Source organism: Croceivirga radicis (genome assembly GCF_002072105.2).
GTDB lineage: Bacteria > Bacteroidota > Bacteroidia > Flavobacteriales > Flavobacteriaceae > Croceivirga > Croceivirga radicis.
Genome location: NZ_MTBC01000001.1, coordinates 1 through 57,671 on the forward strand (window position 1 = coordinate 1; position 57,671 = coordinate 57,671).

Consider the following 57,671-nt stretch of genomic DNA (forward strand, 5'->3'; position numbering starts at 1 on the left):
TGATGGTTGATGGTTGATGGTTGATGGTTGATGGTTGATGGTTGATGGTTGATGGTTGATGGTTGATGGTTGATGGTAAGGTGTCCTTTTTGTAAATTGAAAAAAATACAACATACTCAAAGTTATCAGATAAAAAGTGAAATTAGTTTTGGTTCACATCATTTCGATAGTTGTAGCGAAGCTACTGCTGAGAAATCTTTCGAAAGTAAAAAGTGCAAAGCTCCAACCAAACCGTCATGCTGAACTTGTTTCAGCATCTTCTCCACTTTTCATAAAATCTCCAATAAACTACAGCTATTCCCATTAATTAAGGAAACTTTAGACAGGACTTAAGGGTCTAAGGTCTACCGTATTATAATTTTCTTCGGCATTTACCCTATTCCGGTTCGGCATAACCATAGCGCCCTAGTTTATCTACAGAATAGTAACTGTCTAAGCCGCCAATGGCTACACTGCCCAAGCGTTCTAAGGCTATATGCCCTCCTTCCAAAAGTACGTCTTCTGGCAAAATCAAATGCTCTACTTTACCAATAATCAACCGGGTATCATTAACCTTTATTAGTTGTTCCTCCACAAAAGAAAGACCAATTTTTATAGGGCTTTCGTACACAAAAGGCGCCTTAAAATCTTCATGATGGTATGGAATTAAACCCACTGCATCAAACTCAGACACGCCTTTATCATACTTAGCAGAAGTTTGATGGGCTTGCTTATGCATCCCCTCTGTTACCTGATTTATGGTAAAGGCACCCGTTTCCTTTATGTTTTCATAGGTATGCCTAGCCACGGTTGTGGGCCTAAGAATAAACCCTATGTATGGCGGATTGGCCCCTATGTGTACCACACTATTGAAGATGGCCAAATTTGTCTCTCCAGCTTTAGACTGTGTACCTATTAAGTTTGCCGGTTTTAAGCCAGATACCTTATTCATTAATCTACCACGATGCCTGCTGGGCAATGCCATTATCGTTTCAAAAGTGAAAGTTTTCTCCATAGTAACAAATAAAACGAAAGAACAGAATCTCTATTGTTTTGTTTAAGGCAGAGGGGAAAATATATTTGGCTTCTACTGCCTAAATATAAATTGAAAATCGAAATATAATTACCATTCATCGAAAAGAATCGGTATTCTATCTATACTTTGTGGTACTTTTCTTACTTTTACAATCCAAATCTTTTAGCTATGTATTTAACCCATACAGTAGAACACGTAAAGTATAGCAGAAGAAAAAAATCGGTTAAGTTTTTTTTCTTATTGGGCTTTTTGGTTTTCTTGTTGAAAGCTATGTTATATTTTCTTGTAGAGTATAACTTAATGATTCATTTTAGGTTAGAAAGCTAATTAAAAGCGCTTTTTAAGCAACAAATCGCCCTCTAGGCTGTAATAACGCCAGGTTCCGGTTTGCTCTCCTTTCTTATAACGACCTATTATTTTTCTATTTCCGTTTGGGTAAAACAATTTATACCGTCCATCTTGTTTACCATCCGTAAGGGGTACTTGCAATCTAATCTGCCCTGTTTTATAATACTCTTGATAATTTCTAGCATTTAAATCCTTTGGATAAATTGGTTTCACGTCAAATACCTTTTCCGTAATTTCAACTGCCAATTTAGATATGGGCTGTGGCCTTTTCTTACTGGGCATTTTACCATAGAAACTATTCTTTACAATCTGCTCTACGGGTACATAGCCAGTAATTAAAGTGCTTTTGAACAAATCGTCTTCTGGTGTTAACTGTGCGCCAAAAAGCGGAAAACAAATTATATAATCTTTGTTCTTTTTTAGTTGCTTTCTAGTTTCAAAATCGGCTTGATCGTACAAACCGCTATACAATAATGGCAAATTGGCGAAAACAAAAACACTAGACTCATTCTTAAATCTATTTTCAAAACCTGTATAATCTGGGCTATTTTCTAAGGTTTTGCCATTTTTAGTGGCCGCAATTATAGTTTTTAAGGTATTTGGATTATCACTAAAAACCACATAATCCTCTACTTGCGTAAAATAAGGTTTATCAAAAGCATTGAATCGATTGCCCAAGAGCATTTTAAAGAACCCTTTAATAGATAAAAAATGGATTTTATGATTAAGGTATTCTACAGACTTAAACTTAACAGGTGTTTTCTTGCGAATTTGCTCCAACACAAAGTTCAACTGTTCCCTAGCTAAATTTTTATCCTTTACTTTAATTACGAGTGCTTTATCATCTTTAGAATTGTTAAGTGCCGAAGCCATTTGAAGTACGGCAATTTCATTGCCCATCCAACTTATAAACTGGTCGTCTATGCTTATTTTCAAAAAGCGCTCCACACGCTCTAATCCTTCTTTATAATTACGGTATTGAGTACTATCTTTCTTTAATAAGTTTTCAAAATTGTTATAAAAAGTTTCAAAATCTTTAAACCCATACCCCACATACATAGAGGTAGAATTAGGAGCAATTTTAGGTACGCCCCGTTCTGCCGTTCCAGATTCCCGTAATGCTTCTAAGTAAGATTCATTTGCTTCGGTACTATTGGTATACCCTTTTGCGGTAAGTATTTCGTCTTCTAAATCTAAACTAAATCCTGTAAACTTTAAATTTTTACTTAATTGCCCCAAACCTTGCGGTAAGGGATTAAAATACTGCCCTAGATAATCATCCAGATATTTGTATTGAATGTACCATCTAAAATCATCTACATAGCCTACCGCTTCATTTATACGTATAAAATCTAAATCTCTCCCCAATACAGGTTCTTGATGCTGATTTATACTAGCCTCTACCAAAGTATGGGTGTACGAGGCTATCAATTGATTTTTTATAAAGCTTATGTACAAGGTCTTATTAGTGTTCTTATCTAACAGTTCTAAAATTTCTTGGCCGTGGTATAGCCTTTTACGCAACACATAATCATCATTGAGTAGCGTATTAAAGTAAGATTTAACCAGTTTTAGTTTTGCTATTTTCTTTAAATCCAGCACATAAAAAATACCATAATCCCTTTTTGAAATCATGTGTATGGAAATAAACAAAGACCTACCATCAAACTGTTTAAATAGTCTGTGTTGGTCTTTGAATACCGTATCTAATTTTTGAATGTTTTCTGTTAGTTCAGAAAAATAGCTATTGCTGGTTAAGTGTGCCCAAGCATCGCTATCACTTACCTTTTGCCAACTTTCTACAGGCTTTTCAGATTCTATGATAAATACCGCATCTTTTGGTATTAAGTAGATAGGCTGTAAGTTATTGCTGGGCTGTAAAAAGAATACAAACAGAAGATAGCCTAAATAAATCCCAAAAAGGGACAAAACTGTCCAAAGTATTCGTCTACGGGTCATTATAATAAAATATAATAACCAAACGAATAAAACTACGCCTTAGTCTACTACAGTGTTTTTAAATCTTTTATGGTTTTAAAAGCTACATCTACCTGATCATCGTTAACTAAGATGGTAAATTCGTTAGTGGTAGAAATAACCTCGTACAAGACAATACCTTCCCAGGCCAAGCGCTGAAATATAAAGTAATAAATACCAGGCACGGATACGTTTTCTGCAGGTAGTTTTACCGTAACCGATGAAAGCTGTTGTGCTTTTTGGGTACAGCGTTCGTTTTGGAACAACTCTTCTACCGTTTTATCCAAAATATTACTAACCACAATATTAATCTCATTTACACCTCTTGAAGACGTGTAAAAAATATCTTGGTTCTCATGTACCTTTTCTAGAAGATTGGCTTGCTTTGCCAAAATGGTTTCAGAATTTAGAAAGGTGTAATCCGTTAGGTTTGATCGTACCGTAATCTCACCAATATTTTTTAGAACTTTTACAATTTTGTGGGTAGCCCTAAATTCTAAATCATCAGAAAGGCGTTTAAGGGCCATAACAATTGCTCCGTTACGCACATCTTTACCCAATTCTTCTTCTATTTCTGGTTTTACGATCCTGGACAAAGAAGTTAGGTTTATTATGCCTTGTGCCAATGCACTCTGTAAAAAAGGTTTCTTTTTAATGTACTGCTCTACTACAGACGAGATGGTTTTCATAACTAAGGTTGTTTGGGACAAAATTAACACATTGTTACAAATAAAACAAATAGTTAAAAATGATAAAATGCATTTTCTACATGATTTATCTTAAATCCTTGTTTTTCTTTTAAAATTGTAATCACATCAAAGCGTACATCTAGGTCTAAGTCAATATTTGTAATGTAATTATCAGCAGCAGCCACCAAGAGTTTCATTTTTTTACTGCTCACCGTTTCTAGAATATCTTGCAGATAATTAGAACTCCTTGTCTTAACCTCAACCACGGCCAGCGTATCTTCTTTAAGGGCCAAAATATCAATTTCAGCCTTTAAGTATCTGTAATTTCGTTCCAGAATACGGTACCCTTTTTTATTTAAAAAATCTACTGCAAGCTGTTCTCCTTGCCTTCCAAACTCGTTATGTTGCCCCATGAAATCTAATTTATTGAAAAAAGTTGTGCATTTCGTCGAAAAATATTGTAGTTCATCCTCATAAATACGTTCATATTGTAATTTACAGGCTCAAAAGAACCACGCCTACCTAAATACATAGTTTAAATAATAAACTATGAGACATAATAACGCCAAAAACAGCTATGGAATTCTTTGTTAATTGTAATTCTTCTACGCTGGCGCCGTACACTACACCTTTAGACAAACAAAAGGCGGCCCACCTATATAGAAGATTAGGATTTAGTGCATCTAATGCAACAATAGAAAGTGTAGAAAACAGCAATGCCACTACCTTGGTAAATCAATTGGTAGACCAAGCACTTGCTGCACCAACCCTTGCAACACCTACTTGGGCAGATTGGACCAATGCCAATTATCCAGAAGATGATGATGCGGCAAGACAAATTAGAAGGGAACAACTTAGAGAAATTAAAATTGCCTACGGCAACCAAATGTTGGGCAACAACCTGAGAGATCGCATGAGTTTCTTTTGGAGCAACCATGTGGTAACCCAACTTAGTGTGTACAATTGCAATCCGTTTTTATTTAAATATTTAGCGTGCTTGCAACGTAATGCCTTAGGCAATTTTAAAACGTTGATAAGCGAAGTTGGGCTAACCAGCGCCATGCTTTTTTATCTAGATGGTGCCTTTAACAATGGTAACAACCCTAATGAAAACTATGCTAGGGAGCTTTATGAGCTATTTACCCTTGGCGACGGGAATGGTTATACCGAAGAAGACATTGTAGAAACAGCTAAGGCATTAACCGGCTATGTTGAACGCGGCGAAGTAGGTTGTACCGATGTTACCTTTAGAGCCGATCGTTTTGATGCTGGGCCTAAGACCATTTTTGGACAAACCGGTAATTGGGATTATAATGATGTTCATGACATTTTGTTTGACAATAGAGCCAATGAAATAGGCCAATTTATTTGCAAGAAATTATACGAGTTTTTTGTGCATCCAGATTCTGATGATGCAACCGGAAATGCACAAACTATTATAGATGGACTAGCTGCAACTTTTGTAAGTAATAATTTTGAAATTGCTCCTGTACTAAGGCAACTATTTGCCAGTCAACATTTTTTTGATGACACTGCTATAGGGGTAATTATAAAGTCTCCGTTTGATTTATACTTTAATTTTATTAAGGAGATGGACTTTGCATATACGGATGATTTAATCGTAAACATTTTTGATGCTTGCGAAATGATTGGACAAGAAGCGTTTGAGCCCGTAGACGTTGCCGGATGGCAAAGAGACCGGCAATGGATAAACACCAACTACATGATTGGCAGATGGTTAACCATGGAGGTGTTTATAGATTTGCTGTATGGCGGCAACGAAGAATTCTTTAGAGCCTTGGCCATGGATTTGGTTGGCCCGGCCAATAGCAACACCAGTAACCCAGAAATTGTGGTAAGGGCCATAGTAGACAAGTTTACCCCTAAAGGTCTATTAACCGAACAGGATTTTGAAAACGCTATGGACGCCTTTAAAACAGACGATGTTCCAGAAAATTACTATTCTCCAGATTATGTAGACGGCGGACTTAGCTATTGGATGCTAGCCGTAAGTATGGAAGCCCCTAACCAAGTATATCAGCTTATACGTTACCTGTCTAGACAACCAGAATTTCAACTTAAATAATCTACTCCCATGTGCGATAATCACCACCATCACGATACATCTCCCTTTAAAGGTCTAGAACACGAAGGCCATGATCAAGAACATAAAAAATGGAGCCGTAGGTCCTTTTTACAGGCTTTAGGTATTGCGGGTTCTGGTACCATGATGCTAGGTAGCAATTTGTTATCAGCATCTGCACCTTCTCCGTTAACAGCCGCAATAGCCGCAGCTGAAACCGACAATATTCTAATTCTTATAAGACTTAACGGTGGTAATGACGGGTTAAGTACCGTTATTCCTATACAACAATATGATACCTATGCAAATGCTAGGCCCAACATCTACATACCAGAAAGTAAAGTACTAAAACTTACAGACGATTTTGGCATACCTTCTTATATGAGTGCGCTTGAACCACTTTGGGGCAATGGACAATTTAAGGCCGTTCACGGTGTTGGGTATCAAAATCAAAGTTTATCCCACTTTACGGGTTCAGATATTTATGCCAATACCGATTTGAACACTACTGGATTTTCTGGTTTAAACACAGGTTGGATGGGCCGTCATTTTGAAGACTTGTATCCAGATTACTTAATCAATCCACCGGCAGCACCTGCCGCGATACAAATTGGGAGTATATCAAATTTGGTTTTTCAAGGAAATGAAACCAATTACGCATTTGTTACCAACAATGTAGACCAGTTGGAAGAAATTGCACAGTCCGGTGAGTTCTATGATTTATCCAATGACATATTTGATTCTTGTATGTATGGAGACCAACTACGGTTTCTACGTGGTGTAGCCAATACTACCTATGAATATTCTGGAAAAATACACGAAGCTTACATGCGTGGTCAAAACCAAGTAGAATACCAAGACAATGGTTTTGCTAGACAATTGGCTCTTCTAGCGCGTTTAATAAAAGGTAATCTAGGCACTAAAGTTTATATGATTTCTATGGGTGGTTTTGATACCCATGGCAACCAACCCTTGGCCCATGAGCGTTTAATGTCTACCTTATCTATTGCTATAAACAACTTTTATGAAGACATTGCCTTTACCCAACAAGATGATAAGGTGTTGAGTATGACATTCTCTGAGTTTGGTCGCCGTATTTATGAGAACGGTTCCAATGGAACCGACCACGGTAAAGCGGCCCCAACTTTATTTTTTGGCTCTGGTTTAAGTGGTAGCGCATTTGTAGGAGACCATCCAAGTCTAGACGAACCCAATAACAGAGGCAACTTGGAATATACCATGGATTTTAGGGATTTATATGCTACGGTACTAGCAGAATGGATGTGTGTACCCATAGATAAGGTTGAGGCACATTTGCTAGACCATCCATATAAACCGGTAAACCTTGGTTTTAACTGTAGCGGTGTAGATTTTGATGATATTGCCTATAGCGATCAACCACCTACACCTCCAACACCAACAGACCCAGACGGTGAAGTTCCAGAGGAAGAAATTCGCTCAGAAATAGTACACAAACCATACTATCCAACAGAGAACAACCCGCACATTCATTTAGAAATGCCCTTTAGCGCCCATGTAGATATTGCACTTTACAACATCCTTGGACAAAAAGTAGGAACTGTTTTTAATGAAATGGTAATGGAAGGTTCTGCAGAAATTAATATTAGAGAACGCGTTAGAGGCGGCCTCTCTACCGGAAAATATATATATAGAATACAGGTGGCAGACCAAGCAATGAGCAAGTCTGTAATGATTATGTAAAACCCCTGAATTTATTTAGATTCCCCATTGGTGCGTTTCTCACCCCATTTGCTAGTTACGAACCGCTTGGGGAATCTTCTTTTTAAACCAATTTAGATTGGTCCTTTTTGGTCTTAAAATGTAATGCCTTTTTTACTGCTGCATTTTTATCCTTGTAAACCTTTGTAAGATTTTCATCTTGGCTTTGTACATTTTCCAACGCTTTGGATAACTTTTGTAAATTTTCAAACTTTTTGGGTTTACCGGTGCTCATAATAAAATTTGTAAGATTAAACTTTCATTATTAGTTCTATTTAGTAAAACAGATTCAACAAGGTTTTATTGTTTACCAATAGTACGGTAGGCGGCATTGTTTATGCTACTTTGTGCAGATGCATGTGGTTAAATTCTTTATTTTTGACGCCTAAATTTGAATCCATGTCGCAGAACAATCCTTCTAGATATACCATAACAGCTGCTTTGCCTTATACCAACGGCCCTATCCACATTGGGCATTTAGCAGGCGTATATGTACCCGCAGATATTTACGCACGTTATCAGCGCTTGCAAGGCAAAGATGTTGCTTTTATTTGCGGTAGTGATGAGCATGGTGTAGCTATACCCATGAAAGCAAAGAAAGAAGGGGTTTCGCCGCAAGAAATTATAGATAAGTACCACACCATAATCAAAGATTCTTTTACAGAATTTGGGATTAGCTTTGACAATTATTCTAGAACTTCAGCGCCAATTCACCACCAAACCGCATCTGATTTCTTCAAAAAATTATACGAACAGGGCGATTTTATTGAAGAAACTACAGAGCAGTTGTTCGATGCGGAGGCCAACCAATTTTTAGCAGATCGTTTTGTTACTGGTACTTGCCCAAAATGTGGTAATCCAGAAGCGTACGGCGATCAGTGCGAAAATTGTGGGTCGTCTTTAAACGCTACGGATTTAATCAATCCAAAATCTACAATTACCGGTGCCGTACCCACTCTTAAAGAAACCAAACACTGGTTTTTACCTTTAGACCGTTATGAAGATTTTTTAAAAGAATGGATTTTAAAAGAACATAAGAGCGATTGGAAACCTAATGTGTACGGGCAATGTAAATCTTGGATAGACGATGGTTTAAAACCCCGTGCCGTTACCAGAGATTTAGACTGGGGTATTCCCGTTCCTGTAGCTGGTGCCGACGGTAAAGTACTATACGTTTGGTTTGATGCACCTATTGGCTACATATCTTCTACCAAAGAATGGGCCGCTAGAGAAAACAAAGATTGGGAGGCTTACTGGAAAGACCAAGACACCAAAATGTTGCATTTTATTGGTAAAGACAATATTGTTTTTCACTGTATTATTTTCCCAAGTATGCTTAAAGCGCATGGCGATTTTATATTACCAGAAAATGTACCTGCAAACGAATTTTTGAATTTGGAAGGCAACAAATTATCCACTTCTAAAAACTGGGCAGTTTGGTTGCACGAGTATTTGCAAGAATTTCCAGATATGCAAGATGTATTGCGCTATACATTAACGGCAAACGCACCAGAGACCAAGGATAACGATTTTACGTGGAAAGATTTTCAAGCTCGCAATAACAACGAGTTGGTAGCCATTTTTGGCAACTTTATTAACCGTGTAGCCGTATTAACACACAAATATTACAACGGTGTGGTGCCTACTCCTTCAGAATTTACTGAATTAGATTCGCAAACCTTAAAAACCATGCGTACCTATCCGCAAATCTTAACTGATTCTTTGGAGCGTTACCGTTTTAGGGAAGCGAGTCAAGAATTGATGAATTTAGCCCGCTTAGGGAACAAATATTTGGCAGATGAGGAACCTTGGAAATTAATTAAGACCGATGAAGCCCGTACCCAAACTGTAATGTATGTAGCCCTACAGATAGCTTCTGCCCTTGCGGTGTTAAGTGAGCCTTTCCTTCCTTTTACTTCCGCTAAATTAAAAGGTATACTTGATATTAGTTCAAGCGATAGCGCATTAGATTGGAAAGATATTAGCGCTAAAGAAGTTTTACTGGCTGCTGGCCACACTATCAATAAAAGTGAATTGCTTTTCCGCAAAATAGAAGACAAAGAAATAGAAGCACAATTGGAAAAATTAGAAGCCACCAAGCTAAGTAATGCCAGTACCAATGCAGATGCTGCGCCTCAAAAAGAGACCATTACGTACGAAGATTTTGCCAAGTTAGACATTCGTGTAGGTACCATTTTAGAAGCAGAAAAAATGCCGAAGGCAGATAAATTGTTGGTGCTTAAAGTAGATACAGGTATAGACGTGCGTACCATTGTTTCTGGTATTGCGCAAAGTTTTAAACCAGAAGATATCGTTGGCAAAAAAGTAACCGTCTTGGTGAACTTAGCGCCTAGAAAACTAAGAGGTATAGAAAGCCAAGGCATGATTTTGATGACGGAAAACACCGATAACAAATTGGTTTTCGTAAACCCTGATGAAGATGGGGTTGCCAATGGAGAGGGAATTAGTTAGCACATAGCTGCGCTTTAATTTACTAATTACAAATTGATAGCAGTCGAGAATTTAAAGAACCTAACGTTAATTAGGTCTTAACAACGCTCGACCTGACATTAAAAAATTCCTAAGAGCTATGAACGCTATACAATTCATCACCCAAAACACACAACTAGACAGCAAAAGTGTGGCCAACACGGTTAGTCTTTTAGAAGAAGATTGCACCGTACCCTTTATTGCACGTTACCGCAAAGAACGCACGGGTAATTTAGACGAGTTGCAAATTGGTGCAATTGTAAAGTTCAAAGAAGCTTTTGTGGCCCTAGAGAAACGCAAGGCTACCATTTTAAAAGCTATTGAAGAGCAAGATGCTTTAACGCCAGAACTTAAAAGCAAAATAGAACAAACGGTAGATACTACCGTGTTAGAAGATATTTACCTGCCTTTTAAGAAAAGTAGAAAGACCAAAGCCGAAAAAGCACGCAAAAATGGATTGGAGCCTTTGGCAAAAATTATCATGGCACAGCGTACTACAGATTTGGAATTTACCGCGGGTAAATACGCCAACGCCAATGTCCCTGATGAAGCTGCTGCACTGGAAGGCGCCAGACATATTATTGCGGAATGGATTAATGAGCGTACAGATATTCGCAACCAGATTAGAACGCAATTAGAAAAATATGCCCAATTAGAAACCAAAGTAATTGGCACCAAAAAAGACGATGAAAAGGCACAGAAATATCAAGATTATTATGATTGGAACGAGTCCCTTTCTCGCTGTCCATCGCATCGATTGTTAGCTATATTACGTGCAGAGAGCGAAGGATTTATTCGCGTAAAAATTAGTATTGATGACGATCGCGCTTTGGATAGCATAGACCGAAAAGTTATCAAAAGCAATAATGCTTGTGCAGACCAAATTGCTATGGCTGTAGAAGATGCGTATAAAAGATTGCTGCTACCCTCTTTATCTAACGAAATTTTAAAGCAAGCTAAAGAAAAAGCAGACGAGGCGGCCATTGCCGTATTCACAAAAAATTTAAGGCAATTACTGTTAGCACCACCCTTAGGGGAAAAACGCATTTTGGCCATTGATCCCGGCTTCCGAACAGGTTGTAAATTGGTTTGTTTAGATGCCAATGGCAATCTGTTGCATAACGAAACTATTTATCCGCATCCGCCACAAAAACAGTTAAGGGAAGCCAGTAAAAAGATAGCTTCTTTAGTAGATGCCTATAAAATTGAAGCCATTGCCATTGGTAACGGCACGGCATCTAGAGAGACCGAAAATCTGGTAAAAAACACGCCATTTAAACGCGATTTGGAAGTGTTTGTGGTGAGCGAAGCCGGAGCCAGTATATATTCTGCTTCTAAAATTGCTAGGGACGAGTTTCCAAATTATGATGTTACCGTTCGTGGCGCAGTTTCTATAGGCAGACGTTTAGCAGACCCCTTGGCAGAATTGGTTAAGATTGATGCCAAAAGTATTGGCGTGGGGCAATACCAACACGATGTTGACCAAACCAAATTAAAAACCGCTTTAGATACCGTAGTAGAAAGCTGTGTTAACTCCGTTGGTGTAAACGTAAATACGGCAAGTGAATCGCTTTTAAGTTATGTATCTGGCATTGGACCTAAACTAGCGGAAAATATTGTAAACCATAGAGCGGAAAATGGAGCTTTTACTTCTAGGGAAGCCATAAAAAAAGTGCCTCGCTTGGGTGGTAAAGCTTTTGAGCAAGCAGCTGGATTTTTACGTATTCGTGATGCGGAGAACCCACTAGACGATTCGGCCGTGCATCCAGAGAGTTATGGTATAGTAAAACAAATGGCAAAAGACCAAGGTATACCACTAACCAAGATTGTTCGTAATACCGCAGTACTAAAGAACATCGACCTAAAAAAATACCAAACAGAAACTATAGGTTTACCCACCCTACAAGATATTTTAGAAGAACTAGAAAAACCAGGGCTAGACCGTAGGGAAAAGGCCAAAGCCTTTACGTTTGACCAAAATATTAGAACTATAGATGATTTAAGGTCTGGTCAATTGCTGCCCGGCATCGTTAATAATATCACCAACTTTGGTTGTTTTGTAGATGTAGGTATCAAAGAAAGTGGGCTAATTCATGTATCTAATTTATCGGACAGTTACGTGAGTGATGTCAATAGCATTGTGAGCTTGCATCAACAGGTAATTGTAAAAGTTTTAGAGGTAGATATAAAACGAAAACGCATACAATTAATGTTGCATAAGGGGTAATCCTTATTTTTACAGTACCTTTAATTTCAATTAGTTAGATTTTAATATTGTATCTAAAAATGAGTTCTACGGCTAATTTACCCACTATTATGATTGCTGAAGACGAGCATGTGAATTACTTGCTATTAGAAATGTGGCTAAAAGGTAAGTGCCATATTTTACATGCTACGGATGGCAATGAAGCAATTGAAATTTTTAAAAACCATCCAGAAATAGCGCTCATTTTAATGGACATAAAAATGCCCTATACAGATGGTAAAGAAGCTACAAAAGCGATTAGAAAAATAAACGATACTATACCTATTTTGGCCCAATCTGCTTTCGTAATGGATTATGAAAATCAGGATATTCTAGAGTCTGGCTGTAATGCAGTATTGAACAAACCCATAAGAAAAGAAGAATTTAACGCTTTATTAAATAAGTTTCTACCCAATTTAAATTTGAATTAAAAGGGAGTAAGCGAAATTTGCAATATGCTTAAAATTGCTTATCACCCCATTTATAGGCACCCCCTACCAGAAGGCCATCGTTTTCCAATGGAAAAATATGAACTTTTACCTCAGCAACTTTTACATGAGGGTACATGTGAAGTTTCTAATTTTTTTGAGCCTATTTATGCAGAAATCCAGCCCATACTTGCCGTACATACAACAGATTATTACAGTAGATTAACCAAACTCAACTTAGATAAAAAGGAAATACGCAAGATAGGTTTTCCGCTATCCAAACAATTGGTAGACCGGGAGCATATTATAACGGATGGCACCCTAAAAGCAATTCAATTTGCACTAAAATATGGGATTGCCATGAACATAGCAGGCGGTACACACCACGCCTATAGTAACAGGGGCGAAGCATTTTGCCTTTTAAATGACCAATCCATTGGGGCGCAATATCTCTTGGACCAAAACTTAGCCAGCAAAATTCTAATTGTTGATTTAGACGTGCATCAAGGAAATGGTACTGCTGAGATTTTTGAACGCAATCCCCATGTATTTACCTTTTCTATCCACGGAAAAGCAAACTATCCCTTTAAAAAAGAGATTTCAGATTTAGATATTGCCCTAGAAAAAGGAACCACAGATGATGTGTATTTGAAAATATTGAATGAAACCCTTTCTAACCTATTAGAGCAAACCCAACCGGACTTTGTGTTTTACCTTGCCGGCGTGGATGTTTTGGCTTCAGATAAATTGGGCACCCTAGGGTTAACCAAAGAAGGTTGCAAGAAAAGAGATGCAATGGTTTTGCAAGCCTGCAAAAACAATGGCCTTCCGGTCATGTGTAGTATGGGAGGCGGGTATTCACCAGAAATAAAGCATATTGTAGATGCACACGCCAATACCTACCGGTTAGCTCAGGAAATATATTTTTAGCTTTGTAAAAAATACCATATGAAAAAGATTCAATTAGCAATAGTATTATTGGCTTGCTTTGCGCTTAATGCCCAAGATATTAGCGGACCAAAGAAAGATAAATTATGGAATAATTTTACCTATGACATGGGCAATGTTTTTGGCGGCATGGGTTATGCCTACAGCCGGCCAGCACATTGGGAAGGTAAGCAGTGGGGACATTTTGGTATGTTAACGGGTGGTACACTGGCTTTATTTCTTGTAGATGACGAGGTAAATAACTGGACCAGTGGCTTTAAAGAAGACGTGCCGGATATTATTACAGACTATGGTCATAAATACGGTAACCCAAACAATAACTATATGTTTACGGGGGCCGTGTATTTAACCGGACTTTTCACCAAAAACGAAAAACTTAGAAGAACTGGTGTACTTTTGATTTCTTCCGCAACTGCAGGCGGATTATTGCAACAAGTAAGCAAACGTATTGTAGGAAGGGCCAGACCCAAAAGTGGTGACCCATCTGGCACTTTTGATCCCATACATTTAGACCGAGTATTCAATTACGATTCTTTCCCATCTGGACACGCGATGTTAGCCTTTAGCAATGCCTATGCCATAGGCAAACAGTTTAAAAGTCCATGGATAAAAGCAGGTCTTTATATGGTTGGGATGATTCCTGGTTTAACCCGGGTCATAGATGATTTTCACTGGATCTCTGATGTTGCGTTTAGCACGGTATTGAGTATATTTATTGTAGAATCCATAGACCGATATTTGGATAAAAAATACACTGAAAAGTACAACGACCAAGAAAAAAAGGTTGACTGGAGCTTACAGTTTGCACCCAACCGCATTGGTGTAGTTGCCCGGTTCTAATCAATGTTAAAGACAAAATCAAAAAACTATGTTATCTAAAAAATTAGAAGAAGCTTTAAACAAACAGATTCGCATAGAAGCAGAATCCAGCCAAGTATATTTAAGTATGGCCTGTTGGGCCGAAGTTAAAGGTCTGGAAGGCGTTGCCAAGTTTATGTATGGCCATTCTGACGAGGAAAGAATGCATATGTTAAAACTGGTTAAATATGTAAACGAAAGAGGTGGACACGCCAAAATATCCGACTTAAAAGAACCAGATACCGAGTTCGAAAGTTTCCAACAAATGTTTGAGCAGTTATATGAACACGAGATTTTTGTTTCGCAAAGTATAAACGAACTAGTACATATTACACTAGAAGAAAAAGATTATGCTACACACAATTTTCTACAGTGGTACGTAGCCGAACAATTGGAGGAAGAGGCCCTAGCCCGTACAGTTTTGGATAAACTTAATCTTATTGGCGATGACAAAGGAGGACTTTATCTGTTTGATAGAGATATACAACAGTTAAGTGTTGAAAGTGCTGCCTCTGAAACAGGAATGGAATAAATATTATTTAGATTAATTAAATATAGTGTATTTTTGTTTCATAATCCAGAACGATTATGGGCAAGAAAAAAGTGGCAGACAAAAAGCTTAAGAAAATTCACTTAGAGGAATTAAACCCAAAAAAGTGTAAAACCAAATGTTGTGATAAGTTTAAAAAAGGAGAACACAAACGCTGTAAACGCTGTCCGTGTTTTGATCTCTTAAAAAAGGTAGCTTAAACTTATTGGGCGGCAATAATTTCTTTGTCGTCAAGAAAATATTTAGAGGCGTGTTTGGCAAAAAGTGCACTATGCTTACATTTTTCCGAACACGTTTTTTTATGCGCTAAATAAACTATTTTCTTCTTGGCTAAATAAATAGCAAAAGCATTGGGTTCCTTTTTCTGCAATTCAGCTTCAAAACGCTCTTGATCTTTCCAAAAATCTGCTTCGTCTTCAGCATCTACCAAATTAAGATTCAATTCGTTTAAGGCATCGCGCTCCGCTAACTTTTCATAAAATAGTACATTGACCTTCTGTGGCTGTTGCGCACAAACCAACAATGGCATTATTGCCATAAATAAAACTAGTGTTCTAACGCTTGCCTTCATACTATCCTACTTACGTTAAAGTTAGTCTATTAGGTTCATATTAAGCATCAAAAAACATATTAAGCTAATGTTAAATGCAAATGCGTTACCAATAGGTAGGTAAAATCGAAAAATCTATAGAAAGTGCACCGCATTCTAGAAAAAAGAAAGCCCCCGAGTAACATCGGGGACTTCGAATTATTTTTATTTACCTAGTAGTAAAAGCTCATTACATTTAACTTCTGTAATGTACCTTTTATCCCCATCCTTGGTTTCATAGCTTCTATGGATTAGCTTCCCTTCTACCGCAATTTGTTTTCCTTTGGTTACGTAATTCTCCACTATTTCCGCAGTTTTTCCCCAAGCTACTATATTGTGCCATTGCACCTCTTCTACCTTTTCTCCTTTTTGATTTTTGTAGGTTTCACTAGTAGCAATAGAAAAGCGGGCCAATTTATTCCCGTTATCTAAGGTCAATACTTCTGGATCCATTCCTAAATTTCCAATCAACTGTACTTTGTTTTTTAAGGCGTTCATGTTATTTTATTTTAAGATTAAACAGTTAATACTATTGCTTACTAACAGCAACGGTACAAACATAGTCTTCCCGTTAATCCATACTCGGTTATGAATTATTTATTTTCGTTTGTAGTCGTTTACAAATGTTTGTATGTGAATAAAAAATCAAATCAAATGTCAAAATAGTACAGATAAGGGTAAAATATGTTCTGTTATCTTAGGGCTAAAACCAATAGTTTTACAGCTTACTAAGTGAGAAATCTCTAAAAACATATATTTTTTTGCTTGGTTAGAAAATAGAACGGACCAAAACCAAAATACGATTCATGTTTACCATTAACCACTCTAATAAACGCTTGCTTTTCCTTTTAATAGCTATTTTTTTCTTTTCTTGTAAAAAAGAACACGTATCCCCTCCCAAACCCTTTGGTATTGTTCCGCATGAACGTCAAATTGCATGGCATGATTTGGAATTTTACGCATTTATCCATTTTACTATCAACACCTTTACAGATAAAGAATGGGGATTTGGAGATGAATCCCCAACGTTATTTAACCCAAGTGAATTTAATGCCGAGCAGATTGTACGAACCGCAAAAAATGCTGGCATGAAAGGTCTGGTTTTAACCGCAAAACACCACGATGGATTTTGCCTTTGGCCCACAAAGACTACCGAACATAATATTTCAAAATCACCCTACAAAAATGGAGAAGGAGACATTGTACAAGAAATAGCAGATGCTTGCCGTAAATACGATATAAAATTAGGTTTGTACCTCTCTCCTTGGGATCGTAACAATGCAGCCTACGGAAAACCAGAATATGTAGAAACCTTTAGGGCCCAATTAACAGAGTTATTGACTAACTATGGGGAGGTATTTGAAGTTTGGTTTGATGGAGCCAATGGCGGAGATGGTTATTATGGTGGTGCAAATGAAAAAAGACAAATAGATAGATCTACTTACTACGATTGGGAAAACACCTATGCCTTGGTAAGAGAACTACAGCCCAATGCCGTAATCTTCTCAGATGTTGGCCCAGATGTACGTTGGGTGGGCACGGAAGCTGGTTTTTCTGGCGACCCTTGTTGGCACCGGTTTACTCCAGAAGGTTTAGAACCTGGCGTGGAACCGGCTCCGGGACAAATTAAATATTGGGAGTCCTTAAATGGAACAAGGGAAGGAAAGTTCTGGCTTCCTGCAGAAACCAATACATCTATTAGACCGGGTTGGTTTTATCATGAATCTGAGAACGACCAAGTTAAATCTCCCGAAAAATTAGTAGATACACACTATGCCAGTATTGGCCATGGCACCAGTTTTATACTAAACCTAACACCAGATAAAAGAGGGTTAATTCCAGATACCGATATTTCTGCCTTAAATGGTTTTAAAGCGATTTTAGATAGCACCTTCAACACCAATTTAGCAGAAGGGTCAAGTATTAGTGCATCAAATGTTAGGGGAACATCTAAAAAATATAGCGCTAACAACCTCTTAGATACCGATAATACTACCTTGTGGGCAGTAGAAGACTCCGTTAAGAAGCCATCTGTAGTAGTAAATTTTCCAAAGGAAACCACATTTAATGTAGTTAATATTAGAGAATACATACCTCTTGGCCAACGCGTTTGGGGCTGGGCTCTAGACCGATGGGAAAATAATGAGTGGGTAGAATTTGCAGCAGCAGAATCAATTGGCAACCGCAGATTGTGGAGAGGTTCCCTACAAACCACCAAAAAAATAAGATTACGGATAACAGATGCGGGGGCAGCACCTATATTAAGTACGCTCTCTGTACACAAAGAACCCGTACGTTTAACCCCACCAAAGGTATATAGGGATACCACTGGCCTTTTATATCTTGAAAGTAATGGTAAAATAAAATATACGTTAGACAATACCGAACCCAACACAACTTCTAAAGAATACCTAGGACCAATACCCTTTGTTAAGGGAGGCATCTTAAAAACTAAGACCTTTGATGGTGACAAGGAAAGTGAAACCCAAACTAGCTTATTAGGTTATAGCCCAAATAAGTGGAGTTGTATAGACTGCCTTAACAACCATGCAATAGATGAGAATAGTTCCACGCCATATAGCAGCCCAAATAAGGAAGTAATCGTGGATTTTGGTGAAGTTTTAAACGTTTCTCAACTATTGATGACGCCTGCTACAAAAGGTAAGAAAGAGGGCATGGTATTGAATTATGCGTATTATGGCAGTACCGATAAAACCAATTGGACGCTTTTAGCCAAAGGTGAATTTTCTAATATTTTCAACAATCCAATAATGCAAGTAACCCCAATAAAAAAGACCTCCATGAAATATTTAAAATTGGTGGCAGAGCGTACCGTTGCAGACAAACCGCTTCGTATTGGTGAGTTAAGCGTGGTTGTTGACTAAGACCTAAACTTTTAAAAAAACCAGTATACCAACAATTTTGGTCTGTTAGACCGTTAAAAACCGTACCATTGAAATTTACCAAATTCCCCCTTACACTATTCCTATTCATTGTAGGATTGGCGACACATGCGCAAAATACGTCAGAATTAAACCTTTCAGGCACATGGCAAGTACAACTAGCTCCGTCTACAATATATCCTAAACTAGAAAAATCTGAAGGCACTATTAACCTACCTGGATCATTGGCCCAGAATGGGTATGGCTTTAAGACCAAAGGAGCAGATATTGGCATACTTACACCAACCTATAAATACATTGGTATAGCCAGCTATTCAAGGGAATTTGAAATACCCAAATCTTGGAAGAACAAAAAGATTACGCTATTCTTAGAACGCGTTTTATGGCAATCTGAAGTTTGGATAGACGGTAAACCACTAGGTAAAAAAGATGCCTTAGGCATACCACATATACACGAACTGGGCAATCTTAAACCTGGCAAACATACCTTAATGGTAAAGGTAGATAACAATATGATTTACAATATTGGAGACAAAGGCCATGCATATAGTGAATCTACCCAAACCATCTGGAACGGTTTGGTTGGTGAACTAAAACTGATTGCCAAAGACCAAACTCATTTTGTAGATCTAAAAACCATTTCTAATCTTAAAGAAGATAAACTAGAGGTATGGACAAAAATATACGCGTCAAAAGCTAGCAAAATCTCCATTTCCGCCAGTATAAAACATATAAATGGAAACGACATTTTACTTTCAGATAAGTATACCTTTCAATTAGAAAAAGGCATACAAAACATCAACTTCCACCTTAATCTAATGGACAAGATTAAACCGTGGAGCGAGTTTGATCCTGAGGTGTACGAAATTACCCTTAGCCTTAAAGCTGGCAAAAACCAAGATAGTATTGATTCTGAATTTGGCTTTGTAGAAGTTGCCCATAACGGTACGCAGGTAACAATTAATGGCGAACCGGTTTTTCTTAGAGGTAATTTAGACAACGTACATTTTCCCCTAACGGGTTACCCATCTACCAAAGTAGAAGATTGGTTGGCCATTTTTAAAACCTATAAAGATTATGGACTTAATCATGTAAGATTCCATTCTTGGTGCCCACCACAGGCCGCCTTTAAGGCTGCCAATAGAATGGGTATCTATATTCAAGCAGAAGCATCGGTTTGGATAGACTCTTGGATGAACGAGGATATGATAGCCAAGGGACGTCCAGAAATGGAAACCAAAGGCCATCCAAAAGGTTTAGGGTTTAACAGCCGCAGAGATTTATGGGTACAAGATGAAATGAAACGAGTAGTAGACCAATACGGCAACCACCCCTCTTTTATCATGTTTTGTATTGGAAATGAATTAGGAAGCTCAGACTTTGAACAGACCAAAGAATGGATTGCCAAACTAAAAAAGTATGATAACCGTAGATTGTATGCTGGCTCCACCGCTAGAAAAATAACCGAAAACGACGATTATACGGTTACCCATTTAATAGACAATGTAGGCTGGACCAGAGGACTTAATGGCGCCCACACCAATTGGGATTTTGAAAAAGCATATAGCCAGATGAACATTCCCATCCTTGCGCATGAAATTGGCCAATGGCCAGTATACCCTAGTTGGTCAGAAATTGACAAATACACTGGTATTCTTAAAGCTAGAAACTTAGAAGCATTTAAAAAGGTAGCCCAACAAAATGGCATTGCAGATCAAGCCGATGCTTTTAAACAGGCTACCGGAGCACTAAATCAAATCATGTATAAATATGAGATTGAATCGTTTTTAAGAACGGAGAGCTGTGCGGGTATTCAGTTATTGAGCATGCAAGATTACCAAGGGCAAGGTGAAGCCTTGGTAGGATGGCTAGATATATTTTATGATAGTAAGAATATAACCACACCACAACAATTTAAACAACACCACAATACGGTAGTCCCTCTTTTAAGAACACCCAAATTTGTTTACGATAACACGGAGCATTTTACCGGTACCGTACAAGTATCCAACTTTGGCAAAGAAAATCTAGAAGACGTTAAGGCTACTATTACTATAACAGACGAAGAAAACAATACGATTTATTCAGACCTATGGCAAAATAAAACCTTACCAAGAGCAAAGCTTACCACCCTAGGTTTAATAGAATTACCCTTGAACACGGTTACCAAGGCAGGTAAATACACCGTTACCATAGCAATTAAGGGAACCGAATTTAAAAATCAATGGAACTTTTGGGTTTTTCCAAAAGAAACGGAGATTACCTTAGGAAAAGTACTCCTTGCCCATGAAATTAATCCAACTATTTTAGCCCAATTGCATGCTGGTAAAAAGGTGTTATTAAACGCACATAATTTAGGCACCAAGAAGAACTCGGTAGACTACAATTTTTATCCACTATATTGGTCTTACACCTATTTTCCTGGGCAAGGAAAAACAAGCTTGGGTATGCTTATCCAAGATAAGCACAAAGCTATGGAGGGCTTTCCAACAGATTATCATTCAGATTGGCAATGGGAAACTTTTGACAAAAAAGCAAAGGCCTTTTTATTGAATGAAACTCCAAAAGATTACAAACCCATAATCCAGTTGGTAGACGATTTTCACCGGAACAACAAAGAAGGTTTATTATTTGAGTTTAAAGTAGGCAAAGGAAAACTCTTGGTAAGTGGTTTTGATCTAGAAGACACTACCTCCGTAACGGCCATGCAACTTAAAAAAAGCATTTTACAATACATGAATTCCAATGCTTTTGTCCCCACCACGACCGTAAGCAACGAGTTTTTATTGAATAATTTTTCTGAACAACTTAGTACTAAAACAAACGACGCCATTTTGTTAGAAGTAAAAGCTTCTGGAAAGTTAGGAAAAGATAAAACACAGTCTTGGTCTGCTGATGGAGATACCGTTTTAAAACAGCAAAAGAATGCTGCTTATACCATATCAAATGCATTTCAGGCGAACCAGAATGGCTCCACTTACTGGAAAAGTAATAACGTTACGGTAGATTTAACCTGCCCAGATGGCTTTTTGGGTAGCCTATATGTTTTGGCAAAAAGACCAAAAGGTACAACAGACCATATGACCATCACATTTGAAGGCAGACATATAACCATCGCTCTAAAAAATGAAGGTGATGAACAATGGATAAAATTTCATGTAATGCGAGAAGACAGCAACGATGGCAAACTTGAATTATCTGTAAAATCCAACACAGATTTACCTGCTGCAGCTGCAGAATTAGTGGTAAAAATGGATTAAAACAAATTCTTACCGAAACCTATTTACGAATGAAAAAATACCAATTTACCCTTTTCTTTATTTTACTTTACAATTTTAGCATAAGCCAACAACCTATCTATGATATTGGGCAAAATTATATAAGTATTTCACCCACGGATACCAAAGCGGATATTATTGAAAAGGCCTCAAAAGTTGCTCCCAGCCAAAGACAATACAATTGGCAGAAACAAGAGATGACCGCATTTATACATTTTGGTGTTAAAACCTATGACGATAACGGTTTTTTCAAAAGAGATACAGATATATCGCTTTTTAATCCCAAAGAGATTGATGTGAAACAATGGGTTAGGGTATTGAAAGAAGCCGGAATGAAATTGGTAGTTTTTACGGCCAAACATTCAGATGGTCTATGCCTTTGGCCCAGTAAGTACACCGATTATAATATTACCAAAACGCCTTACCAAAATGGCAAGGGCGATTTGGTAAGGGATATGGCACAGGCTTGCGAAGCGGCTGGCTTAAAATTTGGCGTTTACATTTCTCCTTATGATATGCACGAGCCTTCTTTTGGAACCGAAGCCTACAACGTTCTTTTTAAAAATCACTTAACAGAACTCTTGACCAATTATGGCCCCATACACGAAGTTTGGTTTGATGGTCATGGAGACGGCACTAAAGTACCTTATGATTGGGAAGGTTATTACTCCCTAATTAGAAAATTACAACCAGAGGCAGTTATTGCCGTTATGGGGCCAGATGTGAGATGGGTTGGCACAGAATCTGGCTATGGTAGACATACAGAGTGGAGCGTTTTACCGGGTAATGCGGTTAACCAAGATGATATTGCGGCCAACTCCCAACAAAGCAACGTAGAAGGAGCTTTTGTGCCTAGAAATCTTATGAAAGAAGATTTGGGCAGCAAGGAAATATTGAAAAAAGCAACTAGTTTGGTTTGGTATCCTGCAGAAATAGATGTTTCTATAAGACCAGGCTGGTTTTATGCGCAAGAAGACGACCATTTGGTTAAAAGTCCACAGAAATTGGTAGACATCTATTACAATTCTGTTGGCCTAAACGGTGTATTACTTTTAAATATAGCACCAGACGAAAGAGGCTTGGTACCTGAGCAGGACGTTAAAAGTTTACAAGGAATGCGTTACCTATTGAACAGAACCTTTGATACCAATTTATTTTCTGATGCTAGTATAACTTTAAACAACCAACATAAAAAACATAAGGTAACAACGTTATTGGATGGAGATAATGAATCTTTTTGGACGCCAAAAAAAGACCTTCCAGCTACAGTAGTTCTTTCAACAAAAAACAGGCAACGTTTTAATACCCTATTATTACAAGAGAACATTATTAATGGTCAACGAATTGAAAACTTTGTGGTTGAAATTAAAAATGGCTCAAAATGGGATACCTTAACTACAGGTACTACCGTTGGTTTTAAAAGGTTATTTCGATTTGATGAAGTGTTTACAGACCAAGTAAGACTTACCATTACGGGTAGCAGGGGAATACCAGAATTATCTGAAATAGGCGTATACAACGCGCCGCCAGAAGTTATTTTTGAGCAAGAATCGCAGTCTTTTGCTAATAATTTAACCGTAGAGCTCAAAAGCACTAGCAGTACCGCCACCATCTTCTACACCATAGATGGCAGCGAACCAACTACGGAGAGTGCTATTTACCAAAATCCTATTACCATTAGTGAAAATAGCACAATAAAAGCCATTGCCAAGTCCAAAGACAATAAAACAGGGCTTGTACAAACGGCTACCTACCACAAAGCGAACTATAAGGTAAAGTACAACGAACCTTTTAGTAAAAAGTTTCCTGGAGAAAAAGAATTAAGCTTAGTAGATGGAAAAATGGGAATTTTAGCTTACAACCAGGGTAATTGGCAGGGGTTTAGAACTAACAATGTTGATGTGGTTGTAGACCTAGGCAGTAACAAAACCATACATTCACTTAGTACACGTTACCTCAAAACCATACAAGCTAGCATATTTGCACCTGAATGGGTGAGCTATTCCTTTTCTGAAGACGGCATTCATTTTTCTGAACCTATTATTTTAAAAAATACGGATGGCGATGAAATTGATAAAAATGAAATACCTACCTATCATGGTAAAAAATCCATTAAAACATTTGCTACAGAAAAGCTTAATATCACCACCAGATACATTAGAGTTATAGCTAAAAACCGGAGTGTTTGCCCAGAATGGCATAAAAACGCCGGTAAGGAAGCCTGGCTATTTATAGATGAGGTACTTATAAAATAAAAAAAGGGGCCAAGCCCCTTTTTTTATGTTGTTAATCCAAAAGATAATTTTAGGCCATCTATTACCATACTGGTACCAATTATTGCAATAATTAGTCCCATAATCTTACCCACTACAGAAATTACATTTTGCCCAATTTTGTTGGCGATAAAGTCACTAGCCCTAAAAGTTAAATAAGTTAGTAAACACATGAAAGCAAAAACCAACACTACAACTGCCATGTGGAAATAGGTTACCTTAGAAATAAAATTCATGGCCGTAACAATAGTTCCTGGTCCTGCTAAAATTGGTATGGCCAGTGGAGAAACGGCTATGTTTTCATCTACATTGGTTTCTTTTAAATTATGCACATTCGATTTTTTGGATTGTAACATTTCAAAGCCCACATAAAAAATAAGTATGCCGCCCGTTATTTTAAAAGCCGGTATGGTTATCCCAAACAATTCAAAAATAAACTTACCCAACACTACAAAGGCAGTTACTATTATAAAGGCAATCAAAACGGCCTTTTTACCAATCTTTCTTTTAGTGGTTTCATCTGCTCCGTCAACCAAAGAAAGAAAAATAGGCATATTTGAAATTGGATTCATGATTGCAAAAAAACCAGTAAAAACGGTTATGGCATAGGTGAGTAAATCTGTCATCTAGAAATAATTATAATTTCTTATACCCACAAAGGAACAAAACCAATTTTTAAATTAATGATGGATTTAAAAATAACACTCCTTTATTGCACAAACTGCAATACTTTGTTACTATTTATTTAAACGTTACTTTTATACCAAGCCGTATTTAATTTATTCACCATGAAATTCCTTACATTAATACTAACAATCTTTATGACCGTAACTGGTCTAGCGCAAAATGGAGATATAAGATTAGACTCCACAAAAAATCACGAAATTAAATTAAACGGTCTTTTTCTAATTTTGGGAGCAGCAGAGGTAGACTATCAGTATCTATTAAATGATGAGTCTGCACTGGGTCTGGATTTGATGATTGGTTTTGATGACTATGACCTAGACATTAATTACCATATTACGCCATACTACCGGCAGTATTTTGGCAAAAAATATGCTTCTGGCTTTTTTGTGGAAGGCTTTGCCATGCTTAATTCTACTAATGATTATGTTGACTACCAAACAAATGGGCAAGATGGCTCAATTTATTATGATTATATCTATGAGGAAAACATTGTAGATTTGGCCGTAGGCATTGGTACTGGAATAAAAATTCTTACTAAAAGAGGTTTTATAGCAGAGTTAGATTTGGGTATTGGTAGAAACCTATTTAAAAAAGACAGAGATTTTACTATTATTGGTAAAGGGGGGTTACAATTAGGTTATCGTTTTTAAATTACTATCCCTTTTATTATAGAAAATTAATAGTGGTTTAAGGGGGTAATAGCGCTTTATATCAACTTTTCCTTCTTTGCCAAAACGCTTTTACCTAACCCAAAGCAACCGTTGGCTAACACTAACGTCTTATACACGCAATACATAAAGGTTATGGTATAAGAATTGCTACCTTTAACTAAAATCTTAAACATGAAAAAACAGCTCTTATTATTTATTTATTTAATTCCATTAATTACTATGGCACAGACCAAAAACTTTTTAGATGTCCCGTATCTTGAAACTTCGGCCAAAGTAGACACCTTGGTTGCTCCAGATAAAATCTATTTGAGTATTACCATAAATGAACAAGACTCCAAAGGAAGAACTTCTGTAGAAAAACAAGAAAATGAAATGGCCAAAGAATTGAAAGCTTTGGGTATTGATGTTGAAAAACAATTAAAAATAAAAGACCTAAGCAGTAATTTCAAAAATTACTTTTTGCGCTCCAAAACCGTACTTAAAAGCAAACAATTTTCTCTTTTGGTGTATGATGGTCTAACCGCAGGCAAAGTAATGGCCGCATTAGAAGATATAGGCATCGCAAACACCTATTTAGAGAAAACAGAATATTCTAAAATGGACCAATTAGAGTTAGAATTAAAAACCAAAGCGGTTAAAAAAGCAAAAGAAAAAGCAGTGGCCTTAACCACGGCATTAGACCAAAAGGTAGGTGCGGCAATTCATATACAAGACAACTCCCAACCGTATTACCGTAGTGTTGCTAGACCTAAACTAGAAATGCGGGCTATGGCCGCAGATGCCGTTGCAGAGCCATTAGATGTTGGTTTCGAGAAAATAAGCGTAGAAAGTTCTGTACAGGTAACCTTTAAACTGTTATAAGACTTTAAATGAAAACACTAACTAGACCACTGCTTCTACTGTTGTTATTTAGCTTTTCATTGAATGCTCAAAAGGTTATGCAGCTAAAAGAAGGAGATACATCTCCAAATGCATATTTAAAACAAGTAGATTGGATAGAAGGCCACTGGCGTGGCGAAGCCTTTGGAGGTATTGCAGAAGAAATATGGAGCCCACCTTTAGGGGGCTCCATGATGTTCTCGTTTAAATTGGTAGACGAAAATGGCATCTCTTTTTATGAACTAGGTCATATCATAGAAAAAGAAAATACCATTTTAATGCAACTAAAACATTTTGACAGTGCATTAAAAGGATGGGAATCAAAAGAAGAAACAATCGATTTTAAATTGGTTAAAATAGAACCAGGAATTGTTTATTTTGATGGTCTAACCATGGAAAAAATAGATGAAAACCATATAAATGTATATGTTATAGTGGGTAACGAAGAAGAAGGCAAGGCTAAAGAGGTGCTTTTTGCTTACGAAAGATACAAGAGTTAGGTATGAATAACTTTTTCTGTGATATAACCTATAATGGTGATGATTTTAAAACCCATAAATTACCTAAGGGAGATTACGAGAACTGTACGTTTGCAAATTGTAATTTTAAAGAAGGCTTTATAGACAATATTAACTTTATAGAATGTACGTTCCAAGAATGTGACCTTACTAATGTAAATTGTACTGCTACTATTTTTAATCAGGTAACTTTTATAGGTTGTAAAATGATAGGAATAGATTTTTCTACTTGTAACCCTATGTTCTTAAACCTTGGGTTTACCAATTGCAATTTAACCTTGGCCAATTTTAATGCTTTAGAATTGCCAAAAACAAACTTTAAGGACTGTACGTTAGATCAAGTAGATTTTTCTGAAACGCAATTAAAAGGTAGCAACATAGAAAATTGTCAACTAAAAAACACGGTCTTTTACAACACCAAACTAGACAGTTGTAATTTTAATAATAGTACTTATTTATTAATAGACCCTGACCAAAACTCAATTAAAAAAACCAAGTTCAACATTGACCAGCTACCTGGATTATTAAAAAAACACGATATTGTTGTAGCTTATTAACTATGGAATCTAAAGTTTGTTTGGAATGTGGCGTTCCCGTAAAAGGCAGGGCAGATAAAAAATTCTGTTCAGATTATTGCCGTAATGCACATAATAACAAACTGAATAAGGATAGTAAAAATCTAATTAGAAATATTAACAATCGCCTTAGAAAAAACTACAGGATACTAGATAGCTTTACTTTACAAGATGGCAAAACCAAGACCACAAAAAATCAGTTAATAGATAAGGGTTTTAGCTTTGATTATTTCACCCATTTGTATACCACAAAAAAAGGAACAACTTACTTTTTCTTGTATGATTTGGGGTATCTACCCTTAGAAAACGATTATTACATGGTGGTAAAACGCCAATAAAAAAGCCCCAAGTGGGGCTTAATTAATTAAAATAACCACAAACTAGTTATACTTTACTCATTTTCCAGTTAACACCGGTTAACTTCAATGCCGCTATTACAATATCCTTTCTACTTATTTGACCAACCAACAAACCATTATTCATTACGGGCAAACGTCTCCTATTGTGCCTAACAAATATACCGGCCGCATCAAAAATAGTCATGTCATGCGGTATGGTCTCTACAGCTTTGGTCATAAAACGTTCCACACTTTTATCCAAAATAGGTTGGTTAAAATACCTACTCTCGGAAATCTGCTTCATACAATCAGCTTCAGAAATTATTCCTACTAAAAAACCACTATCGTCCAAAACTGGACCACCAGAAATGTTGTATTTGGCAAAAGACTCCATAACTTCCAAAATGGATTGGTCCGGTCTAAATGTGATTAATTTTCTGGTCATATAGTCCGAAACCAAAATAGGATGCTCTGCCTTACCATTATCTACTACCTTTGCCCTAGCGCCTTGAAAACTCTTGATTGCCATATTAGTTAATTTATTGGTTATCTATTAAATATAATGATTTTTAGGAGTTTACATAATTTTTAACATAATTAATTAGCAATACCATACATTTTATTAAATTTAATTATCAACTACACCAGCAATGAAATTAACCAAACTACTATGCCTATTACTACTAGTAGCAGCCGCTTACTGGAGCATTAGATCTTTAATGCCTTCTTACCAAGAAAATAAACCAGTTGCAACAGACCATTTTTCTGTAGACCGTGCTTTAAAACATGTAGAGGAAATTTCAGTTGCACCTCACGCAGTTGGCTTTAAAGCACACGCAACGGTAAGGGCCTATATTACCAAAGCCTTAAAAGAAATGGGGTTGGAAGTTACCATCCAAGAAGGAAAAACAATTGGCGATTGGGGTAATTTGAGCAATGCCGTAAATATTATTTCCAAAATTCCAGGAACCAACCCTAACGGTAAGGCATTGCTGCTTTTATCTCACTATGATAGTAATCCGCACTCTTCTTATGGTGCAAGTGATGCCGGCAGTGGCGTGGCAACTATTCTTGAGGGTGTAAGAGCCTTTCTAGAAAATAAGAAAGAGCCTAAAAATGATATTATTATCGTTTTCACAGACGCAGAAGAATTAGGACTAAATGGAGCTAATCTATTTGTGACCCAACACCCATGGGCAAAAAATGTTGGCTTGGTGCTAAATTTTGAAGCCCGTGGAAGCGGTGGACCTTCTTATATGTTGATAGAAACCAATCGTAAGAATGCTAAATTAATACGTGAATTCACTAGGGCGAATCCCAAATACCCTGTAGCCAACTCATTACTTTATAGTATTTACAAAATGCTACCTAACGATACGGATTTAACTGTTTTTAGAGAAAAAGCAGATATAGACGGTTTTAATTTTGCTTTTATAGATGACCATTTTGATTACCATACCGCTTTGGACACTTACGACCGTTTGGACCGAAATACGTTAGCCCATCAAGGTAGTTATTTAATACCGCTTCTTGATTATTTTAGCCAGGCAGACCTAACGGATATTAAAAGCTTAACGGATTATATCTATTTTAATTTTCCAATTTTCGGTCTGGTATCCTATCCGTTTGATTGGATTTGGCCCATGTTTATTTTAGCGTGTATTCTTTTTGTAGCTATTCTAATTCATGGTTTAAAGAACAAAAGTATTGGGCTAAAAGGCTTATGGCTTGGCTTTGTGCCGCTTATAATTGTTTTGCTAATAAATGGTTTGGCCGGTTACATAAGTTGGCCTGCTTTAAAATGGTGGTATCCGTGGTATCAAGACATGTTACACGGCTTTACTTACAATGGCCACCTCTATATTTTTATAATGGCCATCTTTTCCCTAAGCGTTTGTTTACTAGTCTATAATAGATTTAAAAAAGTAGGTACCGCAAGCTTGTTGGTTGCCCCAATGTTTCTATGGCTTGTTGTTTGCGCTATGTTATCTAGCTATTTAGAAGGAGCCAGTTTTTTTATTATCCCTGTTTTTGGCACGCTAGCGGCTTGGTATGTTGTAACCAATCAAAAAGAACCCTCCCCATTTCTTTTGGTATTCTTGGCTTTACCTGCCGTTTTTATTTTTGTACCCTTTATTCAAATGTTTCCGGTAGGCCTTGGCCTTAAACTGCTAGTGGCATCAACGCTATTTACTACTTTACTGTATTTTCTGTTGTTGCCGTTCTTTGGATTATTAAAACATAAAAAAAGGTACATGGTAATAGGTGTTGTGTTATTCTTTGTCTTTGGAATCAAAGCCCACATTAAATCAGGATACAACTCTGAATGTCCCAAACCTAATAGCTTACTTTATGTTTATAATGCAGACACCCAAAAAGCCAATTGGGCCACCTATGACAACGTTTTAAGTGAATGGAACCAACAATTTTTGAAAACAGAAAACCCAAATGATTCTACTTCTGCGCTTAACATAATTAGCAGTAAATACAATACCAAATTTACCCATACCGCAGAAGCTCCAATTAAATCATTAAAATCGCCAGAAATTATGGTTGTCCAAGACACCGTAATCGGTTCCCTTAGAAAGTTAAATATTTGTGTAACCCATCAAAGAGAGGTAAACCGGCTAGAGGTTTTTACCAATAAAACACCCATTAAAAATGCAGTTATCAATGGTCAATCAATTACAGAAGATTTTCTAGAGAAAAGAAATTCGGGTAGATTGTTCACCCATTACATTAGCAATAATGATTTTACGGAAATAGAATTAACCATAGAAAACCATTCGCCCTTAGAACTAACATTTTATGAGGCTTCTAATGATTTATTGAGCAACCCGTTATTTACGGTACCTAAAAGACCAGCAGAAAACATACCTATGCCCTTTGTACTAAACGATGCTATTTTATTAATTAAATCTATAACTATTGAGTAAAACTATAGGAATATTAGGTTGTGGATGGCTAGGTACGCCCCTAGCAGAAAATTTATTAGAAAGAAAGTTTCAAGTACTTGGCACAACAACCCAATCTAATAAATTACCGCTTTTGACTGCAAAGGGAATAAAAGCTTTTGAGCTGTATGTAGCGGAAGATAAAATTTCTGGCGATTTAAATACATTTTTAACCAATCTAACGGTTTTAATCGTAAACATACCACCTAAATTAAGAGGACCTAATCCTCAAAATTTTACGGCAAAAATGCAACTGTTGCTCAAAGCCATAGGTACCTTAAAACTTAAGGTGATTTTTGTAAGTAGTACTTCCGTATATGGAAACGTAGATGGAGAGGTTACGGAAGACACCCCACCCAACCCGGTTACCGAATCTGGCAAGCAGTTACTAAAAGCAGAAAACCTATTTAGAAATACGCCAAATTTAGAAACCACAGTGGTCCGATTTGGTGGATTGATTGGCCCTGATAGACACCCCATAAACCATCTCAGTGGTAAAAGAGATTTGACCAATGGCGATGAAATCATAAATCTTATACATATTAAAGATTGTATCCGTATGATTACCTTGATTTTAGAGAATAATTGGTGGAATATTACCATTAATGGAGCATGTCCGTATCATCCTACAAAAAAGGAATATTATACGCAAGAAGCGCTAAAAAGAGGACTACAAATACCTGTATATTCGCAAAATTCTTCTAAAATTTATCAAAAATTCATAAAAAGTAGGAATTTTCCTTACTATAATGAAGGTTTCTACACAACCATACAATAAATCTTAACCACACTTAAAGTGGTTTTCACAACAATTAAGACTTTATTAAGTTAATAAAGCCGATGATTTTCAAGCTTTTAATTGGCTTGTCATTAACTTTGTTCCATCATAAATACTTAAAATCAGCACATGGAAAAGTCAGGATTAAAGTTTAGAATATTGATGGAAATAGAGCGATTGATTGTACAGACCAGTACTAGTAGAAAAACATCTGAAAGATGTATGGAGTTCCATATAAGTTTAATAAAGAAGTATTTTAATGCTTCTGATGTTACTATAGATTACCATAGAAGAAGGGTAAAGATGAATTTGGTTGTAGACGACCAAGCGTACAATCCAGAAGAAGTAAACATAGACATTCCCGTAATGCCTATGAACCTTTACTATTTGGATTTAACCAGCTTTTTACGCTCTTGTGTAGAAGAAGACGATAAGAGCTTAGCTTTTTACGCACGTTTGATCAAAGAACACAAATTAATAAGCAGTAAAGAGATGTCTGCTTAACAGTACTTTTCCTAACCAAAAATAAAAAAGCCCCATGATATCATGGGGCTTTTTTATGGGCAATAGTTTAACAAGACCTTATAACCATTTTTTTTAGCTTTGGCATCTTAACCAAAAGAGAATGAAAAAATTAGTTACCACATTTGTTTTTTTGGCGCTATGCAGTATAACTACGGCACAGACCAATGAAAATTTAATTAAGCATTATAACGCATTTTATAAGCAAATGCGCTTGCAAGGAGACGTAAATGGGATCATAAACGCTTTGACCCATTTAAACGTGCTACAGCCATCTGAGCAAAGAATGGACACCCTTGCATACATCTATATGAACAACAACCAGTACATGCAGGCCCTTAACACCATTGGTATTGATAAAAAAAGTACCGATTCTGATTTAGCAATTCAGGTAAAGGCGGTTTCTTTAAAATCCCTGAACCAACCCAAACGTGCTTTAGAACAATTTATAGCTTTATACGAGCGTAACAAGAATCCGTATCTGGCTTATGAAATTGCTGATCTACAAATCCAAACCGGAGATACAGATGGTGCGGCCTCTTATATTACGTATGGAATTACCAATGCTACGGATGATATGAAACATGCTTTTTTTGAAAGACAACAACCCTATGAGGTATCTTTAAAAGCAGCTTTCTACCATTTACAAGGCCTTTTGATTTTTAATGAGGATAAAACCAAAATAGACGAAGCTATAGCGCAAATGGACAAAGCTTTAGAAATTGCCCCTACCTTTAATTTAGCCAGCTTAAGCAAACAGGCTTTAGAAACCCGTAAAAACGAAGGGACAGAAACACAAGAATAATTAGTTTTTAATTTTATTCTTAAAACCTACAAGCAGAAGGCTATCCTTCTGCTTTTTTATTTTTACCAACGCATCTACATTTTCGTTAGGTACCAGAATAGACAACACATAATGTGCTATTTTCCAATCCCCATCAACTAACTTAAGAATGCCAGAGCCTCTACAAAGTTTCATCTGTGTATCCAACACCTCATCAAACCAGGCTACGCTTCCATCTACATAAATATTTCTATCAACAGCAGTAAAACTCCATGCCCTACCCTTATCAAAATAAGGCTTAGAAAACGCCCTGAACGCATCGTTTTGCCAATTTTCCGTAGCATCAGTACCTAGAAAAACACCATCTTGGGTCATTAAACCAAAATAGGTGTCAAAATCGGCATCAGCTGCTGCCTTGTGCCAAGAATCTAGCACCATGTTTATTTTGTCCTTTTGTCCTTGCGCACTTAGGGTTACACATAACAAACCAAATAGTGCTATAAATACTAATTTATTCCCCATTTAATAAGAGTTTAATGTCTATGGTATCTCTTGCTATTCTATTAAAATGATTTCTTAGCGCGTTTCTAGCAACCAAGACCTCTTTAATTGGCTCTTTTACATCCTCTTGCATTTCTAAATACCCTTTTGTTTTCAACAAAAAGTTTCGCAATATGGTCTGTCTACTTTTTATCTGATTATTATCATAGGGTTCTGGAAACGTATCTTTGGCCCATCTAGCTTCTTTCTCCAATAAATCCGCAACGGCCAATTTTAAATCTTCCGTATTTCTAGATTTTTTAAATACGGCAAAGCTGTTTTCAAAAGCATCGTAAGTTTTCCAGTTCTTAAGTTCTTCCCGTGCGGCATCAGACAGTTCCACGTCTACCGGCATACTTTTAAACGTAAATTCGGCAACCGGTTTATCTGTTTCATTTGCCCCAGTATCTTCTTGGTCTTTACAAGAAAACACAAAGAACAAGAGACTGTAGAGTACAAGTAGTTTTCGCATAAAACGAAAATACAAACTTTAAGAAAGATTATCTTTGCCGCGACTAGAATAAACTACTACCTAAATGGCAAAAAACATTCTCATTATTGGTGCTTGTGGACAAATTGGCACCGAATTAACCCTGGCACTACGTGAAAAATATGGAAATGACCATGTAATAGCGAGCGATATTAGAGAGGGAGGCGAATCTTTGATGGCTTCTGGACCTTTTGAGTCTTTAGATGCAACCCAATACAGTGCAATAGAAGATGTGGTTATGCATTATGAAATTGAAGAGGTGTACTTGATGGCCGCCATGCTAAGTGCCACCGCCGAAAAATTTCCAATGCGTGCCTGGAATTTAAATATGAATTCGCTTTTTAATGTACTTAACCTGGCCAAAGAAGGCAAAATAAGTAAAGTATTTTGGCCATCCAGCATTGCCGTATTTGGGCCAAACACCCCAAAAGAAAATACGCCACAGAACACCATTATGGAACCAAGTACCGTATACGGTATTAGCAAGCAATCTGGAGAGCGCTGGTGCGAGTATTATTTTAAAAAATATGGAGTTGATGTACGTAGCGTACGGTATCCTGGGTTAATAAGCTGGAAAACCCTACCTGGCGGAGGCACCACGGACTATGCTGTAGAAATTTATCACGAAGCCATAAAAAACAAACGTTATACGAGTTTTTTACAAAAGGGAACCAAATTGCCTATGATGTTTATGGAAGATGCCATTAGAGCAACTATGGCCATTATGGAGGCTCCTACGGAGCACTTAAACATACGTTCTTCTTATAATTTAGCGGCAATGAGTTTTGCCCCTGAGGAAATTGCTTCAAGTATTACTGCTGAAATACCCGATTTTATAATTGACTATGACCCAGATTTTAGACAAGAAATCGCGGATTCGTGGCCTAGCAGCATAGACGATTCCCAAGCCAGAAAAGACTGGGGTTGGGAACCTTCCTTTGATTTAAAAAATACAACTAAAGAGATGTTGACTAACTTAAACTAGTTAGTCTTCATCTTCTTCTGGCATGGCATCTGGATCAACAACGGCAGTTGGATCATCGTCATCAAAATCTTCATAATCGTCCTCATCATAGTTGGCCATTGTTTTCTCTAGTTTAGAGCTAATCTTTACTAGATACTTTGTATCTTCTGTTAACACCTCTACACACTCTACTTTTTCACCGGCAGCATTTTTAAAGCCAATGATGTCCCTGTCATCATATCCGTCTGGATATTCTTCTACCAAAAGGCGAAGTACCTCTGGGGTTAATTTTTTAAAGTCTACAATTACACGTTTTCTATTGTCCATTTCATATCAATTGATAAATTAAAAGTAGAAAAATAAACGTGCAAACAAGAAAAACTTACAAATTATTAATGTCTGATTTTCCCCCCGTTTTTTTCAACAGTCTTATTGTGCTTATTTCTATGTTTTTATCTATTGGCTTAAGCATGTCATACAGGTTTAAAGCCACAACACTAGCACCATGCATGGCTTCTACTTCTACGCCAGTTTTATAATATGTTTTAACCAAAACCTGTATTTCTATAGTTAAACCATCTATGGTATAGTCTATTTTAGTGTGTTCTATGGGCAAGGGGTGGCAATCTGGTAATAAATCTGGTGTTTTTTTAACCCCTAGAAAACCAGCTGCCCTACTCATTTCAAAAACATTTCCTTTTGGTACGGTACCATTTTGTATTGCGGTAATGGTTTCTTTGCTACCTACTTTTACCAAAGCTTGGGCAATTGCGGTTCTATAGGTATTCTTCTTTTGCGTAATATCTACCATCTTCTAGGTATTAACTTTCCATTGATAAGAATCGTCCTCAAATAATTCCTTTCCAAATACGGGCACCTCTTTTTTAATTGCCTCTACTACATACTCCAAAGCTTCAAAAACCACTCTTCTATGTGGTGCGGAAACAAAAACGAACAAACATACCTCGCCCACGGCAACCTTACCAAGACTATGGTAAATATGCATACAAGTTATGTTGTACTCTAGAAAGGTCTGTTCCTTTATTTCATGAAATTTATGATTTGCCATAGTCTCATAAGCAGAATATTCTATAGCAGAAACCATTTTACCATCTATTTTATCTGCCCTTACCTGGCCTAAGAAAATATTGTGGGCACCAATGTTGGTTTTTACTTGATGTTTGGCAATTGCATTAGCAATAAAATCCGGAGCAATAGCTCCTTCCTTAAAAACATTCTTAACCTTTTTTTCCATGTTTTAAAGGTAGCTAGTTTAAAGAAAAGAGGGTATAGCCCTTTCTAGAAAATTTATTGAATTAAGGTGATTATAGCTGTAGACTAGTAAAAAGTTATTCTTAATTTTGAAATTCTTTACAATTGGCCCCGTAGTTCAATGGATAGAATAGAAGTTTCCTAAACTTTAGATGCAAGTTCGATTCTTGCCGGGGCTACTACTTTTCTAAGATGCCTTTTTAAATACTTTGTTGAGGTTGGTCTTTGCCAAGGGTTTATCAAAATAGCCTGCAATTACCGGATTGTTTTTGGCCTTTTCCCTGTCCTTACTATTAACAAAAGAAGAAAGTACATATACTTTTGGCATGGTATACTTTCCTTCGTATACCTTTAGATGCTCTAAAAAATCCCATCCATCCATTTCGCCCATAATTAAATCTAGAAAAATTATATCTGGCAATTTTCCGTATTCTTCTACCCAAGTGGCGCATTTATCCAAGCCTTCCTCCGCACTACCGCAGGTAGTTACTTCAAAAGACAGACCGGTCTGCTCTATACAATATCTAGTTGCGAATTGCGAAACTAAATCATCATCTATGATAAAAATTTCTTGACTCATAGCTACTTTAGGGTTCTTTTGGCTGTTATTTAGGTCATTTGACCTATCAAATGTAAAACGAAATTTTTGTAGTAAAAATCCTATTCGACATTATGTTAAAAAAAACACCTAAAATACATACTTTTTAGTGTGGTAACTTAGATTTTATCAACCCGTAGAACAATGTACCTAAGGTTGCAGCGGCCAAAACAACCAAAATGGGCAAGTAACCCGCACCCACCAGAACATACATTGGGCCCGGACATGCACCCGCTAGCGCCCAACCCAATCCAAAGCAGACACCTCCTATAGCGTATCGGTAAAACGATTTGTCTTTATCCGCAATAACTATTTTTTCTCCAAAGAAAGACTTTAGTCCTTTTCTTTTGGTTATTTGGGTAAATAGGATACCCAAAGCCAAGGCCGAACCTATGATACCATACATATGAAAAGAATCGAATTGAAACATTTCATAAATACGAAACCAACTAGCTGCCTCTGACTTAAATAGCACTATACCAAAGAAAGTTCCTATCAATAAATACAATATACTTTTCATAGCTTAGAATAAAATTGGAAAGATTAGGTGTGTCATAATTAAACCTCCAACAAAAAAACCTATCACGGCAATTAAGGATGGTAGTTGCAAATTACTTAGACCAGAAATAGCGTGACCAGAAGTACAACCACCGGCATAACGTGCACCAAAGCCTACTAGAAATCCACCCAGGATTAGCAATACTAAATTCTTAGGGTTGGAAAAAACCTTATTTTCAAATAAGGCTTGTGGCATATAGGCTTGCCCGCCATCTTTAAAACCTAATGTATTTAACTTAGTAATTGTATTTTCAGAAATGGCAACAGCGTCATTAGGCGATAAAAAGTTTTGTGCAATAAAACCACCGATAAGTACTCCCAAGGCAACTAACAAATTCCAACGTTGTGCTTTCCAATCAAACTTAAAAAAACCAGCCAATTTGCCAGCACCACCAATTGCACACAGGGTTCTTAAATTGGAAGACATTCCAAAGCGTTTTCCCATTAAGATAAGTATTGCCATGGTTAACGCAATTAACGGCCCAGAAATATACCAAGGCCATGGTTCTAATATCAAATTCATAAATCTATTTTGTGCAAAGAAATTAATAGTTGTTGGGTTTGAAAGTAACTTAGGTAACCAAAGTACTAATAGCTTGTATCATCTAACTTTACTTTTCCATTGAAGGTACGGTATAAAAAGATGAAATAAAAAGCCAGCAAAGGCGCACCTATTAAAACAATGGTTAACATAATACCCAGTGATTTTTGTGAAGAAGCTGCGTTATAAATCGTAACACTAAAATCAGGATTTACGGTAGAAGGCAGCAATACTGGATACAATTGAAAAGCTACCAGCATCAGTAGAAAGGCCATAGTCAAGGATGAAAACAATAAGGCTTGCATATACTTTTTCTTGGACACCAATCTAGGCACATTGGCCACTGCCAGAAAAGCTAAGACTGGTAAAATAAAAAATATAGGATATTGCTTAAATTTATCAGTAACGCCAGGTAAGTATTGGAGTGTATAGGCAGAAGTAAATACAAAGGCCAATATAAAGAAAAGCATGGCTCTTTTTAATAAGAACGTGAGTCTATCAAATAATTTTCCTTCGGTCTTGAGCAACAAAAAAATTGCGCCTTGTGTCATAAAAACAGAAACCGTAGTTAACCCAACTAAAATAGCATACGGATTTAAGAAAGTAAAAAAAGGTCCGCCTTTGTACTCATAGTTTTTATGCAGTTCAAAACCCTGTAAAACATTACCTAGAACTACGCCAAGTAAAAAAGCAATTATGACGTTGGAAATAAAATAAATTACATCCCAAGTCTTACGCCACCAAACCATTTCTTCCGCGCTTCTAAACTTAATAGCAGCCGAACGCAATACCAAAAACATAAGAAAAAGCATAAAGGGCACATACATTGCAGACAACATAGTTGCGTACATTACAGGGAAGCCTGCGAACAACGCCCCTGCACCTATTATGAGCCATACTTGATTGGCATCCCAAAGTGGGCCTATTGCATTAATTGCAATGCGCCTACTTAAATCTTTCTTAAAAAATAAATGCCAAGCTCCTGCTCCATAATCGAACCCTTCTAAAATAGCGTAGCCAGAAAATAGCAACCCCACAACCAAATACCATAAAGTAGGATAATCTATACCTAAAAATGTTTCCATGCCGTTTCTGTTATGTATACTTTAAAAATTCGTTCGGGTTATCCGCTTCATCATACGGGCCGTGTTTTATCTTTTTATTTACCGAATAAAGGAATAATAAGAACAAAATAGAATACACTACTAGAAATAATATCAAGGAAAATAGAATTTGATTAGAAGAGACTTCTTGCGAAAAAGCATCGCTCGTTTTTAAATGACCATAGACTACCCAAGGCTGCCTACCCATTTCTGCAGCAAACCACCCTACTTGGTTAGCAATCTGTGGTAATAATGCCGATAAAACAAAAATCCTTAACAACCATTTCTTTTTAAACAAGGTACCTCGCCACCACAAATAACACGCATAGAGGGTTAAACCTATCAAAAACATACCAATAGCAATCATGATATGATAAAACTGAAACACAGCATTTACCTGTGTGGGTACTTCATTTTTAGGAAACGCGTTTAAACCGCTAATTGGTGCTTCAAAATCTTGATGTACCAAAAAAGAAAGTCCACCAGGAATACCTATTCCCGTCACCTCTTGCGATTCATTATCAACCCATCCTAATAAATATAAATCTGCTGCAGAAGAGGCATTATAATGGCCTTCCATTGCAGCTAATTTAGCTGGCTGGTTTTTTGCTACACCATCGGCCGAGCTATGCCCTGAAAACAATTGCGACAGCGAGACCAATGTAGCAACCGCCAATGCCATTTTAAATGCCTTTTTAGAAATCTCTACATACTTACCCTTTAACAAGTAATACGCATGCACACTCAGTACTAAAAACGCACCCGCCAAAAATGCTCCTTGCCATACATGTATTATTCTATCTACACTAGAAGGGTTAAAAACCATGGCCCAAAAGTCCGTAACCTCTGCCCTGGCATTTAAGCCTTCACCAACAATGTGGTAACCAGCCGGAGTTTGTTGCCAACTATTGGCTACCACTATCCAGACAGCAGAAAACATAGAACCTAAAAAAACACCAATAGTAGAAATGAAATGAACCTTAGGGGAAACCCTATTCCACCCAAACAACAAAATCCCTAAAAAGGTACTTTCCAAGCCAAAAGCAAATAAACCTTCTGCTGCCAAGGCGCTACCAAAAATATCCCCAACGTATCTAGAATACACGGACCAGTTGGTTCCAAACTCAAATTCCATGATAATGCCCGTTGCCACCCCAATCCCAAAGGTTATTGCAAAAATTTTTAACCAAAAGCGGGTTAATATTTCATAAGCCTTTTTACCTGTTTTTAAATAAAGTCCTTCAAAAACAACCATTAAAAGTCCTAAACCAATACTTAAGGGAGGGTATATGTAGTGAAAAGCAATAGTAAAAGCAAACTGGATTCTAGCAAGTAATTCCGTATCCATAAGGCCGTAAAATTTCTACTATAAAAATACGGCACAATGGTTAGATAAACGAGTAATTTAAGTTACAAAACCCGTAAAAAGTATGCTCTTAATTTTACCCTATTGTTTTCTGGGTGCACCCAATCATAGAGAGCAATTACCAGTGCCAATACAACCAAAATAAAAATGGAAGGTGTTATACCAATACGCTTATGCGCAAACAAGGGATATGTTCTTGAACAAAATAGTAGAACCGAAAATTAACCCTATTCCAAACCACAGAAAATAGCAAACAGCAGTAAAGAAAAAAGGCTACTTCCAGTAAGAAGCAGCCTTAAATCAATCAATCAATAAATTTATTCTTTCAGTTTGCAAGTATTAAACCCAAAAGGAGTGTATACAGGACAAAAACCTGTTATGCTCGTAAATAAAAAAACGGCACTCAAAATCAAAAGCACATACGCAAAAACACCACCTACAATGTTAAAATGAAATAATAGTGCCACCACAATAGCAACTACAATTCTAAAAACTCTATCCACAACACCCATATTCTTTTTCATATCCTTAATTTTAGTTACTAACAGCTTTTAAAGAGAGCCATCATAAAATTACGTAAAGTGTAGCGGTAACGGTGTAACCTTGGTTACACAAAAGATTACTTTTTAAGGATACTTTTAAAATTCCATCATAGCTAATGAAAAGAAGGTTTTTCGCAAAGAATATAGGCTTGGCTACCATGAGTAGCATTTTGGGGGCTAAAATTGTCCAAGGTAATTTTATGCCTGAAGGATATACACCTCTTGGATTACAAGACCAAGACCCCTTTAGCCTTTTTGATAAGAACAAAGAAATGGTGGTATTAAATGATAAGCCATGGAATATTGAAGCTAAGGCCCATTTGTTGGATGATGCGATTACTCCTAATAAAAATATGTTTATTAGAAATAACGGAAAACTACCCGTAAACATAGACGCAGACTCATGGAAAATTACCTTTAACGGGGAGTCGGTTGTACAAGAAAAATCATTTAGCCTAAACGATTTAAAAAAACAGTTTAAACAGTACACCTACCAACTTACTTTAGAATGTGGCGGAAACGGACGGGCGGAATTTAATCCACCAGCTAAGGGAAATCAGTGGACCGTAGGCGCCGTACATTGTGCAAAATGGACAGGGGTTCGCCTTAAAGATGTATTACAGGCTGTTGGAATAAAAGATGATGCCGTTTATATTGGTTACCACGCCGCAGATGTACATTTAAGCGGTAACCCAGAGAAAGAGCCCATTTCTAGAGGTGTACCCATAGCAAAAGCCCTACAAGACGAAACCTTATTGGCTTTTAAAATGAATGGTGAGGACATACCTTTAGCGCACGGTTTTCCGTTACGTTTGGTTTGTGGTGGTTGGCCAGCATCTACCTCTGGTAAATGGCTTACAGAAATTAGTGTCCGTAACATTGTACATGATGGAGCAAAAATGACGGGTACCGCCTACCGCGTTCCCTGCAAACCAGTAGCGCCTGGTGCAAAGGTAAAAGATGAAGATATGTGCATTATAGAATCTATGCCAGTAAAGTCTTTAATTACCTATCCAAAAACAGGTGCTATGCTTAAGAAAGAACAATCATTGACCATTCGCGGTCATGCTTGGGCAGGTGAACTAGAAGTAGCTAAAATGGAATATTCTATAGATTTTGGAGCAACTTGGAAACTATGTAAGCTTAATAAACCCTCCAATAGATTAGCGTGGCAACATTTTTCTGCGATGGTAGATTTTCCCGAAACAGGTTACTATGAGGTTTGGGCAAAAGCCACGGATACCAATGGTGTAAGTCAACCCATGTTATTACCAGGCTGGAACCCCAAAGGCTATTTAAATAACGCTTGCCATAGAATTGCCGTAAAAATAGGATAATGGAGCAGCCCAATAAATTTAAAGAAAGTGCGGCATTAATTCGCAAGTTAAGCGTAACCCTATTTGTTTTCTTTATTGCTATTGCTGGAATTCTAGTTTACTTGATGGTTGACCCCAGTTTATCTGCATTTTCTTCTAAACCAGAGACTACGCTTACCGTATTAGAAACCAACGAAATTAAGGATGATTTTGATGCCATTGAAGATGGTATACATTTACGTACTGGATTTATTGCAGACGATGGGTTAATGACGGTGGTAAATAACTGTACCAATTGCCACTCCGCTAAATTGGTAACGCAAAATAGAATGACCAAAGAAGGTTGGTCAGCTACTATAAAATGGATGCAAGAAACCCAAAACCTATGGGATTTAGGGGACAATGAAGTTATAATTTTAAATTATCTGGCAAAAAATTACGCGCCAGAACAGAAAGGTAGAAGAGAAAACTTGACCAATATAGAGTGGTACACCTTAAATTGATGTAAGTGGAATACGTAGATGCGTTTTTAAACGCTATTAGTGGCACCTTTGATTATACTTTAAAAGCAATACTGTTTAAAGTACCATGGTATAAAAACTATTTTTGGGGCTTGGTGGTTATATCCATTGTAGTATGGATGTTAGAGATACTATTTCCATGGCGAAAAGACCAAAAAATAATACGTAAAGACTTTTGGTTAGACGCTTTTTACATGTTCTTCAATTTTTTCATTTTTGCTCTAGTTGTTAGTGGTTTTTATAAGGTTATAGAACTTGCTTTTGCCAAAGGGGGACTTACAATAGAAAGTCTAGCGGTAATAGATACTAGGAGCTGGCCCGTTTGGTCCCAATTGTTGGTGTTTTTTATTCTGCTCGATTTTGTACAGTGGTTTACCCATGTTTGCCTGCATAAATTTCCAATTTTCTGGAATTTTCATCAGGTACATCACAGCGTTAAAGAAATGGGGTTCGCTGCGCATTTACGATACCATTGGATGGAAAACATTCTTTATAAGCCATTAAAAACATTTGGCGTAATGCTTTTGGGCGGCTTTGAGCCAGAACAAGCCTACATTGTTCATTTTATTGCCATTACCATTGGCCATCTAAATCACGCCAACATCAAATTGAGCTATGGCCCCTTAAAATATATATTTAATAATCCCGTAATGCATTTGTACCACCATGCCTATACCCTACCAAAAGGTAGTTTTGGGGTCAACTTTGGGATTAGTCTAAGTTTATGGGACTATATTTTTAAAACCAATTACCTACCAGAAGATAGTGGTAATGTGCCATTAGGCTACCCTGGAGACGAAAAAATGCCCCAAAACTTTTTGGGGCAATTAACTCATGGGTTTAAAAAACAGAAATCTTAATTGGCCTGTATTAGCCTAACTAAATCTTGAGATTGTACCACCCCAGATTGTCTCCATAGCATTTCGCCATTTTTAAACAACATTAAGGTAGGCACCCCTTTAACTTGGTAACGAGCCGCCAAAGCCTGATTTTTATCTACATCTATTTTTACAATCTTAGCTTGTTCCCCAACTTGGTCTTTTACCTGCTTGAGTATAGGTCCCATGGTTTTACATGGCCCACACCATTCTGCAAAAAAATCGACCAAAACAGGTTTTTCACTTGCTACTATTTCATTGAAACTTGCCATACGTGTTTATTTTATCCAATCGTTATAACCACCTGTATAGTCGTAAATTTTAGTAAAACCTTGCTTTTTTAATAGTTGCGCCGCCTTATTGCTTCTACCCCCCATTTTACAATATAGGTATACCGGCTCTTCTTTATCTAAACCTTGAATTTGTTGAACAAAATCTGGACTGCCTACATTTATGTTTTTGGCATCATCTATATGTCCGACGCCATACTCTTGTGGCGTACGCACATCAATGAGTTGTACTTCCTTACCAATGGCATGGGTTTTTAAGAATGCCTTATCAACTTTAGTAACTACAACGTCATTGTTATCTTGGCAGGCACCTAGTTGTATAAAAGACAAAGCTGCACATAAGACTTTAAGGATATTCTTCATACGTCTATTTTATAGTTGTTGGGCAAACATAATCAGACACAGGAATTCCTGCCTCTTTAATAGCCTTAAATCCGCCAGCAACATCAATTAAATTGTGAATTCCTCTACTTTTTAGAATACTTGCGGCAATCATACTTCTATAACCACCGGCACAATACACATAAAATGTTTGCTCAGAAGGGAATTCTGCCAGGTGATTATTTAAGAAATCTAAGGGTGTTGCATGGGCATTTGGGATGTGTTCAGAAATATATTCTCCTGGTTTTCTAACGTCAAATACCGGTACATCTTCGGCCTCCATGGCCTCTTTTAGTGCGGTTGCAGGCACGGTACTTACCGTATCATATTCCATAGAGGCCTTTTTCCAGGCTTCAAAACCGCCTTTTAGATAACCTAAGGTATTATCAAAACCAACACGTGAAAGCCTTGTAACCACTTCTTCTTCCCTACCTTCTTCTACCACTAATAAAATAGGCTGTTGTACATCGCCAATCAAAGCACCCACCCAAGGCGCAAAACCGCCATCTATTCCTATAAAAATGGAGCGTGGTATGTGCCCCTTGGCAAATTCGTTTTGATGTCTAACATCTAAGACAATAGCACCGGTTTCGTTGGCCGCAGCCTCAAATGCGGTTGGTGATAACGCCTGGGTACCTCTTTCCAAAACCTCATCAATATCATCATAGCCTTCCTTGTTCATCTTAACGTTTAATGGAAAGTATTGTGGAGGAGGCAACAAACCTTCTGTAACTTCTTTTACAAATTCTTCCTTGGTCATATCTGCCCGCAGGGCATAATTCATCTTCTTTTGGTTCCCTAGCGTGTCTACCGTTTCCTTCATCATATTTTTACCACAAGCAGAACCGGCACCATGCGCAGGGTATACCACTACATCATCTGCCAAAGGCATTATTTTGGTACGCAAACTATCAAACAAAGTAGCTGCCAATTGTTCTTGGGTCATATCCGCAGCTTTTTGAGCCAAATCTGGCCTACCTACATCCCCTAAAAACAAAGTATCTCCACTAAAAATAGCATGGTCTTTTCCATTTTCGTCTTTTAGTAAATAGGTGGTACTTTCCATGGTATGTCCAGGTGTGTGCAAGGCTACAATGGTTACCTTGCCCAATTTAAACTCCTGATTGTCTTTTGCTATTATGGCATCAAACGTAGGATTGGCGTTTGGCCCATACACAATTGGAGCTCCCGTTTCTTTAGACAAGGTAACATGTCCGCTCACAAAATCTGCATGAAAATGGGTCTCAAAAATATACTTGATTTCTGCATTGGCCTTAGCCGCTCTATCCAAATATGGTTTTACCTCTCTAAGGGGATCAATTATAGCCACTTCGCCATCACTTTCAATGTAATATGCCCCTTGGGCCAAGCATCCGGTATATATTTGTTCTATTTTCATTGTAATTGTATTTAATACTCCAAAATTAAGTCTAAGTTTTTTCTTACGCAGTAACTTCTGTTACACAATTATTTATACTGCATAGACACCTTGTTCTGCATGGGCGATTTGCCCACATGTGCCAAACAATCTTCATAGGCTTCTGCCGTACGTACGTGGATATGGTCTGGCCCAATAACTTTGACCAAGCCACTTTTTACCAGAATATCACGTATGGGGCCTATGGCACCTGCAAGTTTAAAGGTGATTCCTTTTTCTTTTAGGTCGATGACTATTTTTTCTAATTCTGCGGCAGCAGTATTGTCTATATAATTCACTGGCTCCGCATTAAGAATAACATAACTCAGCGTTCCTTTTTTAAGGTGGATTTGTTTGTATAAGGCTGTTTTAAAATGTTGCACATTGGCAAAGAACAGCTGTGCATCAAAACGAAGAATCAGAATGCCGTTATCGCATTCCACATCTTCAGAAAAGCGCTCTACATTCTTAAAATAGTCCATCCCTTTTATTTTACCCAACACGGCTACGTGTGGTTTAGAGGTACGATATATTAATAGAAACAAGGAAAACAACACCCCAAAAATGATACCTTGGGCAATACCAACAAAAAGCGTAGTTACAAAGGTGACAATCAACAATATCAATTCGTCTTTTTGATGTTTGTACAGCTGCGCCGGATATTTTAAATCTAGTAAACCAAAAACAGCCACTAAAATAATGGCTCCAAGAATAGACTTAGGTAAATATTGAAAGTATGGCGTTAAAAACAACAACACCAAGCCTACTACCAAAGCACTGATAATAGATGCCAGTCCTGTTTTTGCACCTTCATTTACATTTACGGCGGTACGAGACATACTTGCGTTAGCAGAAAAAGATTGAAATAGTGCCCCAATAATATTACTTACCCCCAATGCTTTTAATTCTTGGTCTGGCACGGTATGGTACTCTTGGGTACGTTCTTCTACACCTTTGGCAATTGCCATTTCTTCTGCAAAAGCAATAAATGCCAAAGCCATGGCTAACGGAAATGCAAGTGTTAATTGTTCCCACGTAAAATTGGGCAAAGTAAAAGCGGGTAAACCATTAGGCACATAGCCCACAATGTTTACATCTGCCTCATTTACCATAAAAAGATAAATACCCACAATACCCAATACCACTACTATCATGGCAGAAGGCAATTTTCTATTCCATTTTTTTAACCCTACAATAACGAGCATGGCCGCAACACCAATGGTAAAATCATACCAATTTAGCGTATGTAAATTGGTAAACAACTGCTGTATGGTCTCTACTGTATTAGACGAAGAAACCTTTACCCCAAATAAGTGTTTTAACTGGCTTACCCCTATAACTATAGCTGCCGCAGAAGTAAAACCACTCACTACAGGCCTGGACAAAAAATTGGCTAAAAATCCTAGTTTTAAGAAGCCCATTGCCAATTGCAACACACCCACAAATAAGGCTATGAACAAGGCCATGGCTATATATTCTCCTTCTGTTGCCAATTTCATGGCAGATAAGCCAGAAGCCACAATTAGGGCATCCAAAGCTACAGGCCCAACGGCCAATTTTCTACTGGTACCTGTAAGCGCATATACCAAATTTGGAACTAGTGCGGTATACAACCCGTAGACCGGCGGCAAACCAACTATCATAGCATAGGCCATACCCTGCGGAATTAGCATTACACCAACGGTTAAGCCCGCTACTAGGTCTCCAGATAAATAAGACTTTTTGTAGTTGGGCAACCAATCTAGAATAGGAAAGTATTTTTTAAGCATCTACTAATCTATAAGTTGATGATTTCTATATGGCTTCTACTAAGTTTAATTTTACCCATGTTCTCCAACTTTTTTAGTAAGCGAGATATCACGACACGAGAGCTATGCAAATCATACGCAATTTCTTGATGGGTGTTGGTGATAATTGTACTGTTGTTTACCTCAGACTTTCGTACCAAAAAATCAATTAGCCGCTCATCCATATTCATAAAAGCGATACTATCTACTGTATGTAGCAACTCATTTAAGCGAGAATGGTAACTCTCGAACACAAAATTTCGCCATGTTTTGTACTTAGCGGTCCATTCTTCCATTTTGTGAATTGGAACCATAATAAGCTTGGCATCCGTCTCTGCAATAGCCCTAATGTTACTTTTTGCATCGCCTAGACAACATGCCATTGTCATGCTACAGGTATCTCCTTGCTCCAAATAATAAAGTAACAATTCATCACCTTCATCATCCTCTCTAAGTATTTTAATTACACCTTCTAAGAGCAGCGGCATATATTTTATGTACTGCCCAATATCCATCAATTGAAAACCGGCAGGCACTTCTTTAAAAGTCCCCACTTGGGCAATATCGTTTAACAAAGCTTGCTCAAACGTATTTCCAAAACTGGTATGTAATTCTTGTATCACAGTACGAATTTACACATTAACAATAGCAACTTTAGTAACTCTTGTTACATCTTGTTCAAGGTCTTTTGTAATGGCATATGATTTAGCCGTTTTCCCGTTAAACGATACACTGCATTGGCAATAGCGGCACCTATAGGCCCTAAAGGTGGTTCCCCCACTGGCCCAGGAACTTCACGACCTTGTAAAAGGGTTACGTTTATTTCCTTTGGTGCGTGTTTCATTAAAGCCATTTGGTAAGGTCCGTAAATAGTGGGCTGTAATTGCCCATCCACTACGGTCATCTCTTCAAAAAGCGAAGCACTAATGCCCATAATTATGGCTCCTTCGCATTGCGCTTTTACTTGGTCTGGATTCACTGCGAACCCTGGGTCTAAAACACAGGTTACTTTGTGTATTTTTATTTGCTGTTTTTCTATAGAAAGTGCTACCACTTGGGCACAAGGGGTACCTGCATCCGTAGAGGCGGCAAAACCCATGGCCTTACCATCGATCACCTTGTCCGTATAGCCCGCCTTTTCCGCGGCTGTTTCTATCACCTTTCGTAATCGTGCACCTGCGTCATCGTCCTTAATGTGTTCCAAACGAAAATCGACCGGGTTTTTCCCCGCCTTTTCTGCCAAGATATCCATAAAACTTTCCCAAGCAAAGGTATTGGCCAATAAGCCTAAACTACGCCACCAACTGGTAGCAAATGGGAGTTCTACATGCCAAGAGGTAGTTCTAATGTTGGGAATAGCAAAATATTGACAAAATCCGCCACGTATGGCCCCCACATCTGCGCCCAACATTTTGTTTAAAAATCCGGGTAATAAGGCTGAATCTATGGCTACATCTCCACTAGAGAAATCGTGCTGAATGCTTTCTATTTTGCCATTAGCCGTAAGTTTTGCTTTAAGTTGATGATGTGTAGGCGGCCTAAACATATCATGCTGAAACTCTTCTTTACGACTAAAAAAATATTTTACGGGTTTGCCAACCAATTTGGACATTACTGCCGCTTGCACTGCATGTGGCGTGTGTAACCGTCTACCAAAACCGCCTCCTAAAAAAGTGGGAATTATATTCACTTTATCAGTATCTAAATCCAATCGTTTTGCTACCTCCTTTTGGGTAATAGCTACTACCTGAGTAGATAAAAATAAAGTAGCACCATCATCGGTTACATGTGCTACCACGCCGTTAGGTTCTATCTGGGCATGTGCAGCTATTGGCGTGGTAAACTCCGCCTCTACAGCTACTTCTTCTAAGGCATCTCCCTTTTTCTGAATTAGCGTAGGATTGCCATTGCCCACTTTCATCTTGGCCTCAATATCCTTTAACTGCAACTGTGTAGGGGCATCCCAAGTTACCTTAATTGCCTGTTTTGCATTTTCGGCTTCCAAATACGAGTTGGCTACCACGCCCACAAAATCATCTTCCTGAATAATCTTAAGCACGCCTGGCATTGACGCTGCTTGGCTAACATCTGCACTTATAAATGTTGCCCCTATGTATTCTGGCCTTACCACCGTACCATACACCATGTCTGGCATGCTCGCATCCATACCAAAAATGGGTACTCCAAATACCTTATCCTCTAAATCTACCCTAGGTAAGGGTTTGCCAATTAGTTTATAATCCGATAGCTTTTTAAGTTCTGGGGTATCTACTTCTGGCCATTGGTTTACCTGTTTTGCCAAAGCCGCAAAAGTAAGTTCCTTCTTGCCAGCACTCACCTTCGTTTCTTCCATTACAACATCAGCAACAGCTACCTCCCACAGCTCTGCAGCAGCGGTTTTAATCATTTCTCGCATGGTTGCGGCAAGTTCCCGTAAGGGTTGCCATAAACTTGCAATAGAAGTACTACCTCCTGTAGCAAAACTATCCATATTACCAGTGATGGAAGGTGCGTGAACCACCTCTATACTAGATAAGGGCAATTCTAACTCATCTGCTGCCAATTGTGCCATACCCGTAAAGGTTCCTTGACCCATTTCTACCTTTGGAGAATATAGGCGAATTCTATTTTCTTCAGTCAGTTCAAACCACAAAACGGGTTCCATACCGCTACCTAAATAAGGAGAATCGGCGGAATTTGCATAAGCTAAAACCTGCCTACGAATAGGGTTGCGAAACAAGTACGTACCAACCGCTACAATGCCAGCCGTACCTAATGCTCCTCTTACCAAAAACTTTCTTCTAGATACCTTTGCCATACTATTCCTTTTCTTGTTCAGTAATTGGTAATTCACTATTCAGTGCTGCAGCTCTATGTATTGCCTTACGCATGCGATAGTACGTACCGCAACGGCATACGTTAATAATATTGTTGTCAATATCTTCATCTGTTGGCTTAGGCACTTTTTTTAGAAGCGCAGCGGTAGCCATCATAAACCCAGGCTGGCAATAACCACATTGCGGCACTACTTCTTCTATCCACGCTTGCTGAACAGGATGTGGATTTTCTTTTGTTCCTAGACCTTCTATAGTAGTTATGGTTTTTCCTTCTGCAAATTTTATAGGGTACGAACAAGAACGTACCGCTTGGTCATCCACCAAGAGCGTACAAGCCCCACAGGCAGCCTTTCCGCACCCAAACTTGGTACCTTTTTGGTCTAACACATCCCGAATTACCCATAATAGTGGGGTCATTTCGTCTTCTATTTGTACTAATTGCGGAGTGCCATTTACTATAAGTTGTATTTTCATTTGTTTTATTTTGTGGGTATTACAGCTCCGTCTGCGAACCATTTTTCTACAACTGCGATATATTCTTCCTTAGATAAGGGTGGTTTTTCTCGTTCTACACCGTTGGCATCCACCCCAGGATTCCATGCCCATAAAACCAGTGCATCTTTGGTAAGGTGTTCTACGAGCGCTTCATGATTTTTACCGCCGTTCGTTTCGGTGTTTAACAAGCGTTCCGCAATTTCTATTCTGGTTAATCCCTGCCACCCCATAGATGCTGGTGCTAGCCCCCAATGGGGTGCTCCTGGAACTCCTGAATAGGGATTATTTTCTTTTTGGTGACAGGTATGGCATTGGGTAGCTTCAAAACCATGGTCATCCGCACCTCTGGCCATATCAAAATGATGCGGCTGCCGTTCCATGCCTTGTTTGGGCAGGTTGTCTGTCGGGTGGCAGTTCATACAACGGGGATGGGTTAACACATCCATCAGTTGATGAAAAGTAGTCTCGTTAGACACTTCTACTGGCTTATCTATTGTTTTATAATTGCTTACGTGGACGGATGTATTAAGACCGAAGAGCATTCCCGTGAGCAGAACTAGCAGGAATAGTAAGGGGAGCGATTTTTTCATCCTTTCGTTTTTTCCAAGATACGAAATATAGCAAAGCCATACCTTTGCCGTTACAACCTAAACGTCTACTATTTTGATTAAAGAATTACAAGAACGAAGTGGTAACCAATGCGAACTTTGTGGTAGCCAAGATAATTTAGAACCTTATATTGTTGCTCCAAAAACAGGAAGCATTGCCGAGGAGTACGCCCTGCTCTGTGCTGTTTGCTCAAAACAATTAGACCAGCCAGAAACCGCAGACCCTAATCATTGGCGATTGCTAAATGATAGTATTTGGAACCCCAATGCAGCCGTGCAAGTACTTTCTTTTAGAATGCTACATCATCTTAAACACGAAGGCTGGCCCGTAGATTTATTAGATATGATGTATTTAGAGGACGATACCCGTAGTTGGGCAGAGGCTACATTACCCAATGAAAATGCTCTAGTACACAAAGACAGCAATGGTAATATTTTAGCTGTAGGGGACAATGTGGTTTTAATACAAGATTTAAACGTGAAAGGAGCTGGTTTTACCGCTAAAAGAGGTACAGCAGTGCGTAATATTTCTTTAGACCACGAGAACGAAACCTACATAGAAGGCAAAGTAAATGGGCAGCATATTGTGATACTAACGAAATATGTAAAGAAACTATAGACCATACTTTTATCATAAAAATAATTGGGATTACCATGTAGTATTTCTCTTATTTTATGGACGTAAACGACAAAAAAAATTGTTTTAAAAATATTTTAAAATAGCGTGGTCACGAACGTTCAAGCCTATTATATTTGTTAAAAGTACACTTATGAAACAGGTGAAAAATATTATCCTTACCGCACTAATTATTAGCGTTTTAAACGCTTGCAACACCAAAACTGAAACAAAAAATACAATAGAAGAAAAAGAACCTACCAGTATCATTTTTATGATTGGTGATGGTATGGGAGTACCCCAAGTCTCTACCGCTTATTACTTTGGGCAACAAGAGCCAAATTTTTCACAATTCAAGCAAATAGGATTTCACCAAACATCAGATAAAACCCATAGAATAACAGATTCTGCTGCCGGGGCAACGGCATTTGCCATTGGCGAGAAAACATACAAAAGGGCCATAGGGGTAAATGCAGACACCCTAGCAAAAGAGTCAATTTTAAAAAAGCTGCAAAAAAAAGGTTACAGCACAGGTCTAGTAAGTTTAACCTCTATAACACATGCCACACCTGCTGCTTTTTATGCCCATGTACCTGATAGGGATTTACATGAAGATATTGCACTTCAGCTTATGGATGCAGATATAGATTTCCTTGCCGGTGGCGGTAAAAAATTCTTTAATAAAAGAACTGACAATAAAGATTTATTTAAAGAGCTGCAAAATAAGGGTTACCATTTGGACACTACCAACTTAAGTGAGCCCCAACAAAACCAAAAGAGCGCTTTTATATTAGCCGAAGAAGGCCTACCGTCTAAAATAGAAGGCAGAAAAGACTACTTAAGTGAGGCAACCCTTAAAGCAATTACACATCTTGGCGCAACCAAGAAACCATTCTTTTTAATGGTAGAAGGCTCTTATATAGATTGGGGTGGCCATGCCAAAAATGATGAAATGGTGATAACAGAGGTCCAAGATTTTGATAAAACCCTAGGGGTGGTAATGCAATATGTAAAAGAAAACCCCAACACGCTATTGGTAGTTACTGCAGACCATGAAACCGGAGGAGTAAGTATTGGCAAATTTTATGAAACGGATACAGCAACGGGCGAGAATAAAGAGGTGCCAACAAAAGCTAAGGTGTACTTTAATACAGACCAACATAGTGGGGAGTTAATACCTGTTTTTGCTATGGGCCAAGGTGCAGAACATTTTCAGGGCATATACCAAAACAATGCTATTTTTCATAAAATGCTAAAAGTTGCCAGCTTGGATAAGCAATAAAACGATACAAACGTTTTTGAATATCTATATATTGAAACACACGTAGCTAACTATTAGCCAACTAATAGAACCATCCCTTAGAGATGGTTTTATTAATTCCTAAAACTAGTTTAAAAAGAAAAAGCCTCTCGATTTCTCGAAAGGCTTTCTATCATTAAGCTCCCCCTCTTGGGGTGTAATTGTGGTTTTGAAATTAATCGAAGTAAACCCCTATAAATCATATATAACTTATTATTCAGGTCTTTATAATTGTATATGATTGTTAATTATTGCATATAATTTTAATATTGTTGGATATATTGTTGGATAAATAATGGCAAAAAGATAATTTGCAATTATTCTATGTTTTATCAATGGCAAATATCAAATACTACCCTTACAAAAAATCAGGTACATGTAAAGTATACTTACGATTAAGTATTGGCAGACATAAGGACTTTAGACTATCTACGGGATTAACTATAAAAGAGGCTAAAGATTGGAATGAGAGCAAAAATTTACCTAAAACAAATTCAGCCCATAATAAAAGCCTTAAAAATCGTCTGAATGACCTTACTAAAGCAATTGAAGAGTTTATTGATGAGGTTGAAAAAGCTGAAAACAAAAGTATTTTAGACATTGAAAGTAAAGAGTTGAAAAAATTGATTCAACATTTCAATAATCTTGAACCTACAAAAGAGTTCGATTATTTAATTCCCTTTGCAAAATGGTATTGTGAGGATTTAAAAAAACGAACATATATCAGAAATAACGTAAAATCATATTTCAAGCAAAATACAATTGATAAGTACTTAAACTTTTTGAAAGTACTCGAGAAATATCAAAACCATTTAGGAAAAAGAATTAAGATTAAAGACGTTAATAATGCCTTTGCCAATGATTTACTAGACTTTCTTACCGATGTTGAACCAAAAAGCATAAATACTAAGGGAAGGTATATAAAACGTTTAAAAACTATAATTAAGGACGCACAATTAAACGGTTACCAAGTTGACCCAGACTATTTGAATATTAAAGGATTTACAGACGAAAATATAGTAACCTATTTAACTTTTGAAGAGATAGATAAGATTATAGATAAGAAAATGCCAACGGAAAGACTGCAAATAGCAAAAGATTGGTTTATCATATCGTGTTTTACCGCGCAAAGGATATCTGATTTACATAGGTTTACAAAAAACAACATTCAAAAAATTGATGGAGGCGATTACATTGTATTAAAACAGTTTAAAACAAATAAAAATCTCGAAATACCAATACACCACATAGTAAGAGATGTTTTAAAACGACATAATAACGACTTCCCTCCTAAATTTACAGATAATGAGCAAAGCCAAAGAAGCCTATTAAGTTCTTTGATTAAGGAGGTCTGTCGTATTTCAGGAATACGAGAAAAAGTAAAAGGAAGATATAATGGAATAAAAGGAACTTACCCAAAGTATAAATTAATTAGCAATCATACAGGTAGACGTTCATTTGCTTGTAATTTTTATAATAGCGGAAATTGGACAACACAAGAAATAATGAATATAACAGGGCACGTAAACGAAAAGAACTTTCTAACTTATATTGATAAGTCTGACTCCACACTAAGCCGAATTGCAAGGTCTAAATTCGATGAAATGGAGAAAAAATATTTAAAGAATAAAGAGTCCAAACTTAGGGTTATATAAAAATCCTCAATTGGTTAGTTTCTAAATCTAGTAACTTTAATATTCTTTCAAACTAAACCATTTAAAATGCTAAAACCCAATTTCTATATCCCAAAATATGATTTCTTTATAAGTGATATAATAGAAGAGGTTAATGATTATATAACAAACACTTTTTTCAACAAAATAGAGGAATTAAACCTTGAATTAAAATTCATAATAGAAAAGCAAGAAAAATTAAACTATCTACATACATTCATTGGTGAACAAAAGAATAAAGTTGAGATAAATAAATTTTCAAAATCCCGTAATGGATTACAATATAAAATTGATTTAGAAAGAAGAAAGGTATTTATTACCCAAAATAGCCTAATAAATTGCTGTGCTTATTATGATATTAATTCGAGCCAAAATGTTATAAGCCTTTTAGGAAAAGAATTAATGCACAACGAATATCACGTTGACTCTTATAATTTAATTGAAATAGATGATTGCGAACGTTATACCTCAATTTTCTTTAAACTTTACAGCCCACTAATTAAAAATATTTCAAAATATATTTTACTAGATTATGTAATTGATTACTCTAAAAATATAGGGCACATTCACTCCAACAATGTAGTACTTGAAGAGAAAAAACCCAAAACAAATTTACCTTATCAAATTGCCTTATTGAACGAACTTGGATTTTTCGAAAATGAAATCATAAAAAAAATTCCCAAACAAAAACAGTATCAACTAATAAGCAAATTGTTGGGCACTTCTGAAAGGCAAGTAAAAGGAAACGTATTGGTCTTAAGTCCTATTAGTAGGGAAGACCGCATGAGATACACCTCATATGCATATATAGATTCTGTAAAAAAATACATTCAAAACATATTGAAATAAATCACTGGGAGCATTTACAGGCGTACACCCACCTATTAAATGAATTGATATTTGAGCATTAATAATTAAAAAAATTAAAGATGCCCACATTACAATTTATTGCAACAACTCCAGAGCAATTAAAAAGAGAGATTACCGAAAACGTAAAACTTTTATTTGAAGATTTTAAAACAAACTTTCAACCCAGAGCCGCTGAAGAATTTCTAACTAGGAAAAGAACCGCTGAAATTTTAAAAATAAACCTCAGTACTCTTTATTTGTGGACTAGAAAAGGTTTATTGAAGTCTTATGGAATAGCAGGTAAGGTTTATTACAAAAGAAGCGAAGTAGAACAAGCTTTAATAGAACTTTAAACTTATGACAACGACAATAATACCAAAGCCCGTTGTCATGAATTACAACCTCAACACGGAGCGATTATTTAAATCCACAAGGCATTACGATTTACAAAAGGGATTACCAATATTAAGCGATAAACTTAACATCTCTTTAAATCAGAATTGTAGTAAAGCAAACTATACATACTCTTTAAAGATTAGAGATAATAATAAGTGGTCAAAACAAATTACTGGCTTGTTTCCCACCTATGATGCAAATATCTTCTTTGGCGACACAGAAGGCAAAAAAAACCTAATAATATTTCGCTTTTTAGAAAACGGCTATAAACTGAAAGTATATTTTTTTAGGGAGTTTTACACCAGAAAGTTAGTTGCTTTCCTACGCGCTTTTAAAGCTTATTATTAAACAAAAAAGAGGGTGGTACGAACACCCTCTAATTTTTCAAATTATACGCTAATATAACATCGTAAAGATAATGATTGATTTCACAAAAATTTGGGTTACCAATCCAATAATTATAGATAAAACGTGGAGACACCCACTGTTATACACAGAATCCCATTTAGATACACTCAATTACGGTACAGGTGAATTATTAAAGATTGAAAAGAAAGCCTATAAAGGGGTGAAATTTATTTTAGAACCTCATTGTCCAAAAGATATGAATGAAGCAAACAAACGGCTTGTTATTGAGTTTAAACCTCATTACTGGCATAACGCAAATATTCATAATGCAAACGATTTTAATGTTAGGCAGTCAATAGGAACATTTAATCAATTCATAAATCTATTTGGATTAATTGACACCCAATACTTTAAAATAGTTAATCTAGAGTTTGGGGTTAATTTCAGTGTAAATGGTTATGACAAAAACCTTGTTTTATATCCGTCATTTCATTCTAGAAATGAATTTCGAAAATCTAGAGATTTAAAATACAGCAGTATTGCACATTCTTTTGATAAAAGCGGAAAGCCAAATAAGTACTTGCAAATAAAATTTTATTCTAAAGGCTTTCAATTTCCAGATTACTGTAATGAAAACACCCTCAGATTTGAAGTAAAAACTAAACAGTCAAGGAAATTGAAAAAACTAGGCATTGCTAATTTGAAAGACCTTACTGAATTAAAAACATACGATAATATATATGACGAACTTTTAAAACAAGCAGGGAAATTACTTTTAATAGACCTCGATATTAAACCTAATAAATTAAAGAAAAGAGAAGTAAATAAACTTATTGAATGTTCAAATCCATTTTATTGGAATAAA

General features: G+C 37.1%; 59 protein-coding genes and 1 tRNA gene (1 of these 60 running past the window's edge). 32 read left to right on the top strand and 28 right to left on the bottom strand.

What is annotated here, in order from left to right; all coding sequences use genetic code 11:
• Window positions 1-376: 376 nt before the first annotated feature.
• From BUL40_RS00005 to BUL40_RS00020, 4 genes are all read right to left on the bottom strand, one after another.
• Complete coding sequence (locus BUL40_RS00005; protein ID WP_244901794.1) at window positions 377-994, bottom strand: flavin reductase family protein; 618 nt, start codon at window positions 992-994, stop codon at window positions 377-379.
• Window positions 995-1,342: 348 nt separating this feature from the next.
• A complete protein-coding gene (locus BUL40_RS00010) occupies window positions 1,343-3,322 on the bottom strand; it encodes a DUF3352 domain-containing protein (RefSeq protein WP_080317572.1) in 1,980 nt (659 codons plus the stop codon).
• A 47-nt stretch (window positions 3,323-3,369) separates the two neighbouring features.
• A complete protein-coding gene (locus BUL40_RS00015) occupies window positions 3,370-4,029 on the bottom strand; it encodes a hypothetical protein (protein ID WP_010519021.1) in 660 nt (219 codons plus the stop codon).
• Between the two features lie 53 nt (window positions 4,030-4,082).
• Window positions 4,083-4,442 carry a YraN family protein gene (locus BUL40_RS00020; protein WP_080317573.1) on the bottom strand — a complete coding sequence of 120 codons (360 nt, stop codon included), beginning with the start codon at window positions 4,440-4,442 and terminating at the stop codon, window positions 4,083-4,085.
• A 164-nt stretch (window positions 4,443-4,606) separates the two neighbouring features.
• Here BUL40_RS00020 and BUL40_RS00025 point away from each other — a divergent pair, with 164 nt between their 5' ends.
• Window positions 4,607-6,115, top strand: a complete 1,509-nt coding sequence (locus BUL40_RS00025) for a DUF1800 domain-containing protein (RefSeq protein ID WP_080317574.1) — start codon at window positions 4,607-4,609, stop codon at window positions 6,113-6,115.
• Between the two features lie 9 nt (window positions 6,116-6,124).
• Entirely contained in the window at window positions 6,125-7,834 is a 1,710-nt protein-coding gene (locus BUL40_RS00030; RefSeq protein ID WP_080317575.1) for a DUF1501 domain-containing protein, read from the top strand.
• Between the two features lie 82 nt (window positions 7,835-7,916).
• On the opposite strand, the gene BUL40_RS15680 is transcribed toward BUL40_RS00030, so the two are convergent.
• Entirely contained in the window at window positions 7,917-8,087 is a 171-nt protein-coding gene (locus tag BUL40_RS15680) for a hypothetical protein (protein ID WP_176465419.1), read from the bottom strand.
• Between the two features lie 164 nt (window positions 8,088-8,251).
• Here BUL40_RS15680 and metG point away from each other — a divergent pair, with 164 nt between their 5' ends.
• From metG to BUL40_RS00060, 6 genes are all read left to right on the top strand, one after another.
• Entirely contained in the window at window positions 8,252-10,324 is a 2,073-nt protein-coding gene (gene metG / locus BUL40_RS00035; RefSeq protein WP_080318005.1) for a methionine--tRNA ligase, read from the top strand.
• 118 nt (window positions 10,325-10,442) lie between these two features.
• Window positions 10,443-12,569 carry a Tex family protein gene (locus tag BUL40_RS00040; RefSeq protein WP_080317576.1) on the top strand — a complete coding sequence of 709 codons (2,127 nt, stop codon included), beginning with the start codon at window positions 10,443-10,445 and terminating at the stop codon, window positions 12,567-12,569.
• A gap of 59 nt (window positions 12,570-12,628) precedes the next feature.
• Window positions 12,629-13,018: a response regulator gene (locus tag BUL40_RS00045; RefSeq protein ID WP_010519015.1), complete on the top strand. Its 390-nt coding sequence runs from the start codon at window positions 12,629-12,631 to the stop codon at window positions 13,016-13,018.
• A gap of 24 nt (window positions 13,019-13,042) precedes the next feature.
• Window positions 13,043-13,945, top strand: a complete 903-nt coding sequence (locus BUL40_RS00050) for a histone deacetylase family protein (RefSeq protein WP_080317577.1) — start codon at window positions 13,043-13,045, stop codon at window positions 13,943-13,945.
• 18 nt (window positions 13,946-13,963) lie between these two features.
• Complete coding sequence (locus BUL40_RS00055) at window positions 13,964-14,803, top strand: phosphatase PAP2 family protein (protein WP_080317578.1); 840 nt, start codon at window positions 13,964-13,966, stop codon at window positions 14,801-14,803.
• Between the two features lie 28 nt (window positions 14,804-14,831).
• Window positions 14,832-15,353, top strand: coding sequence for a ferritin (locus BUL40_RS00060; RefSeq protein WP_010519012.1), 522 nt, complete (start codon window positions 14,832-14,834; stop codon window positions 15,351-15,353).
• A gap of 220 nt (window positions 15,354-15,573) precedes the next feature.
• Here the strand turns inward: BUL40_RS00060 and BUL40_RS00065 are convergent, their stop codons facing one another.
• Both BUL40_RS00065 and BUL40_RS00070 read right to left on the bottom strand, forming a co-directional pair.
• A complete protein-coding gene (locus tag BUL40_RS00065) occupies window positions 15,574-15,942 on the bottom strand; it encodes a hypothetical protein (protein ID WP_010519011.1) in 369 nt (122 codons plus the stop codon).
• Window positions 15,943-16,125: 183 nt separating this feature from the next.
• Window positions 16,126-16,458: a single-stranded DNA-binding protein gene (locus BUL40_RS00070; RefSeq protein ID WP_010519010.1), complete on the bottom strand. Its 333-nt coding sequence runs from the start codon at window positions 16,456-16,458 to the stop codon at window positions 16,126-16,128.
• A gap of 308 nt (window positions 16,459-16,766) precedes the next feature.
• On the opposite strand from BUL40_RS00070, the gene BUL40_RS00075 reads away from it, so the two are divergent.
• The 3 genes from BUL40_RS00075 (at window position 16,767) to BUL40_RS00085 (ending at window position 24,396) form a co-directional block, all read left to right on the top strand.
• Window positions 16,767-18,845: an alpha-L-fucosidase gene (locus BUL40_RS00075; RefSeq protein ID WP_080317579.1), complete on the top strand. Its 2,079-nt coding sequence runs from the start codon at window positions 16,767-16,769 to the stop codon at window positions 18,843-18,845.
• 68 nt (window positions 18,846-18,913) lie between these two features.
• Complete coding sequence (locus BUL40_RS00080) at window positions 18,914-22,123, top strand: sugar-binding domain-containing protein (RefSeq protein WP_080317580.1); 3,210 nt, start codon at window positions 18,914-18,916, stop codon at window positions 22,121-22,123.
• A gap of 29 nt (window positions 22,124-22,152) precedes the next feature.
• Window positions 22,153-24,396 (top strand): alpha-L-fucosidase, encoded by a 2,244-nt coding sequence (locus BUL40_RS00085; RefSeq protein WP_080317581.1) that lies wholly within the window; start codon window positions 22,153-22,155, stop codon window positions 24,394-24,396.
• Between the two features lie 23 nt (window positions 24,397-24,419).
• Here the strand turns inward: BUL40_RS00085 and BUL40_RS00090 are convergent, their stop codons facing one another.
• Complete coding sequence (locus tag BUL40_RS00090; RefSeq protein ID WP_080317582.1) at window positions 24,420-25,040, bottom strand: MarC family protein; 621 nt, start codon at window positions 25,038-25,040, stop codon at window positions 24,420-24,422.
• Window positions 25,041-25,202: 162 nt separating this feature from the next.
• Here BUL40_RS00090 and BUL40_RS00095 point away from each other — a divergent pair, with 162 nt between their 5' ends.
• From BUL40_RS00095 to BUL40_RS00115, 5 genes are all read left to right on the top strand, one after another.
• The gene (locus BUL40_RS00095) at window positions 25,203-25,751 is read left to right on the top strand and encodes a hypothetical protein (protein ID WP_141239620.1); all 549 of its coding nucleotides are present in this window, start codon (window positions 25,203-25,205) and stop codon (window positions 25,749-25,751) included.
• Window positions 25,752-25,943: 192 nt separating this feature from the next.
• Window positions 25,944-26,633 carry an SIMPL domain-containing protein gene (locus tag BUL40_RS00100; protein ID WP_080317584.1) on the top strand — a complete coding sequence of 230 codons (690 nt, stop codon included), beginning with the start codon at window positions 25,944-25,946 and terminating at the stop codon, window positions 26,631-26,633.
• A gap of 8 nt (window positions 26,634-26,641) precedes the next feature.
• Window positions 26,642-27,151, top strand: coding sequence for a DUF6265 family protein (locus BUL40_RS00105; protein ID WP_080317585.1), 510 nt, complete (start codon window positions 26,642-26,644; stop codon window positions 27,149-27,151).
• A 2-nt stretch (window positions 27,152-27,153) separates the two neighbouring features.
• On the top strand, window positions 27,154-27,726 hold the full coding sequence (locus tag BUL40_RS00110; protein WP_080317586.1) for a pentapeptide repeat-containing protein: 573 nt from the start codon (window positions 27,154-27,156) through the stop codon (window positions 27,724-27,726).
• A 2-nt stretch (window positions 27,727-27,728) separates the two neighbouring features.
• On the top strand, window positions 27,729-28,082 hold the full coding sequence (locus BUL40_RS00115; protein WP_010519001.1) for a hypothetical protein: 354 nt from the start codon (window positions 27,729-27,731) through the stop codon (window positions 28,080-28,082).
• A gap of 46 nt (window positions 28,083-28,128) precedes the next feature.
• Here BUL40_RS00115 and BUL40_RS00120 read toward each other — a convergent pair whose 3' ends face one another.
• Window positions 28,129-28,611: a CBS domain-containing protein gene (locus BUL40_RS00120; RefSeq protein ID WP_010519000.1), complete on the bottom strand. Its 483-nt coding sequence runs from the start codon at window positions 28,609-28,611 to the stop codon at window positions 28,129-28,131.
• 121 nt (window positions 28,612-28,732) lie between these two features.
• Here BUL40_RS00120 and BUL40_RS00125 point away from each other — a divergent pair, with 121 nt between their 5' ends.
• The 4 genes from BUL40_RS00125 to BUL40_RS00140 all read left to right on the top strand — a co-directional run bounded on the left by BUL40_RS00125 (window position 28,733) and on the right by BUL40_RS00140 (window position 33,141).
• Complete coding sequence (locus BUL40_RS00125) at window positions 28,733-31,018, top strand: M20/M25/M40 family metallo-hydrolase (protein ID WP_080317587.1); 2,286 nt, start codon at window positions 28,733-28,735, stop codon at window positions 31,016-31,018.
• Complete coding sequence (locus tag BUL40_RS00130; RefSeq protein ID WP_080317588.1) at window positions 31,011-31,814, top strand: NAD-dependent epimerase/dehydratase family protein; 804 nt, start codon at window positions 31,011-31,013, stop codon at window positions 31,812-31,814. The genes BUL40_RS00125 and BUL40_RS00130 overlap by 8 nt, the downstream gene beginning before the upstream one ends.
• A gap of 129 nt (window positions 31,815-31,943) precedes the next feature.
• Window positions 31,944-32,318 carry a hypothetical protein gene (locus BUL40_RS00135; protein ID WP_010518997.1) on the top strand — a complete coding sequence of 125 codons (375 nt, stop codon included), beginning with the start codon at window positions 31,944-31,946 and terminating at the stop codon, window positions 32,316-32,318.
• Window positions 32,319-32,439: 121 nt separating this feature from the next.
• The gene (locus BUL40_RS00140) at window positions 32,440-33,141 is read left to right on the top strand and encodes a hypothetical protein (protein ID WP_080317589.1); all 702 of its coding nucleotides are present in this window, start codon (window positions 32,440-32,442) and stop codon (window positions 33,139-33,141) included.
• On the opposite strand, the gene BUL40_RS00145 is transcribed toward BUL40_RS00140, so the two are convergent.
• Window positions 33,142-33,642 carry a nuclear transport factor 2 family protein gene (locus BUL40_RS00145; protein WP_080317590.1) on the bottom strand — a complete coding sequence of 167 codons (501 nt, stop codon included), beginning with the start codon at window positions 33,640-33,642 and terminating at the stop codon, window positions 33,142-33,144. It abuts the gene before it with no gap.
• Window positions 33,632-34,132, bottom strand: a complete 501-nt coding sequence (locus BUL40_RS00150; protein ID WP_141239621.1) for a hypothetical protein — start codon at window positions 34,130-34,132, stop codon at window positions 33,632-33,634. Before BUL40_RS00150 ends, BUL40_RS00145 begins: the two co-directional genes overlap by 11 nt.
• Before the next feature lie 64 nt (window positions 34,133-34,196).
• Here BUL40_RS00150 and BUL40_RS00155 point away from each other — a divergent pair, with 64 nt between their 5' ends.
• Window positions 34,197-35,135 carry an NAD-dependent epimerase/dehydratase family protein gene (locus BUL40_RS00155; protein ID WP_080317592.1) on the top strand — a complete coding sequence of 313 codons (939 nt, stop codon included), beginning with the start codon at window positions 34,197-34,199 and terminating at the stop codon, window positions 35,133-35,135.
• On the opposite strand, the gene BUL40_RS00160 is transcribed toward BUL40_RS00155, so the two are convergent.
• The 3 genes from BUL40_RS00160 to BUL40_RS00170 are packed head-to-tail and all read right to left on the bottom strand — an operon-like array spanning window position 35,136 to window position 36,369.
• Window positions 35,136-35,441, bottom strand: coding sequence for a hypothetical protein (locus BUL40_RS00160; protein WP_010518992.1), 306 nt, complete (start codon window positions 35,439-35,441; stop codon window positions 35,136-35,138).
• A 55-nt stretch (window positions 35,442-35,496) separates the two neighbouring features.
• Window positions 35,497-35,925: a cyclic pyranopterin monophosphate synthase MoaC gene (gene moaC, locus BUL40_RS00165; protein WP_080317593.1), complete on the bottom strand. Its 429-nt coding sequence runs from the start codon at window positions 35,923-35,925 to the stop codon at window positions 35,497-35,499.
• Window positions 35,926-35,928: 3 nt separating this feature from the next.
• Window positions 35,929-36,369 carry a molybdenum cofactor biosynthesis protein MoaE gene (locus tag BUL40_RS00170; protein ID WP_080317594.1) on the bottom strand — a complete coding sequence of 147 codons (441 nt, stop codon included), beginning with the start codon at window positions 36,367-36,369 and terminating at the stop codon, window positions 35,929-35,931.
• A gap of 124 nt (window positions 36,370-36,493) precedes the next feature.
• Here BUL40_RS00170 and BUL40_RS00175 point away from each other — a divergent pair.
• Window positions 36,494-36,565 (top strand) — tRNA-Arg (locus tag BUL40_RS00175).
• Window positions 36,566-36,573: 8 nt separating this feature from the next.
• On the opposite strand, the gene BUL40_RS00180 is transcribed toward BUL40_RS00175, so the two are convergent.
• From BUL40_RS00180 to BUL40_RS00205, 6 genes are all read right to left on the bottom strand, one after another.
• The gene (locus tag BUL40_RS00180) at window positions 36,574-36,966 is read right to left on the bottom strand and encodes a response regulator (protein ID WP_010518986.1); all 393 of its coding nucleotides are present in this window, start codon (window positions 36,964-36,966) and stop codon (window positions 36,574-36,576) included.
• Window positions 36,967-37,090: 124 nt separating this feature from the next.
• On the bottom strand, window positions 37,091-37,504 hold the full coding sequence (locus BUL40_RS00185; protein WP_010518985.1) for a DUF6691 family protein: 414 nt from the start codon (window positions 37,502-37,504) through the stop codon (window positions 37,091-37,093).
• 3 nt (window positions 37,505-37,507) lie between these two features.
• Window positions 37,508-38,065 carry a YeeE/YedE family protein gene (locus tag BUL40_RS00190; protein ID WP_080317595.1) on the bottom strand — a complete coding sequence of 186 codons (558 nt, stop codon included), beginning with the start codon at window positions 38,063-38,065 and terminating at the stop codon, window positions 37,508-37,510.
• Window positions 38,066-38,130: 65 nt separating this feature from the next.
• Complete coding sequence (gene cydB / locus BUL40_RS00195) at window positions 38,131-39,168, bottom strand: cytochrome d ubiquinol oxidase subunit II (RefSeq protein ID WP_080317596.1); 1,038 nt, start codon at window positions 39,166-39,168, stop codon at window positions 38,131-38,133.
• Between the two features lie 10 nt (window positions 39,169-39,178).
• On the bottom strand, window positions 39,179-40,534 hold the full coding sequence (locus BUL40_RS00200; protein WP_080317597.1) for a cytochrome ubiquinol oxidase subunit I: 1,356 nt from the start codon (window positions 40,532-40,534) through the stop codon (window positions 39,179-39,181).
• A 335-nt stretch (window positions 40,535-40,869) separates the two neighbouring features.
• Window positions 40,870-41,076 carry a YgaP family membrane protein gene (locus BUL40_RS00205; RefSeq protein WP_080317598.1) on the bottom strand — a complete coding sequence of 69 codons (207 nt, stop codon included), beginning with the start codon at window positions 41,074-41,076 and terminating at the stop codon, window positions 40,870-40,872.
• A gap of 134 nt (window positions 41,077-41,210) precedes the next feature.
• Here BUL40_RS00205 and BUL40_RS00210 point away from each other — a divergent pair, with 134 nt between their 5' ends.
• From BUL40_RS00210 to BUL40_RS00220, 3 genes are read left to right on the top strand one after another with little or no spacing between them, the layout of a single operon-like run.
• Window positions 41,211-42,431 carry a sulfite oxidase gene (locus tag BUL40_RS00210; protein ID WP_080317599.1) on the top strand — a complete coding sequence of 407 codons (1,221 nt, stop codon included), beginning with the start codon at window positions 41,211-41,213 and terminating at the stop codon, window positions 42,429-42,431.
• Entirely contained in the window at window positions 42,431-42,913 is a 483-nt protein-coding gene (locus tag BUL40_RS00215) for a monoheme cytochrome C (RefSeq protein ID WP_080317600.1), read from the top strand. The genes BUL40_RS00210 and BUL40_RS00215 overlap by 1 nt, the downstream gene beginning before the upstream one ends.
• A gap of 5 nt (window positions 42,914-42,918) precedes the next feature.
• A complete protein-coding gene (locus tag BUL40_RS00220; protein ID WP_080317601.1) occupies window positions 42,919-43,791 on the top strand; it encodes a sterol desaturase family protein in 873 nt (290 codons plus the stop codon).
• Here BUL40_RS00220 and trxA read toward each other — a convergent pair.
• The 8 genes from trxA to BUL40_RS00260 form a co-directional block, all read right to left on the bottom strand.
• A complete protein-coding gene (gene trxA / locus BUL40_RS00225) occupies window positions 43,788-44,081 on the bottom strand; it encodes a thioredoxin (RefSeq protein WP_080317602.1) in 294 nt (97 codons plus the stop codon). The two genes, BUL40_RS00220 and trxA, sit on opposite strands and share 4 nt — an antisense overlap.
• A gap of 6 nt (window positions 44,082-44,087) precedes the next feature.
• Window positions 44,088-44,462, bottom strand: a complete 375-nt coding sequence (locus BUL40_RS00230) for a rhodanese-like domain-containing protein (RefSeq protein ID WP_080317603.1) — start codon at window positions 44,460-44,462, stop codon at window positions 44,088-44,090.
• 4 nt (window positions 44,463-44,466) lie between these two features.
• On the bottom strand, window positions 44,467-45,879 hold the full coding sequence (locus BUL40_RS00235; protein ID WP_080317604.1) for an MBL fold metallo-hydrolase: 1,413 nt from the start codon (window positions 45,877-45,879) through the stop codon (window positions 44,467-44,469).
• Between the two features lie 68 nt (window positions 45,880-45,947).
• On the bottom strand, window positions 45,948-47,666 hold the full coding sequence (locus tag BUL40_RS00240; RefSeq protein WP_080317605.1) for a SulP family inorganic anion transporter: 1,719 nt from the start codon (window positions 47,664-47,666) through the stop codon (window positions 45,948-45,950).
• Between the two features lie 8 nt (window positions 47,667-47,674).
• Window positions 47,675-48,307, bottom strand: a complete 633-nt coding sequence (locus BUL40_RS00245; protein WP_010518973.1) for a Crp/Fnr family transcriptional regulator — start codon at window positions 48,305-48,307, stop codon at window positions 47,675-47,677.
• A 44-nt stretch (window positions 48,308-48,351) separates the two neighbouring features.
• Window positions 48,352-50,502 (bottom strand): xanthine dehydrogenase family protein molybdopterin-binding subunit, encoded by a 2,151-nt coding sequence (locus BUL40_RS00250; RefSeq protein WP_080317606.1) that lies wholly within the window; start codon window positions 50,500-50,502, stop codon window positions 48,352-48,354.
• Between the two features lies 1 nt (window position 50,503).
• Complete coding sequence (locus tag BUL40_RS00255) at window positions 50,504-50,995, bottom strand: (2Fe-2S)-binding protein (RefSeq protein ID WP_080317607.1); 492 nt, start codon at window positions 50,993-50,995, stop codon at window positions 50,504-50,506.
• Between the two features lie 5 nt (window positions 50,996-51,000).
• Window positions 51,001-51,606, bottom strand: coding sequence for a hypothetical protein (locus tag BUL40_RS00260; RefSeq protein ID WP_080317608.1), 606 nt, complete (start codon window positions 51,604-51,606; stop codon window positions 51,001-51,003).
• A 73-nt stretch (window positions 51,607-51,679) separates the two neighbouring features.
• Here BUL40_RS00260 and BUL40_RS00265 point away from each other — a divergent pair, with 73 nt between their 5' ends.
• The 7 genes from BUL40_RS00265 to BUL40_RS00295 all read left to right on the top strand — a co-directional run.
• Window positions 51,680-52,243: a PhnA domain-containing protein gene (locus BUL40_RS00265; RefSeq protein ID WP_010518969.1), complete on the top strand. Its 564-nt coding sequence runs from the start codon at window positions 51,680-51,682 to the stop codon at window positions 52,241-52,243.
• Between the two features lie 151 nt (window positions 52,244-52,394).
• Window positions 52,395-53,522 carry an alkaline phosphatase gene (locus BUL40_RS00270; protein ID WP_080317609.1) on the top strand — a complete coding sequence of 376 codons (1,128 nt, stop codon included), beginning with the start codon at window positions 52,395-52,397 and terminating at the stop codon, window positions 53,520-53,522.
• A gap of 353 nt (window positions 53,523-53,875) precedes the next feature.
• Window positions 53,876-55,195, top strand: coding sequence for a phage integrase SAM-like domain-containing protein (locus BUL40_RS00275; protein WP_080317610.1), 1,320 nt, complete (start codon window positions 53,876-53,878; stop codon window positions 55,193-55,195).
• Window positions 55,196-55,261: 66 nt separating this feature from the next.
• Complete coding sequence (locus BUL40_RS00280) at window positions 55,262-56,062, top strand: hypothetical protein (protein ID WP_080317611.1); 801 nt, start codon at window positions 55,262-55,264, stop codon at window positions 56,060-56,062.
• Window positions 56,063-56,142: 80 nt separating this feature from the next.
• The gene (locus BUL40_RS00285) at window positions 56,143-56,415 is read left to right on the top strand and encodes a helix-turn-helix domain-containing protein (RefSeq protein ID WP_080317612.1); all 273 of its coding nucleotides are present in this window, start codon (window positions 56,143-56,145) and stop codon (window positions 56,413-56,415) included.
• Between the two features lie 4 nt (window positions 56,416-56,419).
• Window positions 56,420-56,806: a hypothetical protein gene (locus tag BUL40_RS00290; RefSeq protein WP_141239622.1), complete on the top strand. Its 387-nt coding sequence runs from the start codon at window positions 56,420-56,422 to the stop codon at window positions 56,804-56,806.
• Window positions 56,807-56,876: 70 nt separating this feature from the next.
• Window positions 56,877-57,671, top strand: partial view of a hypothetical protein gene (locus tag BUL40_RS00295; protein ID WP_080317614.1) — the 5' portion only. The gene runs 138 nt beyond the window's last position; only the first 795 of its 933 coding nucleotides appear in the window; the start codon lies at window positions 56,877-56,879; its stop codon lies off the right edge, out of view.

What these genes read in the sequence shown, in the direction of transcription:
- BUL40_RS00005 (WP_244901794.1), bottom strand. Translation starts at nt 994, where the DNA reads ATGGAGAAAACTTTCACTTTTGAAACGATAATGGCATTGCCCAGCAGG.
- BUL40_RS00010 (WP_080317572.1), bottom strand. Translation starts at nt 3,322, where the DNA reads ATGACCCGTAGACGAATACTTTGGACAGTTTTGTCCCTTTTTGGGATT.
- BUL40_RS00015 (WP_010519021.1), bottom strand. Translation starts at nt 4,029, where the DNA reads ATGAAAACCATCTCGTCTGTAGTAGAGCAGTACATTAAAAAGAAACCT.
- BUL40_RS00020 (WP_080317573.1), bottom strand. Translation starts at nt 4,442, where the DNA reads ATGGGGCAACATAACGAGTTTGGAAGGCAAGGAGAACAGCTTGCAGTA.
- BUL40_RS00025 (WP_080317574.1), top strand. Translation starts at nt 4,607, where the DNA reads ATGGAATTCTTTGTTAATTGTAATTCTTCTACGCTGGCGCCGTACACT.
- BUL40_RS00030 (WP_080317575.1), top strand. Translation starts at nt 6,125, where the DNA reads ATGTGCGATAATCACCACCATCACGATACATCTCCCTTTAAAGGTCTA.
- BUL40_RS15680 (WP_176465419.1), bottom strand. Translation starts at nt 8,087, where the DNA reads ATGAGCACCGGTAAACCCAAAAAGTTTGAAAATTTACAAAAGTTATCC.
- metG (WP_080318005.1), top strand. Translation starts at nt 8,252, where the DNA reads ATGTCGCAGAACAATCCTTCTAGATATACCATAACAGCTGCTTTGCCT.
- BUL40_RS00040 (WP_080317576.1), top strand. Translation starts at nt 10,443, where the DNA reads ATGAACGCTATACAATTCATCACCCAAAACACACAACTAGACAGCAAA.
- BUL40_RS00045 (WP_010519015.1), top strand. Translation starts at nt 12,629, where the DNA reads ATGAGTTCTACGGCTAATTTACCCACTATTATGATTGCTGAAGACGAG.
- BUL40_RS00050 (WP_080317577.1), top strand. Translation starts at nt 13,043, where the DNA reads ATGCTTAAAATTGCTTATCACCCCATTTATAGGCACCCCCTACCAGAA.
- BUL40_RS00055 (WP_080317578.1), top strand. Translation starts at nt 13,964, where the DNA reads ATGAAAAAGATTCAATTAGCAATAGTATTATTGGCTTGCTTTGCGCTT.
- BUL40_RS00060 (WP_010519012.1), top strand. Translation starts at nt 14,832, where the DNA reads ATGTTATCTAAAAAATTAGAAGAAGCTTTAAACAAACAGATTCGCATA.
- BUL40_RS00065 (WP_010519011.1), bottom strand. Translation starts at nt 15,942, where the DNA reads ATGAAGGCAAGCGTTAGAACACTAGTTTTATTTATGGCAATAATGCCA.
- BUL40_RS00070 (WP_010519010.1), bottom strand. Translation starts at nt 16,458, where the DNA reads ATGAACGCCTTAAAAAACAAAGTACAGTTGATTGGAAATTTAGGAATG.
- BUL40_RS00075 (WP_080317579.1), top strand. Translation starts at nt 16,767, where the DNA reads ATGTTTACCATTAACCACTCTAATAAACGCTTGCTTTTCCTTTTAATA.
- BUL40_RS00085 (WP_080317581.1), top strand. Translation starts at nt 22,153, where the DNA reads ATGAAAAAATACCAATTTACCCTTTTCTTTATTTTACTTTACAATTTT.
- BUL40_RS00090 (WP_080317582.1), bottom strand. Translation starts at nt 25,040, where the DNA reads ATGACAGATTTACTCACCTATGCCATAACCGTTTTTACTGGTTTTTTT.
- BUL40_RS00095 (WP_141239620.1), top strand. Translation starts at nt 25,203, where the DNA reads ATGAAATTCCTTACATTAATACTAACAATCTTTATGACCGTAACTGGT.
- BUL40_RS00100 (WP_080317584.1), top strand. Translation starts at nt 25,944, where the DNA reads ATGAAAAAACAGCTCTTATTATTTATTTATTTAATTCCATTAATTACT.
- BUL40_RS00105 (WP_080317585.1), top strand. Translation starts at nt 26,642, where the DNA reads ATGAAAACACTAACTAGACCACTGCTTCTACTGTTGTTATTTAGCTTT.
- BUL40_RS00110 (WP_080317586.1), top strand. Translation starts at nt 27,154, where the DNA reads ATGAATAACTTTTTCTGTGATATAACCTATAATGGTGATGATTTTAAA.
- BUL40_RS00115 (WP_010519001.1), top strand. Translation starts at nt 27,729, where the DNA reads ATGGAATCTAAAGTTTGTTTGGAATGTGGCGTTCCCGTAAAAGGCAGG.
- BUL40_RS00120 (WP_010519000.1), bottom strand. Translation starts at nt 28,611, where the DNA reads ATGGCAATCAAGAGTTTTCAAGGCGCTAGGGCAAAGGTAGTAGATAAT.
- BUL40_RS00125 (WP_080317587.1), top strand. Translation starts at nt 28,733, where the DNA reads ATGAAATTAACCAAACTACTATGCCTATTACTACTAGTAGCAGCCGCT.
- BUL40_RS00135 (WP_010518997.1), top strand. Translation starts at nt 31,944, where the DNA reads ATGGAAAAGTCAGGATTAAAGTTTAGAATATTGATGGAAATAGAGCGA.
- BUL40_RS00140 (WP_080317589.1), top strand. Translation starts at nt 32,440, where the DNA reads ATGAAAAAATTAGTTACCACATTTGTTTTTTTGGCGCTATGCAGTATA.
- BUL40_RS00145 (WP_080317590.1), bottom strand. Translation starts at nt 33,642, where the DNA reads ATGGGGAATAAATTAGTATTTATAGCACTATTTGGTTTGTTATGTGTA.
- BUL40_RS00150 (WP_141239621.1), bottom strand. Translation starts at nt 34,132, where the DNA reads ATGCGAAAACTACTTGTACTCTACAGTCTCTTGTTCTTTGTGTTTTCT.
- BUL40_RS00155 (WP_080317592.1), top strand. Translation starts at nt 34,197, where the DNA reads ATGGCAAAAAACATTCTCATTATTGGTGCTTGTGGACAAATTGGCACC.
- BUL40_RS00160 (WP_010518992.1), bottom strand. Translation starts at nt 35,441, where the DNA reads ATGGACAATAGAAAACGTGTAATTGTAGACTTTAAAAAATTAACCCCA.
- moaC (WP_080317593.1), bottom strand. Translation starts at nt 35,925, where the DNA reads ATGGTAGATATTACGCAAAAGAAGAATACCTATAGAACCGCAATTGCC.
- BUL40_RS00170 (WP_080317594.1), bottom strand. Translation starts at nt 36,369, where the DNA reads ATGGAAAAAAAGGTTAAGAATGTTTTTAAGGAAGGAGCTATTGCTCCG.
- BUL40_RS00180 (WP_010518986.1), bottom strand. Translation starts at nt 36,966, where the DNA reads ATGAGTCAAGAAATTTTTATCATAGATGATGATTTAGTTTCGCAATTC.
- BUL40_RS00185 (WP_010518985.1), bottom strand. Translation starts at nt 37,504, where the DNA reads ATGAAAAGTATATTGTATTTATTGATAGGAACTTTCTTTGGTATAGTG.
- BUL40_RS00190 (WP_080317595.1), bottom strand. Translation starts at nt 38,065, where the DNA reads ATGAATTTGATATTAGAACCATGGCCTTGGTATATTTCTGGGCCGTTA.
- cydB (WP_080317596.1), bottom strand. Translation starts at nt 39,168, where the DNA reads ATGGAAACATTTTTAGGTATAGATTATCCTACTTTATGGTATTTGGTT.
- BUL40_RS00200 (WP_080317597.1), bottom strand. Translation starts at nt 40,534, where the DNA reads ATGGATACGGAATTACTTGCTAGAATCCAGTTTGCTTTTACTATTGCT.
- BUL40_RS00205 (WP_080317598.1), bottom strand. Translation starts at nt 41,076, where the DNA reads ATGAAAAAGAATATGGGTGTTGTGGATAGAGTTTTTAGAATTGTAGTT.
- BUL40_RS00210 (WP_080317599.1), top strand. Translation starts at nt 41,211, where the DNA reads ATGAAAAGAAGGTTTTTCGCAAAGAATATAGGCTTGGCTACCATGAGT.
- BUL40_RS00215 (WP_080317600.1), top strand. Translation starts at nt 42,431, where the DNA reads ATGGAGCAGCCCAATAAATTTAAAGAAAGTGCGGCATTAATTCGCAAG.
- trxA (WP_080317602.1), bottom strand. Translation starts at nt 44,081, where the DNA reads ATGGCAAGTTTCAATGAAATAGTAGCAAGTGAAAAACCTGTTTTGGTC.
- BUL40_RS00230 (WP_080317603.1), bottom strand. Translation starts at nt 44,462, where the DNA reads ATGAAGAATATCCTTAAAGTCTTATGTGCAGCTTTGTCTTTTATACAA.
- BUL40_RS00235 (WP_080317604.1), bottom strand. Translation starts at nt 45,879, where the DNA reads ATGAAAATAGAACAAATATATACCGGATGCTTGGCCCAAGGGGCATAT.
- BUL40_RS00240 (WP_080317605.1), bottom strand. Translation starts at nt 47,666, where the DNA reads ATGCTTAAAAAATACTTTCCTATTCTAGATTGGTTGCCCAACTACAAA.
- BUL40_RS00250 (WP_080317606.1), bottom strand. Translation starts at nt 50,502, where the DNA reads ATGGCAAAGGTATCTAGAAGAAAGTTTTTGGTAAGAGGAGCATTAGGT.
- BUL40_RS00255 (WP_080317607.1), bottom strand. Translation starts at nt 50,995, where the DNA reads ATGAAAATACAACTTATAGTAAATGGCACTCCGCAATTAGTACAAATA.
- BUL40_RS00260 (WP_080317608.1), bottom strand. Translation starts at nt 51,606, where the DNA reads ATGAAAAAATCGCTCCCCTTACTATTCCTGCTAGTTCTGCTCACGGGA.
- BUL40_RS00270 (WP_080317609.1), top strand. Translation starts at nt 52,395, where the DNA reads ATGAAACAGGTGAAAAATATTATCCTTACCGCACTAATTATTAGCGTT.
- BUL40_RS00275 (WP_080317610.1), top strand. Translation starts at nt 53,876, where the DNA reads ATGGCAAATATCAAATACTACCCTTACAAAAAATCAGGTACATGTAAA.
- BUL40_RS00280 (WP_080317611.1), top strand. Translation starts at nt 55,262, where the DNA reads ATGCTAAAACCCAATTTCTATATCCCAAAATATGATTTCTTTATAAGT.
- BUL40_RS00285 (WP_080317612.1), top strand. Translation starts at nt 56,143, where the DNA reads ATGCCCACATTACAATTTATTGCAACAACTCCAGAGCAATTAAAAAGA.
- BUL40_RS00290 (WP_141239622.1), top strand. Translation starts at nt 56,420, where the DNA reads ATGACAACGACAATAATACCAAAGCCCGTTGTCATGAATTACAACCTC.